This window comes from Bifidobacterium bifidum ATCC 29521 = JCM 1255 = DSM 20456 (genome assembly GCF_001025135.1).
Lineage (GTDB): Bacteria > Actinomycetota > Actinomycetes > Actinomycetales > Bifidobacteriaceae > Bifidobacterium > Bifidobacterium bifidum.
The window spans coordinates 865072-922742 of sequence record NZ_AP012323.1; the positions used below are offsets into that span (position 1 = coordinate 865072).

Here is a 57671-nt window from a genome sequence, read left to right on the forward strand (position 1 = left end):
ACGGCATGCCGTCGGTGAAGGCGTTGTCAATGAATTCGCTGGCCGGGACGGTGAAGTGCTGCTGAACGCCGATCAGATCGGTGAAACGCACGGAGACGTACTCGATGCCTTCCTTGTTGATCAGTGCTTCGACCTCTTCAGGCGTGTGGGCGAAAATCTTATTCTCTGCCACAATCGCTCCTTTGTTCTTGAGAACTTGTTTGAGAACTTACAATCGACAAGTCTAGAAATGTGAGTTTCACGCGCTCGTCAATTGGGTTACGATTATGTTTCGAGATGGGCAACAGGCGGTGTAATCCGCGTTTTTCCAATGTTTTGGGATTTATGAAATTCGTCGCGTCTCAGTGTCGCGTTTCAAGTAGTGGACGGTCTGACGGTTGTCGGTCGGGACCCGGCCGGATATGGGAAAGCCCCCGCGGCGATGTCCCGCGGGGGCTTTCCCGATGTATGAATGATGCCGGTTCGGCGTGAGGTTGCCCGCCGAAGATCAGCGGCCTCGCATCGCGCGGCGGCTGACGTGCTGCATGCGCGTGGGATCGATGCCCTTGGGGATGCCCATGCCGTTCTTGGTCTGCAATGTGCGCAGACGGGCGTTCAGTTTCTCCAGCTCGGCCTTGGTGAGGATGAAACGCTCGCGCGGGTGGATCTTCGCCAGGAGAGCGTTCTTGTGGTGCGTCGGGCGGTACGCCTTGCGGCGGATGATGTTGCTACGCAGCTTCTTCAGCGGCACCTGACCCTGGCCGTTGCCGACCATCACACGGTACACGGGGATCTGCGAGCCGGCGGTGACGCTCTTGATGGACTGCTCCTGGCGGTCCATCGCGCGCTTGACGCGATCGTAATCGCCTTCACCGAGCAGGTAGATGCCGTTGTATCCGGTGCCGCGCCAAATGGCGTCCTTGGTGCGCGGATCCACCCACACCGGCTGCTCGGGGAAGTTGAAGCCGGCCTTGTTGATGTTGCGCAGCACGCTGATGGCCGCGCCGGTCTTGCCGTCGAGCTGCTTGTATCCGACCATGTCGGCGCGGCGGGTGAGCACGATGGTCGACAGCAGCATGCCGAGCATGATGGCGATGAGCATGAGGAACACCCACGTCAGCACCGTCCAACGGAATATGATGCCGAGGATGACGAACACGATCACGGGCACGAGGAACGCGCCGGCGATCAGCGCCGGAAGCATCTTGTCTTCCTTGTGCGTGTACTTGAAGATCGTTATGATCTGTTTGATCGTGCCCTGCTTCTTGGGCTTCGTCTGCTTGGTCTTCTCGTCCTTGCCTGCCATCAACTTCCTCGCTTGGTCTAGGGTGAACACACTGAGCGACAAGTTTACCAGCAGATGTGCCCTTCTGCCGACCATGAGCCGCCGCGTCGCTCGTTTCGTGGTGTCTTTATCGGGTGTGCAGCGGCCGGTCGTCGGCTTTGAGCAGCGTCTCGCCCAGCGTCTCGCTGAAGGTGGGATGGGGATGGATGAGACGCGCGGCGTCGGAAAGCGGGGTGTGGTTGCCGACGAGCTGTTCCGCTTCCGCGATGATGTCGGATGCGACGGGCGCGACCATGTGCACGCCGAGCACGACCCTGACGCCGGGCTGTTGCGCGCGGATGCCGCTGACGAGCGACAGAGATCCGCCGGAGTCGCTCATCATCATGCGGGCGTTGGACATCATCGGGTACACGGTCTCCTTGATATCGGAGAGGTCGTCGCGCTGTTTCGCGTCGGTCGCGGTCAGTCCGACGCTGGCGGCCTCGGGGTTCGAGAACACGATCTGCGGGATGGTGTCCTCATCGAGCGGCTTTGGATCGAGTCCGGCGATGGATTCCGCGGCGATGATGCCCTGCTCGAACGCGCGGTGAGCGAGCGCGTGCCCTTCGGTGATGTCGCCGACGGCCCATATGCCTGCGACCGGCGTGCGGCCGTATCCGTCGGTCGTGATGAATCCATGGTCGTCGACGGTCACGCCGGCGTCACGTATCCAACCGTCGGAGGTCAACGGATCTCGCCCGATCGCGACGAGCACGAATTCGCCTTCGGCGATGTGCTCGGTGGAGCCGCCGTCCTTGGCGCTGGTGTAGTGCACGAGGGCTCCCATGTTGACGCCGGTGTCGATGTGGGTCACCGTCGAGCGGTCGATGACGTCGATGCCGTGTCGTTTGAGCTCACGCGTCAGGGTCACGCCGGCGCGGCGATCCCATCCAGAGAGCACACGATCCTTGCGGATAAGCATCGTGACCTTGCATCCGGCGGCGTTCCACATGGAGGCGAATTCGGCGGCGATCGCGCCCGCGCCGATGATGACCGCGTTGTGCGGCATCGCCATCGACATCGCCCGCGTCGAATCGATGATCGCGCCACGGAACGGCTCGTCGGGCAGCTGCCGCGGGGCGGATCCCATGGCGAGCACCACATCCTGAGCGGTGATGTCGTAGGACGGGCCGATGTCTTCCGGCACGTCCGAGCGCACGGACCGTTGCACGCCCTGCCCGTCAGCAGATGCGGCGATGTGCACGGTGATGGGACGTGCCGCGCCGGTGATCGAGGCGACGCCCCGGAACACGGTGACGCCCCGATGGGCGAGCAGACCTGCCAGCCCTTGCGTCATCGTGTCGACGATGCGCTTCTTGTAATCGTGCAGCGTCCCGTAGTCGATGCCGTTGATGGTGGCGGAGATGCCCAGTTCGCCGGCGTGCCGGATGGAGTCGATTGCGTGGGTGGCGCTGATCAGCGCCTTCGACGGGATGCACCCGCGGTTGAGGCAGGTTCCGCCGAGCGTTGCGTCGCGTTCGATCATGGCCACGCGTTTGCCGAGCTCGGCCGCCCGCAATGCTGTGGAATATCCGCCGGGTCCACCGCCGATTATCGCGATGTCAAAAGCTTCACTCATGTTCGACTCCTTTGTGCTCGTACCAAAACCATCCCCATCGTAATACCTTACGCCCGCCGGCGGGCTGAGCTGTGGAGCAAATAGCAGGGCTGTTCGTGGGCCAAGAGCGAGCAAGGTGGGTGCTGTCTTGCCCTCGCTGGCGGCGGGGCTGTCGGGCGCAGCGAGACTGGGGTGGTTTCACGCAGCCTAGGGCATACAAAAAACGGCGCTCCCACTATCGGGAGCGCCGTCAGGAAAGCAGCAGGGCGGCTGTCACTTCGGCCAGTTGCCGCGCTTGGGGCTGCGCGGTTTGGGCAGACGCCAGCGGCGCACCTGAATCGCGCGGCTCCAGGCATACGATGCGGAGCGCGAGCCCTTGGCAACGGATGCCTCACCATACTTCTCGATGAGCTTCTTCTTCAGCTTGCGCCACATGACAGCCACGTCGATGATCACGGCAATCAGGTACACGTACAGCAGAATCATCATCGGGACCGACAGCTGCGGCGCGATGGTGGTGACGAGAATCGAGCCGAGCAGCATGACGAACGCAACCGGGATGAAGAACTCGCCGAGGTTGCGGCGCGCGTCGACGTAGTCGCGGATGTACACGCGCCACGGCAACCGTTCGGCCTTCGGCATGCGGTTGATGTCGCCGGTGCGCATCGCCTCATACTCTTCGTCCTCGCGCTTGCGGATCCGCTCCTTCGCGGCCTTGGCGCTGGCCTTGCGGTCCGGCGGCACCAGAGGACGCAGGTTACGCGCCTGCGCCTGCTTCATCTTGGGGGTCGGACGGCCTTTCCCGACGGTCTTGGCGGGCGATTCCTCTTCGACCGGCTCCTGGGCCTTGTCCTTCTTGAAAGGGTTCCATGTCATAATCCGTCAGAATACGGCCACGCCTCGACGCTGGAAAGCCGGGCGAACCGGTTACAATGGCAGCTGATATGACCATCTGTTCCAGGCCGGCCGGTTCGTGCCGGCGGGATGGATGATGACGAACGCAACAGTAAGGAGCATCATGACCGCAGTGTTTTCCGACGAGCTGCGCGCGCGGGTCGAAGCCGATTTCGGCCGCGTCGTCGATCTGCTGGGCCGTAAGGTCGCGCTGAAGTCGATTTCCGCCGAGGGCATCACCGCCGAGCATATGAAGCGGTCCGCCGAATTCGTAGCGGACGAGCTGCGCCAGGTCGGCATCGACGCGAAGGTCGTCCAATCGCGCAACCCGGATGGCACGCCCGGTGCATGGGAGGTCATCGGCTCGAAGATCGTCGACCCGCAGGCCCCCACCGTGCTGCTGTACGCGCACCACGACGTGCAGCCTGTGCCGGATCCGTCCGCATGGGACACTGACCCGTTCGTCGCCACCGAGGTCGGCACGCGCCTGTACGGCCGCGGCTCGGCGGATGACGGCGGCGGCATAGCGATTCACTCGGGCGCGATGAAGGCGCTCGGCGACGATCTCAAGGTCAACATCAAGGTGTTCGTCGAGGGCGAGGAGGAGATGGGCTCGCCGAGCTTCATCCCGTTCATCGAGGATCATCGCGACGAGTTCGCGTCCGACGTGATCGTCGTGGCCGACTCGGGCAACTGGTCCGCCGAGATTCCGTCGCTGACCACGTCGCTGCGCGGCAACACCTGTGTGGACGTGAACGTCAAGGTGCTGCACCATCCGGTGCACTCCGGCCAGTACGGCGGCCCCATCCTCGATGCGAACACGCTCGCCGTGATGCTCATCGCCTCGATGTACGACGCCAACGGCGACCTTGCTGTGCCGGGCGTGGCCGCGCAGGAGCCGGTCGGTGGCCTGCAGCGCGACCTTGACGAGGCCACCGTGCGCGAGGACGCCGGCATCGTCGACTCCTATCGTCTCGCCGGCACCGGTTCGCTCGCTTCCAGGCTGTGGACCAAGCCGAGCGTGACCGTGATCGGCTTCGACGCGCATCCGGTCGAGGGCTCATTCAACGTGGTCAGCCCCGAGACCACGTTCCGCCTGTCCCTGCGCACCGCGCCGAGCCAGCACCCGCAGGAGGCGCAGGACGCGCTTGCCGCGTTCCTGCAGGCACACGCCCCGTTCGGCGCCGAGGTGAAGGTCACCAAGTTGGAGAACGGCATGGGCTGGGCGATGGACCCGAACGCGGTCGCCACCAAGGATGCACTCGCGGCCATGGAGGAGGCGTTCGGCGTGGCGCCGATCAACAAGGGCGAGGGTGGCTCGATCCCGTTCATCCCTGAGCTGCAGCGCATCTTCCCATCCGCGCAGGTGCTCGTCACCGGCCCGGAGGATCCGAAGGCCAACGCACACAGCCCCAACGAGTCGATCTCGCTGCCCGGCTTGAAGAACAACATCCTCGCGGAGGCCCTGCTGCTCGCCAAGCTCGGCGAGTAAGGCCGGCAACTGCCCCCGTTTCCCCGGGAACAGGTTGGGTGGCATACCCGAAACGGGTATGCCACCGGTGTGCTGCGACGATGCGGTGCCCTCCGTTCCGGTAGCCGGCGGCGTTTTTTTCGGTTGCCCGCCGTGGCTCTTTTGGTGGTGCGGTGAACAATAGAGGGAATGAACACATACTCCGAACCGGATCATTTGACCGGCTATTGCGCCGATGCCAGAGTCGCCATCGTCGACAATGACGAGCGCGCCTTGGAGTCTGTAGTCTCGCTGTTTGCTGATCGCCTAACTCAAATCGATGTTATCTGGTCGACGACTGAGGGGTTGAGAGCAATCAAATCATGCAAGGAGCATGAGCTCAAGCCGGATCTGCTGCTTCTTGATATGTCATCGGAAGGCATCCAGGGGCCTTCGGTATGTCGTGGCATCCGTAGATTCGATGGGAGGGCCTGCTATGAATGGACTTCATAGCATCATATGATGGGTGAACGGGATCATCGAACCAAAGGCGGTCGAGGATGAAAAAACGGTGTAATCGCGGCAAAAACGGCAAAACAGTCGGCAATGGCAGCATCTCCAAGACCCGCAATAGCGGACGTATATCTGTGATATGGCTGCTGCTGGCCGTGGTGGTCGCGGTGTCGCTGACGGTCGGGGCATGCGCTTTGTGGCTGCCCGACCGGGCACCCGCACTGCTCGGCTCCGCCAAGGAGATCACGAGCGCGCCGGCCGGAGTGCAGGAGTACACGGGAGCCACCCAGGTTACCATGATTCCCACGGTCTCTCAGACGCGCGAACTGGTCGGCAACGCCTCCGGCACAGTGACGGAGGACATATCATCGCAGGGATTGACCTCTGGCAAGACCGCGATGAAGGTCAACGGAGTCTCGGTGGTGGCGCTGGCGACAGCCACGCCGATGTACCGCGACCTCGCCACCGGGGACAAAGGCGACGACGTGCTCGCACTCAACAACGAACTCGCACGCCTCGGACTGCCGGCCTCGGCGAAATCCACCACATATACATGGAACACGTCTCAAGGAGTGAAGCAGCTCATGAGCGCCGCCGGCGACACGTCGGACGGTTCATTGCCGCTGACCGACGTGCTGTGGATACCTGCCGCGAGCGTGCGGGTCAACGAATGGGCCGGCACTGTCGGGGCGACCGTGGCCGGGGGAAGCGTCGTTGGGAAGGTGCCCGGCAGTGTCACGAAATTCTCCATCCAGAACGGGCAGCCGTCGGAACTCGACCGGACGGTCACCCTGATCGGGCAGACCGCCACGCTGAAAGCCGGCACCACCGAAGTGGATGACGCCGAGTTCTGCGCCAAAGTCGCCGCCACACAGGAATTCCAGTCACTCACCAGCGACATGCTCGCCACAGGTCTGGAAGCCAGCGTGCAGCTTGTGAATCCGGTGCAGGCGCTGCGCGTGCCGGCCGCGTCGGTGATCGGCGTCAACGGCAGCAAGGGGTGCATCGTCTCGGGTGGCAGGACCATCAAGGTGTCAATTGTCGGATCCGAGCTCGGGGCGAGTCTCGTCGAGCCCCAAGGCGCCGATGCCGCGGCTATCACCTCGGTTGAGATAGGCAGTGGTTTGACCGGCGAAAGCTGCCGATGATGACGGGGGAAGATGTATACGCCGGTGCCGGAGTCGGTGCCGCGCCGCAGCCGGAGCGATCGGTGAGCGTACATGATTTGGCGCATAGGTTCCCCGGAACGGACGTGTTGTTCGAACATCTGGATTTCACAGCGATACCCGGCCAGACCGTGGCGATATGCGGGCCATCCGGATGCGGCAAGTCGACGCTGCTGTCGATTCTTGCCGGATGGGAGAAGCCGTACCATGGCACGGTGGAACGCAAGAACGTGGAACGTGTAGGCTGGGTGTTTCAGAACCCGTACGGCGTGCCCGGGCGAACGGCTCTGGACCATGTCGTGTTCCCGCTGCTGGCCAAGGGGCTGCGCCGGCGCGAAGCGGAGCCGCAGGCGTTGGAGGCCATGGGGCTGTTCGACTTGGAGTATGCGGCCGACCGGCGGTTCAGCGAACTGTCGGGCGGCGAGGCGCAGCGGCTCATGCTGGCCCGTGCAGTATGCTCCAGACCTGACATGCTGCTCGTGGACGAGCCGACTGCACAATTGGATACGCGCACCGCGCACTCGGTGAGCCACGTGCTCGGGAACCTGGCCGGACAGGGCATGATCGTGCTGGTCGCCACCCATGACCCGGACACGCGCGACGCCTGCGGTCGCGTCATCGACCTGGCCGACTACGCCCCCGGCGATAACGAGGACTCCAGTTTTGCCCCCGCTGGCGGAAACGAACCCGCTGAGCCTACCGATTCCGCCCCCGCTGGCGGGGGCTCCCGCGAAGCGGGTGGGGGTGGTCCCACCGACTCAACTGACATCGCCGAAAATGGATCGGAGGTGCGCTCATGAGACTGGGATCCATCATCTCGGAGACGCTGCGCAACATCGCCTCGGGCACCGCGCATGCTCTCGCCATGTTCCTCGCCGTGCTGTTCGCCGGCACCCTGCTCGGAGGATACGAGGCGATGTCGGTCATGAGGTTGGAAACCGAAGCCGCGGTGCGCATCCGCGCATTCGCCGACGTGAAAACCGTGGTCGGCGGCAATGTCGACGGACTCGCCTGCGACCGGCTCTCCGACCATGGCGACCCGTCGTTCATTTCCGGGGCGATGCGGTCCGGCCCGCAGGTCGTGCCGCTGGCAACGAATGGCATCGAACTGTCATCATATGAGGTGACCGCGGGCATGATACGGCTCATCACCGCCGAAGACCCGCAGGAGGTTCCGGACTCGTCCGGCGTGTGGGTGTCATCCGACGTCTCCCATGATTTCGGTCTCGTCAAAGGCAGCCGCATGCAGACGAATCATGGCACGGTCACCGTGGCGGGCGTGTTCGATTGGCCGAATGACGGCAGGGACATGCGGTTCGCCTATGCGATGATCGCACCGGCGGCATCGAGCGGCGGCGTGTTCCAGGAATGCTGGGCAAAGCAGTGGCCGCAAAGCGACCAGATGGACGAGCTGCTGTTGTCCACCGCCACGAAGAACCCGAAATCGGAGATGCGTCCCGGTGTGACCGCTCTTAACAAGGGGTTCGATGCGCATTATGACGCGCAGAAGGGCTATCTGACCCGTGTGACCCGTTGGATGCCGTATCTTGGACTGGCGGTCGGCCTGCTGCTAGGCGGGATTTCGGTACGCCGCCGCCGGCTCGAATATGCAGGCGCGTTGCACTCGGGCGAATCTAAGGGCGCGCAGCTGCTCGGTATCGAACTGGAATCACTGATCTGGGCAGGAGTCGGCACGCTCGCGACATGCGCGCTGCTCTCCGCGTACGCGCTGCGCATGTCGCAGTCCGACCCTCTTGCCGTGTTGCTGGCCGCCGTTCGTACGCCGCTCGTGTTGCTGGCCGGAGTGCTCGTCTCCTCGCTGTTGACGGGATCGGTGATCCGACAGACGCAGCTGTTCCGCTACTTCAAGAACCGGTAGCGCCTAATCCCGTGTCACTTCGCCAGTCCCATCTGGTATTTCAGGGTCATCACGCGCGTCGCGGAGGCCGTCACCTTCTTCGCGAAGGCCGGGTCGGACTGCGCACGGGCGATGATACCGTCAAGAATCGGCGTCACATATGACGTATCGCCTATGCACGCCAAATCGCCGCCGGCGTCCACCAGACGCACGCCCAGGTCCTTGGTCGCTATGCCGCTGACCGCCGCGGCCGAAAGGGAGTCTGAGATCACCACGCCGTCATAGCCGACGCTGCCGCGCAGCGTGCCGTCGATGATCTTGCTGGAGAACGCGGCGGGCGCCGACGAGTCGATGCGCTGGTAGGTCGCCAGCGACATCATCACCATAGCCGGCTTCGCCTGCTTGATCGTGGTGTTGAACGCGCCTATCTCCTCGTCATCAAGCGTGGTCGTGGTGTCGAGGATGCCTTCGGTCGTGAAATCGGTATTGCCGGTCACCGCGCCCAAACCGGGGTAGTGCTTGACGGTCGCGCCGACGCCCGCGTCGCGCATGCCTTCGACGAACGCGATGCCGTGCTGCGCGTTTCCGTTGGAATCCAAACCGAAATCGCGGTTCAGCGCGCCAATCGGAGCGTTCGAGGAACGCTTGACCTGCACCGTCCCCAATACCGGGGCCAGGTCGACGTTGATGCCGGCTTGCTTGAGCTGGCCGCCCCAGGTCTTTGCGGAGGAGCGCAGCGTGTCAGCGCTCATCTGGCCCTGCGCCACCGCGGACGGCATCGTGTCGAATCCACTGCCCTTGAGATGCTGCACCTGGCCGCCTTCCTGATCGGTGGAGACGATCAGCTGGTTGCCGCTCGGAGCATAGCTTTGCAGCGCGTCAGCGGCGGTCTTGGCTGCGGCTGTGCCGTTGTTCCAGTTGCCGATGAGCACCACGGAACCGACATGGCGTGTGCTGATGAGGGCGCTGAGATCGGCCGGATTGCCGCCTGCGAACATCGGTGCCATGATGAGCTGCCCGGCCCGTTCATCGAGACTCATCGTGGCGATGGCGCGGCTCGCCTTGGCCGCGGGGGAGTCACCGGCTGCCTTCTGATGCTCCTGAGATTTCTGCGGTTTCGGTGTGGGGGCCTTGTCGCGGTTCAGCGTCGAAGAGGAGGACTGTGGCTGCGCGAGATGTTCGAGCGTGTCTTTTTGCTGGGGGCGCAGCATCCACCATGCCGTGCCTGCCGCCACAAGGGCCACCACGCAGAGCATGGCCGCGATGATGGTGGGGGCTGAACTGGGGCGCGGCCTCCTGCCGCCGTGTTTGATCTGCTGCATCCTCATATGCACTAGCGTAGGCCATCATGTGTAGTGGTTGTGAAACGGTTGTACGACGGCTGTGTTCTCAGCTCAGAGCATGACCAGCTTTCCTAGCCTTTCGATAGGCTTGTATCATGTCTTTTTTTGATATGTTGGGTATGTTCGATCCCGGCGACGGGCCACGCGGGCCACGTCGGGACTCCGGTGCGACCGATGACGATCCGGTGATCGTCGATGTGCAGGCGGATGGCGACGATCATGGCGAGACGCCATCCGCCGGCAAGGGGGAGCCGCCGAAGCGCGGCGTGCCGAGGCTCACGCCCCGACCGTTGCCGAACGGGCCCAGCAAGGGGACGAAGATTCTGATCGGCGTCGTGCTGGCGCTGGTTGTCGTCGTCGGCCTGTTCTTCGGCCTGTCGCAGTTCATCACGGACCTGATGTGGTACGGACAGCTCGGTTTTCAGAACGTGGTGTGGACCCAGCTGGGTGTCAAGTTCGGCCTGTGGGCGGCGTATGCGTTGCTGATGGCCTTGGTCAGCTATGTGTCCGCTTGGCTGGCTATCCGCGCTCGCCCCGATTCGTCCGACGGCTCGACGTTCCGCATCAAGGACGACGTCATCGAAGTGGGCAAGTCGTTCAGTTCCAAGACCGCGCGTCGCGCCGCCGTGGTCGTGTCGCTGGTCGTGGGCGTGATGTTCGGCTCGCAGTTCAACTCGAACTGGTCTGAGATCCTGCTGATGTTCAACGCGCAGAGCTTCGGCACTGCCGATCCGCAGTTCGGCATCGACAACGGGTTCTATGTGTTTGTGCTGCCCGGTTTGCGGCTGGTGATGTCGGCCGTATCGATGCTGCTGCTGATGGGCATTGTGTTCTCCGTCGTCACGCATGCGATGATGGGCGGCATCCGCTTCACCATGCCGGTGCATGGTCGCGGAGTGCTCGCTGTGACCAAGCGCGCCCGTCGCCAGATCGGCATCTGGCTGATCCTCAACATGCTGGCCTGGTCCGCGCGCCAGGTGATCGGCGTGTTCACGCATCTGACCCAGCAGGGCGACCGCATCACCGGCGCCGCATACACCACCGTGCACGCGACCATTCCGGTCACGTTCATCATGGCGGCCATCACCGCGATGCTCGGTGTGTTCCTCGGCGTGTGGCTGATGCGTTCCCATGCGTTGGAAGGCGCCGCCAAGCCGAGTGTCCGCGCCGCCGCGGCTCTCAAGGCGTGGCGTACGCCGGTGATTGCGATCGCCGCCGCGCTGGTCGTCTCGCTGGTGCTCACCGTCGCATGGCCGATGCTGCTGCAGCGGTTCAAGGTGAACCCGAACGCGCAGGAGATGGAATCCACCTATATCCAGCGCAACATCAACGCCACGCAGCAGGCGTACGGGCTCGACAAGGTGAAGGTCGAACAGTACAAGGCCACCACCAAGGGCAAGTCCGGAGCGCTGTCGTCCGAGGCCGAATCCACCGCGCAGATCCGACTGCTCGACCCACAGGTCGTCAGCCCCACGTTCAAGCAGCTGCAGCAGTCGAAGCAGTACTACACGTTCGCCGACACGCTGGCCGTCGACAAGTACGACATCGACGGCGTCAGCCAGGACACGGTGATCGCCGCCCGAGAACTGGATCTGGAAGGCAACGACAACCGCAACTGGGTCAACGACCACACCGTGTATACGCATGGGTACGGTGTCGTGGCCGCATACGGCAACAAGGTGGCGGCGGACGGGCAGCCGCAGTTCTTCGAATCCAGCATCCCCACCCAGGGCAAGCTCACCGAATCGCAGAAGTACGAGCCGCGCATCTACTTCTCCCCGAACGCCCCCGAATACTCGATTGTCGGGGCTCCGAAGGGCATGGATTCGTGGGAGTTCGACTATCCGACCGGATCGCAGGGCGCGACCAATACGTTTGACGGCGATGGCGGCCCCTCGGTGGGCAACATCTTCTCGCGGCTTTTATACGCGGTCCGGTTCGGATCCGATCAGATCCTGTTCTCCGACCGTGTCACTTCCGACTCGCAGATCCTGTACGACCGTTCCCCCAAGGAGCGCGTCGCCAAGGTCGCCCCGTACCTGACGCTGGACGGCCGCGTGTACCCGGCGGTGGTGGACGGACGGGTCAAGTGGATCGTCGACGGCTACACCACGTCGGATGCCTACCCGTATTCGCAGATGACCGATCTGGGAAGCGTCACGCAGGATTCCACCACCAAGACGTCGAACACGATCCAGGCGTTGGGTTCGCAGAAGGCCAACTACATCCGCAACTCGGTCAAGGCGACCGTCGATGCGTACGATGGCTCCGTCGAACTGTACGCCTGGGATGCCAACGATCCGGTGCTCAAGGCATGGGAGAAGATCTTCCCCGGACAGTACCACCCGATCTCCGAGATATCCGGCGACCTGATGAGCCACCTGCGTTACCCGGAGAACCTGTTCAAGGTACAGCGCGAGCTGCTCGCGAAATACCATGTGTCGTCCGCAGGCCAGTTCTTCTCCGGCGAGGATTTCTGGCAGACGCCGGTGGATCCCACCGAATCGGCCACGGCGCAGCAGCAGGGCGTTCCGCAGCCCCCGTATTACCTGTCATTGCAGACCGGCGGGTCGAAGAAGCCGGTGTTCTCGCTGACCTCCTCGTACATCCCCGCCGGCACGTCCACGCGAGAAATCCTCACCGGCTTCCTGTCGGTGGATTCCGACGCGGGCAACGAAAAGGGCGTAATCGGGCCGAACTACGGCACGATACGATTGCAGGAGCTGCCCAAGGACTCCAACGTTCCCGGACCGGGGCAGGCGCAGAACAACTTCAACGCGAACGCGGACGTGTCGAAGGAGTTGAACCTGCTCGAATCCGGTTCCACCAAGGTCAACCGAGGCAACCTGCTGACACTGCCGCTGGGTGGCGGTCTGGTGTATGTGCAGCCGGTGTACGTGCAGTCCAGCGGATCGACCAGCTTCCCGCTGCTCAAGAAGGTGCTGGTGGCGTTCGGCGACCAGGTCGGATTCGCCGATACGCTCGACGAGGCGCTCGACCAGGTGTTCGGCGGCAATTCGGGTGCGTCCGCGGGCGATGCCGAGAATTCCGGCAACACGTCTCAAAGCGGTGACGGGCAGAACAGTGGCGGGCAGAACGGCACTGAATCCGGTGATGGCAGCGAGAGCAACGGCAACGCGAATGGCAGTGGTACGAACGAGGGCAAGGACCAGAACGGTTCCTCCTCGCAGGGCGGCAGCCAAAGCCCCGAGCTTCAGCAAGCGCTGAAGGATGCGGCCCAAGCGATGAAGGACTCCCAGTCCGCCATGAAGAACGGCGACTGGACCGCCTACGGTGAAGCCCAGAAGCAACTGGAAGAAGCCCTCAACAAGGCCATCGAACTCGACGGTGGCAAGTAAGAGCCAAACCAGAAAACCCCAGTACTGTGAACGCCCCCACGCCGGGGGCGTTCACTATTTCTTGCCCCGCTGGCGGGGGCTGTCATGCACAGCATGACTGGGGTGGTTCTCGGCCCAGAACGGCCCCCAGCCATGCTCTACCCACCTGACCATCTGATTCGCTCCCAGCCCGTGTGCCACACTAGGCGAAAAACACCCCAAAATCGCATGGTGTGGTACAGCAGAAGGCCACACCATGCGATGTGAGCCTTCACATCATGTGGTGTGGCAGAATGCGAGTCGTGAAAACCGCCATTTTCCAATGATCGGTGGATGAGCCCGGAATCACCCTTGGCCACACCAGCCCCAAAACCCTCAAAAATCGCATGGTGTGGTACAGGCGAGGGCTAGATGGCAGTCGGTCGGTAACCATCCCCACACCTTCTCTCGCGGAAGTCCCATCCGGCGGTCTTCAAACGGAACTTTCGCGGGAGGGAGGGAGCTGACTAGTGGGAAAGGGGAACCTGACTAGCGGGCGGCGATGAGATCGAATACGTGCTCGACTACGCGCGCCGTGCAGGAGCCGTGCTCGGGGATGGCCACGTTGCGACGGATGAACGCCTGATAGGCGGCATGGTCGAAATCGTCGTGCTCGATGGCTCTCACGATCGCCTCGGCATCATCCGTGAACAGCGTCGGGATATCGCGCTTCGGGTCGATGTACAGGCTGCGTTTCTTCGAATAGTCCGGCCAGTCGTACGCATAGAGGAACACCGGCAGGTCAAGCAGTCCGGCCTCATAGATCACGGTCGAATAGTCGCTGATGACGTAATCGGCGACGAACAGCATGTCGTACTGGCTCGGATAGTGCTGGAATACGTGCGGATTGTTGATACGCAGGTCGTCCAACGGATGGCATTTCACGATCAGGTTGTACTTGTCGTAATCGATGGCATCGGCGAGGGCTGCTGCCGCCTGAGTCTGATTGGCGGGCGTCTTTTTGCGGAACGTGGGGCAGTAGACGATGTTGAGCTTGCGCCCGAGTTCCGGGAACTCGCGGATGATGCGTTCGCGCTGCTGCGCCCGGTACGAGCTGTTGATCAGCAGATCGCACCGGGGCAGTGGCGCCTCGTAGATGATGGACGGGTCGATGTCGAAGCCGCGAGCGTAATCGCTGATGAACGATTTGGATGAGATGAGCACGGACGTGTACCCGCGATGCATGTTCAGCAGCGAGGCGGTGGAGAACTTCCGGCCTTCCTTGGAGCTCAACGCGGTGTATCCGAACTTCTTCATGTTGCCGAGCGCATGCCACATCTGGATGACGGGCACGTCGATGTAGCCGGCGAGCAGGCTTACCACGATGGCGTAGGTGTCGAGCAGCACCGCCTGGCTGGTGGCGATGAAATACAGCTGCCGGATCATATGGAACCCGTATCGTACCGGGTTGTGCAGCTTCTTGGCGAGGATCACCACGGAATAATCCGGATGCGTCTGTCTCACATAATGGCGGATGAGCCGGAAATCGGTGGTCGGTCGGTCGCTCTCGCGACTCAGGCACACAATCCTACGCTTGCGCGGGAACGCGCGGAAGAACCTATATGTAAGAAGCATCATCATCCGAACTGCATTAATCAGATGACGTTTCATTCTTGTTCTCCCTTACCGAAGCATCAGGTTGGTGTGTTAGCCGGTCTACCGTAACTGCAACTATATATAACATGGGTTACCACAAGGGGAACCATAAGGTGTCGTAAAGGAGCCCGGGGATGTCACTGGACGTTCACCAAATCCGCTGGCGGTCAAGTTACTTGGAGATCGACTATTCCTCGCGGGATGGTGGTGTGCCGTGGCTGTATTGCGTGGGACGTCGCCAGTTCGTTCCGTTCGAGATCGTCGGGCTTGAGAGCGGTGTCCGCCGCGCCCGCCTGAACCTGGTGCTCGGGGACGGGCGCGAGGTGCTTCCCGGCGGCCAATGGATCATCTGCGAGAAAATCAAGGAGTCTGCGCTCTTCAGTCTGCAGGCGCTGTACGCCGAATACCCGCTCATGCCGCAGCGCGTCGACTACGATGTACGTCACCTGCTGCCCCCGGAGTTGCGTGACGATGATGAGGCGGTCGCACAGTACACCGACGAAGAGCGTCTGGAACTGGTGGCTCGGCACCCCTATGTCACCAGCGGAGTCACCTACGACGATGAGGTGCTGGAGCGGCTTGACAATCTCGACCGCGTGTTCCGCTACGGCAAGAACAGCTACGCCTATACTGGTGTGTTCGTGCCCAAGACGAATCGTGCCGGTCTCATCTATCTCGCGTTGCACATGCAGTTCTTCCAGCGCAACAAGACCCCGCGCCACTGTCAGCGCAGTCGTCGCCAGATGCAGAAGGACGTTTTCGCGGCGACGTACTCGGTGATGACCAAGCTGGTGCCGCGCAAGCGCAATCGAATCCTCTTCCTCAAAGAGAACGGCGAGGGCCCGACGGAGAATATGGAGGCGTTGCAGAGCCGCATGATCGAGCGCGGCATGGACAAGCGCTTCGATATTCGTGCCCGGTACCGCAACGTATTCGCGGGCAGGCAGAACATCGTCGCCTGGCTGCGCGACCTGTTCGAGATCGCCCGAAGCCGGTACGTCTTCATCGACGATTACACCCCTGTATTCAACTTCATCGACCCCGGTGAAGATGTGACGCTGACGCAGATCTGGCATGCCGGCGTCGGTTTCAAGTCGGTCGGCTATGCCCGTTTTGGTCTCAAGGGCTCGCCGGATCCGTACAATTCCGCGCACCGCCGATACACGTACGCGCTGGTCGGCAACGAGCACCTGCGTCGCATCTATTCCGAGGTGTTCGGCATCGAGGAGGAGGCGCTGCTCGCCACAGGCATGCCCAGGCTCGACCATTTCCTCGATGAGAAGGTCGAGAAGGAATACCGCGAGGAGATGGCCGACAAGTTCCCGTGGTCGGCCAAGGGACGCGTCATCGTGTTCGCTCCGACGTTCCGCGGCACCGGTCAGCGCACCGCGTATTACCCGTATGACGAGATCGACATGGATCGTCTGTACCGCATGTGTGTCGAGACGGACACGTATTTCGTGTTCGAGATGCATCATTTCATCCGCAAGCGTCCGGATATCTCTGCCGAGTACGCCGACCGCATCTTCGACCTGTCCGATGAGAGCCTGACGAAGCTGTTCTTCATCGCCGATGTGCTGGTGACCGACTATTCGTCGTGCTTCTACGACTACCTGTTGCTCAAGAAGCCGGTAGTGTTCTTCGTGCCCGACAAGACCGCGTATTCGCTGATCCGCGGTGTGCAGCGGTCCATCGACGAGATGGCGCCGGGCGTGGTGTGCGATACGTTCGACGAGTTCCTGGACGTGCTGAGGACTCGCCATTATGAGACGGTTTCCCCTCACCCCTCGTCCATCGACCGCGCCGCCGAGCGCAGCGGACTCGCCAGCGACCGTGCCATCGACACTATTATCTACGGCAAGGATGTTCCGGGTGTGCGCAAACAGGCCTCCGGTAAGGGAGGCGCGGTGCCGGTCCGGCAGTCCGACAAGTCGGCCAAGTCCGAAAGGAAGGCAAAGGAACTGCTGGATTCCAAGGTCGCCGACAAGGATACCAAGTCCGCCTCCGACGAGGAGGAGTGAGCGTGCCGGGGAGCACGAGCATGGCCGTCGCGCCCGCCGCCGGCGCCGGCGAGCCCGGCAGTGGCTCCGGCGAGACTGCCCGGCACGCGGCACCACGCGGCGCCGGGTGCCCATCATACGAGCTGCTGTCCAAATACCGCGGCGTGCTGATGGGCGTGCAGATCCTGCTGATCATGGCGTTCCACTACACCGAGGACCTGTCGAACGCGGCCGACCATTTCAACGGTCCCGCTCAGGTGTTCTACGACTATATCGGCAGTTCCGGCGTCGACATGTTCCTGATGATCTCGGGGCTGGGCCTGTACTACTCGTGGAAGCGCAACCCGGACGCGGGGGCGTTCTACCGCAAGCGGCTGACCCGCGTGCTGGTGCCGTACGTCGCCGTGGCGCTGGTCGGGTGGATCTGGTTCGACTTCGTCCATTCGGATGCCGGAGTGGTGCGTTTCCTCGCCGACATCGCATTCGTCACGTTTTTCACGGACGGTGTGAAGTGGTTCTGGTACATAGCGGTGTGCCTGATTTGCTATGTGCTGTTTCCGCTCGTGTTCGCCGTCGTGGACGGTACCCGAAACGTCGCCGCGGCATGGGTGCGAACGTTGGCATTGTGTGCGGCCGCGGTGCTGGTCGCGGTGGCGCTGTACAGATTCGCGCCGTCTTTCTACGACAACGTCGATCTGATCGTCAACCGCATACCGTGCTTCATCTTCGGCGCGCTGCTGGGAAGGCTCTCGCATGAACGTCGTCCATTGCCCATGCCCGTGGTCGCCGCATGCCTGACGGCCGTGGCCGTCATGCTCTACCCGATGCAGCTGGTTGATGTCCCTCTGGTCAAGGTGTACCTTCGCGCGGCGTTGAACCTGCTGTTGTGCATATGCGGCGTCGTCATCATGGACGTGATGGCCCGCGCGGGAAAGCCCGCGCTCGCAGGCCTTCACGACGTGGTATCAAAAGTGCTGAGCTGGTTCGGACGGTATTCGCTGGAACTGTATCTGCTTCACGTGATGATTCGCAAGATGCTGAACCTCAACGACCTGCCGACCACGCACCCGCGCTATGAGGCCGTCGTGATCATCGGCGCGATCGCGCTGTCGATACCCCTGAAACGGCTGTGCAACCTGATTCAGCACAGGCTGCTGCGTGGGAAACGTTTACTTAATGCCAAAGAGTATAGGGGCACATATGCGGCTTGATGCACCAGCAGGCGAAAAAATGGCTGTATTCGTTTCACATGCCTTTGTTCTATATTTGAACCCTCTGCCGGTACCTCACATAGATGGCCCGTTCCTGTTCGGCCCGAACCGTTTCTTCCGTGACTACCTAGAGGGACGCAATATCGCATTTGAGGATCAAGAGTTGCAGGTGGATTTCTCTTCCATGAATGAGATGGGAATAACATTCATGGAAGAATGGAACAAGATGTACACTGGGTGAGGCGCAATCAAAGCTGTCTGTCTTCAAAGAGAAAGATGTCCGCTATTACGCCGATGACTATGCCGCCTATGTGGGCCAGATGGTATTGGGTTGCGAGATCGGCGCCGAGCGTATTCTTGAACACCCTGATATCGAACGTTTGAAAACTGAGAACAAGAAACTATCCGAGAAGCGAAAGAAGCTCGAAGCGGATCTCAAGAAATCTCGCGCCGAGGTCCAGAAACTCCGTAACTCGAAGTCGTGGAAGGTCACTGCGCCACTGCGGGCGGTCATGCGCCTGTTTGGAAAGGACTGATGGTGATCCGTCTTAGTGCACTCTGCGTGCCGAATACCACAGAAAGGTGAATGCTCGGTAAATAAGTCGTGTCTGGAACATAGACTACGTATGAGTTAACGGGGCTGCAAGCCCGAAAGCGCATATACATATAACAGTGGAGAGGGCATGAACATCGCTGTCATTTTTGCGGGCGGCACCGGCCAACGCATGAATTCGCGAACCAAGCCCAAGCAGTTTCTGCTTGTGTACGGCAAACCGATCATCATCTACACGCTTGAGGCGTTCGATCAGCATCCCGACATCGACGCCATCGTCGTCGTATGCCTGAAGGAATACATCGACGTTCTCGAACAGCTCATCACCAAGTTCGGCGTCGGTAAGATCGCCGCGATCGTGCCAGGCGGCTCATCCGGGCAGGAGTCGATCCGCAACGGCGTCGACAAGGCGAACAGACTGTATCCCGCGGATTCGGTCGTCATCGTTCATGACGGCGTCAGGCCGCTGATCGACCAGCAGACCATCACCGACTGCATCGTCAGTGTGAAGAAGAACGGCAGCGCCGTCACCGTCGTACCCGCCACCGAGACCATCGTGCAAAGCGAGGACGGCGTGATCACCAACATCATCAACCGCAAACAGTGCCAGCTCGCCCGCGCCCCGCAGTGCTTCCGCCTCGGCGAGCTGCATGACGCACACCACAAGGCCGTGGAAGAAGGGCTCGGCGACTTCATCGACTCTGCGTCCCTCATGTCGTACTACGGCTACAAACTGTACGAGGTGGAAGGCGCCAGCTCGAACATCAAGATCACCACGCCATCGGACTTCTATATCATGCGCGCCATCATGGACGCGGAGGAAAGCTCCCAGATCTTCGGTCTGTGACACGAACACGGAGGACAACGACCATCATGTTTGATCTGCAAGAGGAATATGCGTCACTGGCGCAGCATCTCGATATCGACTGGGATGCGCTCGCCGGCCGGCATGTGCTCGTCACCGGTGCCACGGGCCTTATCGGCTCGCTGTGCGCCCGCACGCTGCTGGAACGCAACCGCTTGACGGGGGCGGGCATCATCGTGGACGCGCTGGTGCGAGACCCGGCCAAGGCACAGGCCATGCTGGGGCAGTACACGGCCGACGACGGGCTCGTGCTGCATCAGGGATCGCTCGAAGATGTCGACTCGCTCGACCTGCCGGCGGACTATGTCATCCACACCGCCTGTCCGACCGCATCGTCGTTCTTCATGTCCCATCCGGTCGAGACGTTCTCCGCGATCGTAGACGGCACCAGGTCGATGCTGGAACTGGCGCGACGCCGCGGCGCGGCCTCCTTCGTCTACGTCTCCAGCATGGAGATCTACGGCATGGGCAACAAGCAGCGCGGCACGGAACACCTGCTTGACGAGAGCGCCGTCGGCTACATCGACCCCTGCTCGGTGCGCAGCTGCTACTCCGAAGGCAAGCGCGCCGCCGAAAACCTGTGCGTCTCATACCATTCCGAATACCAGGTGCCGGTCAAGGCCGTCCGCCTGGCACAGACCTTCGGCCCGGGCATCCCTCGCGACGACGTCCGCCTGTTCGCGGCGCTCGCACGCAACGCCGTGGCCGGCAAGGACTTCGTCATGAAGACGACCGGCGAAAGCACACGAATGTACTCATACACCGCCGACGCGGTGTCCGCCATCCTCACCGTGCTGGTCGCGGGGGAGAACGGCGTCTCGTACAACGTGGCCAATCCCTCCACCTACTCGTCAATCCGCGAGATGGCCGATATGGTGTACCGCGAATTCGGTACGGGCGACGCGCGCGTCATCATCGACGTCGACCCGAACGCGCCCTACCCGCCGGAGCACCACCTGCCACTCGACGTGTCACGCCTTGAGGCGCTCGGCTGGAGGCCGCAGGTAGGTCTCGAAGACATGTACCGCAAGCTCATCGCATACATGGGCTGACCTCGCGGGAGACCGCACCTGACCATGAGAAGACAAGCAGATTTGGAAGAACATTGTTTGCAACACTGAAGCAAGTCGTCGGCGAGAACTGGCATTGGCGACGGCAGGTCTGGAATCTGGCGAAGATCGATCTGGTGAAGACGTACCGCGGTGCCGCGCTCGGCAAGATCTGGCTGTTCGCCAAACCGGCCGTGTACATCCTGGTTTTCTGGGTGGCACTGAAATTCGGTCTGCGCAGCTCGTCCGACGTCAACGGCAAGCCTTTCCTGCTGTGGCTCGCCGCCGGTGTGTTCCCATGGTTCTTCATGTCCGACATGATTACTACCGGCAGTGACGTATACCGTCGATACCCGTATCTGGTGAACCGCATCAAATTTCCGCTGTCGCTGATCTCCACGTTCTACACGCTGTCGCTGCTCATCATCTTCGCGTGCATGATGGCGTTCACCACTGTGGTGGCGCTGCTCACCGGCGTGCATCTTGGCCGCTACATGCTGCAATTGCCGCTGGTCATGGTGTTCATGTTCCTGTTCTGGGTGGCGTGGTCCATGGCTTTGTCGCCTTTGAGCGCGATATCGCGCGATTTCTCGAACCTGCTCAAGACGCTCGGCACCCCGTTTTTCTGGCTGTCCGGCATCCTGTTCGACATCAGCGGCTGGCCGCGTACCGCCCGTCTGGTAGCGTCCTTCAACCCGGTCACATGGGTCGTGCAGTCGGTGCGTGACTGCTTTATCTACAACAAATGGTTCTTCACGGATTGGGAGTCGTTCCTGCCGTTCCTGTTCGTGCTGATGATCTTCGTCGTGCTCGCGCTGCACAACTACCACCGTCTGTACATGGAGGTGCCGGATGTCCTCTAAGCTCCCATCGAATGTCACGCGAATGGGCGATGCCACGGTCATCCGCGACGAGGACGCGAGCAATCCCGTCGCCGTGCGCTTCGACCACGTCACCAAGCAGTACAAGCTGTTCAAGAACGACAAGCTGCGCCTGCTGTCCACCTTCTCCAAGCGCATTCCGCACGATACGGTCAACGCGAGCGACGACCTGAGTTTCACCGTGAACCGCGGCGAATCCCTGGCGCTGCTCGGCGACAACGGCGCCGGCAAGTCCACGGCGCTCAAGATGATCACCGGCGTGTGCTTCCCGACGTCCGGCACCGTCGAGGTGCACGGGCGCGTGTCCGCGCTGCTGGAGCTTTCCGCGGGCTTCGACATGAAGCTGTCGGGCATGGAGAACATCGACATGCGCTGCCAGCTGTGGGGTTTGTCGAAAGAGGAGTCCAAGGAGCTCATTCCCGAGATCGTGGAGTTCTCGGAACTCGGCAAGTACATCGACCAGCCGATGCGCACGTATTCGAGCGGTATGCGCGCCCGTCTGGGCTTCGCGTTCGTGTCGTCGATCCGCCCGGACATCCTGGTGGTGGACGAGGCGCTGTCCGTCGGCGACCGCAAGTTCGCGAAGAAGTGCCGCGAGCGGGTCAACAGCATCATCGCCAACGAGAACGTGACCGTGCTGTTCGTCACCCACTCGACCGGCACCGCGAAGGAGTTCTGCCACAGGGGCATCGTCATCCAGAAGGGCAAAGCCATGTTCAGCGGTGGCATCGAGGAGGCCGTCGACTTCTACACCGCCTCGTGACGCTTCGACCGTTCCGCTGACGGCGTTGCCGGCAAGCGGCACGGTCGACGTCCATTGACCGCGTTCGGTCGGATGGCCGGGACAACTCCCGCGTTTCGCGATTTTGCGGCCGTTGTCCTGCGAACGATAACGCGGGCATGTCCCGGATGGCCGGAATTTCGTGGTTTTGTGCTGGACAACTGCTGCAAAAGGCTGTTTTGCGGCAGTTGTATCGTGTTCGTTCTGGACAACTCCCGCGTTTCGTGATTGTGCGGCCGTTGTCCACGTTTCTGTCGGCGGATCGAGGCGAATCGCGCATCATGCACCGCTGACACCAGTCTCACCCGCCCTATCCCGCCGGCAGGGCGGTTGTTATGCTTGAAGACATGTCCTATACCATCCGCGCGGCCGTTGACGCCGACGTTCCGGCCATCGCCGACATCTACAACGAGGCGGTGATCCGTGGGGGAGCGTCCGCCGACCTTGAACCGGTGTCTCTGGAAAGCCGTCGTGCGTGGGTCGACTCCCATCGGCCACGCGCCAAGTATCCGGTCGTCGTCATCGAAGGTCCCGAAGGCGCCGTCGTGGGGTTCGGCTCGCTTTCGAAATTCCATCAGCGGGCCGGATACGACGGCATCGCCGAACTGAGCTACTACATCGCCGGCGACCACCAACGCCAGGGACTCGGCACCATGATGGTGCGATGGCTGATCGATGCCGCGGCAGAGCGCGGATTCACGCATGTCACGGCGATCATCTACGCCGACAACGCCGGTTCCGTCGCGCTCATGCGGCGGTTCGGATTCATCCGGTTCGGCCTGCTTCCCGCCGCGGTGGGCGCGCTCGACGGCAAGCTGCATGACATGAGCTATTGGGTCAAGGCGTTGGCGGGTGGGGTACAATCCTTAAGGTTGAAGACAGGAGAGTAACACATGGCATCCGATTTCTGGCTGATCGTGGGGCTGGGCAATCCCGGCAAGAAGTACGAGGGCACCCGTCACAACATGGGCTTCATGACCGCCGACATATTGGCCGAACGCTGGTCCGTCGCCTTTTCCGACCACAAGGGGCTCGCGATGCTCGGCAAGGGCGCGATGAATCTGCAGGGTCGCAACGTCAAGTTCTTCCTCGCCAAGCCGCTGACCTACATGAACGACTCGGGCAACGCGGTCGCCTCGATCAGCGCGTACTATCAGATCCAGCCGGATCACGTCGTCGTCATCCATGACGACATGGATCTCGAATTCGGCCGCATAAAGGTCAAGGCGGGCGGATCCGCCGGCGGGCACAACGGCATCAAATCAATCGACAAAGCCCTGAGCACCCCGAAGTATGCGCGCGTGCGCATGGGCGTCGGCCACGCTCAGCGCGGAGCCCACGCGCACGACAACACCGTCAACTGGGTGCTCGGCGGTTTCGGACCCGACCAGCGCAAGCAGCTGCCGGAATTCCTCGCAGACGGCGCCGACGCGGCCGAAACCATCATCTTCGACGGACTCGCCGCCACCCAGGAGAAGTTCAATGGCCGCTGAGCAGGGACGCGCGCGCGGCAAAGCATCCGCCGCCACCGCCGCTGCCACGGCCACACGCGTCCAGAACGCGCTGATCGACGGCTCCCTGTGCGGCATCCTCGAACGGCTCGATGAGGATCCGGCATTCCATCGGCTCGTCAGCGGCGGCATGAGCATCGCCGACGACAAGGACATCGCCCCGATCATCACCGTGGGCGCCCCGGACGGGTTGCGCCCGGCCATCGCCGCAGCGCAGGCGGAACACACCCCCGTCGTCCTGGTCGTGGCCTCCAGCCGCGAGGCCGAGGACACCGTGAACGCGCTGCGGTCGTGGTACGACGGCGACCCGAACGACATCGCACAACTGGAGGCCTGGGAGACGCTGCCCCACGAGCGGCTCAGTCCCCGTGCCGACACCGTGGCGAGCCGCATGGCCGTATTCCGCAGGCTCACGCACCCCAGCGACACCAATCCGATGTTCGGACCGATCCGCATACTCGTCATGCCGGTGCGTTCGCTGATCCAGCCCGTTGTCAAGGGGCTCGGCGACGTCGATCCGCTCGTCTTCACGCAAGGCGAGGAGCTGCCTCTCGACGACGTGTCGCGCCGACTGGTTGAGAACGCCTACACGCGCGTCGACCTGGTGATGGACCGTGGCGAGTTCGCGGTGCGCGGCGGCATCATCGACGTCTTTCCCCCAACCGCGCCACATCCGGTGCGCATCGAGTTCTTCGGTGACGAGATCGACTCCATCCGAGAATTCCACGCGTCCGACCAGCGCACCTACGGCGAGGGCGTCCGCACGATCTGGGCGACGCCCTGCCGTGAACTGCAGCTCACCGACGCCGTGCGGGACCGGGCGAAACGGCTCATCGGGCAGATTCCGAATGCCGACGACATGCTGGAGTCCATCGCGAACGCGATTCCCATCGAAGGCATGGAATCCCTGATGCCCGCGCTCATCGACGACATGGAACCCGTGACCGGCATGCTTGACAGGCATGCCGTCATCATGCTCGCTGGCCCGGAAAAGCTGCGCCGCGCGGCGGACGACCTCTCGAAAACCGCGAACGAGTTCCTCGCCGCCAGCTGGCATGTCGCCGCGGCCGGGCACGGTGCCGGAGCTCCCATCAGCTTCGACCAGGCCAGCTTCCTCGACTACGAGGAGACCATCAACTCGCTCGCATACTCCAGCCACGACGTGTGGAACCTCACCAGTTTCGGCGTGGACGCCAGCCGCCCGAACCACGTGCAGCTCGCCGCCGGCAACCCGGGCGAATACCGCGGTGACGAGGCGAAGGCCGCGGCCGGCATCGAGGGGCTCATCGACGCAGGGTACCAGGTCACCGTCACCGCGGCCGCGCAGGGCACGCTCGCACGATTGAAGCGAGCCGTCAACGAGACCGGCATCGCCTCGTTCGACGTCATCCGCTCCCAGGCCATCGACGGGTTCATCGACACGGCGGCGAAGACCGCGCTGCTCACTGAACGCGACCTGACCGGACGGTCCAGTGCGGCCGGTCAGGCGAAGACCCCCAAGCGCCGCCGCAAGGCAATCGACCTGATGGAGCTCAAAGCCGGAGACTACGTGGTCCATGAGCAGCACGGCATCGGCCGTTTCCTGGAGATGCGGCAGCGCACCATCGGCACCGGGGCGAACAAGACCACGCGCGAATACCTTGTCATCGAATACGCGCCCAGCAAGCGCGGCGCCCCGGCCGACAAGCTGTTCATCCCCACCGATCAGCTGGATCTGATCAGCAAATACATCGGCGCGGAGGCCCCCAAGCTCAACAAGCTCGGCGGCTCCGACTGGGCCGCAACCAAGGCGAAGGCGCGCAAGCACGTGCACGAGATCGCCGAGGACCTGGTGAAGCTGTACTCTGCCAGGCAGCGCACCAAGGGGTTCGCGTTCAGCCCCGACACGCCATGGCAGAAGGAGCTGGAGGACGCGTTCCCGTATCAGGAGACGACGGACCAGCTCACCACCATCGACGATGTCAAGTCCGACATGGAGAAACCAGTGCCGATGGATCGCCTCATCTGCGGCGACGTCGGCTTCGGCAAGACCGAGATCGCCGTGAGAGCAGCGTTCAAGGCCATACAGGACGGCAAGCAGGTGGCCGTCCTCGTGCCGACTACGCTGCTCGTGCAGCAGCATCACGAGACGTTCACCGAACGGTACGAGGGCTTCCCGGTCACCGTTGCGGCCATGAGCCGCTTCCAGACGACCAAGGAGATCAACGAGACCATCGAGGGACTGGAGACGGGTGGCGTCGACGTCGTCATCGGCACCCACAAGCTGCTCAACCCCAAGATCAAGTTCAAGGATCTCGGCCTTGTCATCATCGACGAGGAGCAGCGGTTCGGCGTCGAGCACAAGGAGACGCTCAAGGCGCTGCGCACCAATGTGGACGTGCTCTCGCTGTCCGCCACGCCTATCCCGCGCACGCTGGAGATGGCGGTGACCGGCATCCGCGAGATGTCTACGCTCGCCACCCCGCCCGAGGACCGGCTTCCCGTGCTCACCTACGTGGGCGCGTACGAGGACGCTCAGGTCACGGCCGCGGTCCGGCGCGAACTGCTGCGCGGCGGACAGGTGTTCTACGTGCACAACCGCGTGCAGGACATCGCGAAGACGGCCGCGAAGATCCACGAGCTCGTCCCCGAGGCGCGAGTCGGCATCGCTCACGGCAAGATGGGGGAGAAGCAGCTCGACGGCGTAATCCGCGACTTCTGGCATCGCGACATCGACGTGCTCGTATGCACGACGATCATCGAGACCGGACTCGACATCTCCAACGCGAACACGCTGATCGTAGACCACGCCGACCGGTTCGGCCTCTCCCAGCTGCACCAGCTGCGCGGGCGCGTCGGCCGTGGCCGCGAACGCGCGTACGCCTACTTCCTGTACGACCCGTCCAAGCCGATGACCCAGCAGTCGCACGACCGCCTCGCCACCATCGCGCAGAACACGGCGCTCGGAAGCGGCTTCGACGTCGCCATGAAGGACCTCGAACTGCGCGGCACCGGCAACCTGCTGGGCGACGAACAGTCCGGGCACATCGAGGGCGTCGGCTTCGACCTGTACGTGCGCATGGTCTCGGAAGCCGTCGAACAGTACAAGGAGCCGGAGCGGACCGAGCCGGTCGCGGTCACCATCGACCTGCCCATCGAAGCGTCCATCCCGGTGGACTACATCGATTCCGACAAGCTGCGGCTCGAAGCATACCGAAAACTGGCCGCTTCGCGCACCGATGAGGACCTCAAGGAACTCGCCGACGAACTCACGGATCGCTACGGCAAACTGCCGGAGGAGTTCGAGACGCTGTTCGGCGTGGCCCGCCTGCGCATGAAGGCGCGGGAACTCGGCATATCGGAGATCGTCGCGCAGGGCAAGAACGTGCGCGTCGGCAAGATCGACCCGCCCGAATCGATGCAGATGCGCATCAACCGCATCTACCGCGGGGCGCAATACCGGCCGGTCACGCACACATACCTGATCCCCGCGCCGTTCGCGGGCACGCTCGGCGGCAAACCGATGCCGGGCGATCAGGTCATGGACTGGGTGAGCGACCTGCTGCACGACTTCGCATGGAAGCCGCAACCGAGGAAGGCATGATGGGCTCAGGATCCCCGTTCGAAGGCATGTCCGGAGGCATCGGGGAGCAGAACGGCATGATCCGGCTGCCGTACCATCCCCTGACTTCGCTGATCCGGCATTTCGACAATGGCCAGGCCCTGGCGCTCCTGCACTCGGGGCGGGGCGGACGGTATTCGGTGCTCGGACTGCACGCCTACCATCGGCTCATGCAATACGGCGATGACGTGATGGAAGGCACCCTCGTCGTCTGCGGAGACGACGATGTCTGGCGGGACCGGCTGCTCCCCGGCCAAGACTCGCTCATGCTGCTGCACGACCGGCTGCGTGACGAGCCCGGCGTGCTCGGATTCATGTCATATGATGACGGCCGACGCCGGGAAGGCGTGCGATCCCGGTTCGACGGCGGCCCGCAGGCGGCAGAGCGAAAGACGCCGCCGGACGCCGCATGGTGGAGTTTCGACGACATCCTCATCGAAGACCGGCAGCGGCGCTCGCTGACCCTGCTCAGCCATCATCGCCACCCGAACAGCGCCCGGAACATCGCCGCCATACGATCCGTCTGCCAGTCCGTTCCCGCTGGCGGGGGCTGTCGCGAAGCGACTGAGGGTGGTTATCCAGACTCCCCGCACACCTCAGCCTCCCACCGCGGCGCATGGCGCTGCGACCACGATCGCGCCTCATACTGCGAGGCCGTGGAACGACTCAAATCGCACATGCGCGACGGCGAAGCCTACGTAGTGAACTACTCGTTGCGTCTCGACGTCACCAGTCCCGTGACGCCCCTGGACATGTTCCTGCGTCTGAACGACGACAATCCCGCGCCGTTCTCCGCGTATGTCAACGGCGGCGGATGGCAGATCGTCAGCTCGTCGCCGGAACGGTTCCTCGAATGCCGCAGCGGCCATGTCGTCACCCGCCCCATCAAAGGAACGCGGCCACGTGGTCTCACCGTGCAGGAGGACGCGGCCAACCGCGCCGCCCTTGAGCAATCCGGCAAGGACCATGATGAGCTGCTCATGGTCACCGACCTCGAACGCAATGATCTGAGCCGCGAGGCGACTCCCGGAACCGTGCAGGTCACGGGGTTCGCCGAACTGGAGACCCACCCGCACGTGTTCCATCTGGTGTCCACCGTCGAGGCCGAATTGCCCGATGCCCGCGATCTGTCCGAACTGCTTGCCGTCATGTCGCCGGGCGGATCGATCACGGGGGCTCCCAAGCGCCGCGTCATGCAACTCATCGACCGGTATGAACGGTCGCCTCGCGGCGTGTACACCGGCTCTCTCGGCTACATCACCGCCGATGGCGACTGCGATCTGAGCATTCTGATCCGCTGCGCGACGCACGTCGGGCGATGTGACAAGGCGGGTCTGTACCGGATCGGCGCGGGCGGCGGCATCACCATCGAATCCGACCCGGACGCCGAATACGACGAGGCCATGCAGAAAGCACAGGCGCTGCTCGACGCGCTGGACTGTGACGTGTCGGACAGTGACGTGCATGACGGAAGACAAGGACAATGGCATGACTAATAGCAATGGCACGCCTGGCGGCGAAGGCACGGCCGTCACATTCGCCCTGGATGAGGGATACCAGTTCGGCCTCGGCGTATTCGAGACCATCAACCTGACCGGCGGGCGACTCGTCATGCTCGACCGTCATCTCGACCGGCTTCGGCGCGGAGCGCGGGCATTGGATATCGACGCGCCGGACGATGATACGCTGCGGGCTCATATCGCCGAACATCTCGACGCGGCAGAATTGCCTGACGGTCGGTCGTTCGCGGTCAAGCTCATGGTGTCGTCCGCGAACGTCATCGTCACGCATCGGCCGAACCCGTATGCGGATTGGGCGCAGGACCGCGGTCTCAGGCTTGGCTGGTGCCGCGCCTGGCGCAACGAGTGTTCGCCGCTCACGGCGCACAAGACGCTGAATCAGGGAGACAACATACTCGAATCGCGTTCGGCTCGGCGGCTCGGCTTCGATTCCGCCGTGTACCTCAACACGCGCGGCGACATCTGCGAGACCACCAACGCGAACCTGTTCTTCGTGCGCGACGGGCGGCTGTACACGCCGGACGAGCGATGCGGGCTGCTACCCGGCACCGTGCGGGCGTGGCTGTGCGAACGATACGAGGCCGAGCAGGGGACCTTCCGACAGGATTCGCTGGACAGCTGGGATGAGGTCTTCGCCACCAACGCCCTGATGGGCGTGCGCCCGGTCGTCGAGCTGGGGGATGCGGGCTATGGAATCGGGCCGGTGACGCGGGCGATCCAGCGCGAATACCGTCGGCTTGAGCTCGGTATCCTCTGACCGCCCTCGGCCGGCTCCGCCGCCAGTCCTCGACAGTGGCGGCGGAGCCGACTGAGGGCGGTCAGATGTGCGGAATCTGTCTATATCCAGCCGAATGTTAGCGCTCATATTATTTTTCCGAGAAATTCTGGCACTCGTCCACAAAAGGCATTATTCTTAAGTCTGTCATCACAACCTAACAGTCTTAAGGAGTAGTTGTGGCAGCTATTGAAAGCGTTTACGCGCGTCAGATCCTTGATTCCCGTGGCAACCCGACCGTTGAGGTCATCCTCGACACCGAAGACGGCGCCGAAGGCCGCGGCCTGGTTCCGTCCGGCGCTTCCACCGGTGAGGCCGAGGCTTGGGAGCGCCGCGATGGCGACAAGTCCGTCTACGGCGGCAAGGGTGTGCTGAACGCGGTCAAGGCCGTGAACGAGGTCATCGCTCCGAAGGTCATCGGCATGGATGCCACCGACCAGCGCGCCCTCGACGACCTGATGATCGAGCTCGACGGCACCCCGAACAAGGGCAAGCTGGGCGCCAACGCCATCCTCGGCGTCTCCCTGGCCGCCCTGTACGCCTCCGCCGAGTCCGCCGAACTGCCGCTGTACCGCTACATCGGCGGCACCAACGGCCACATCCTGCCGGTCCCGAACATGAACATCATGAACGGCGGCGCCCACGCCGACTTCGCCACCGACATCCAGGAGTACATGATCTCCCCGTACGGCTTCGACACCTACAGCGAGGCCCTGCGCGCCGGCGTCGAGGTCTACCACACCCTCAAGAACGTCCTGAAGAAGGAAGGCCTGAACACCGGCCTCGGCGACGAAGGCGGCTTCGCCCCGAAGATGAAGTCCAACGAGGACTCCCTCAAGTACATCATGGACGCCATCTCCGCCGCCGGCTACGAGCCCGGCAAGCAGATCGGCATCTGCCTCGACGTCGCCTCCTCCGAGTTCTACAACAAGGAGACCGGCAAGTACCGCTTCGACGGCGAAGAGCGCGACTCCGCCTACATGCTCGACTACTACGAGAACCTCATCAACGAGTACCCGATCGTCTCCATCGAGGATCCGTTCAACGAGGAAGGCTGGGAAGACTGGGCCGAGATCACCCGTCGCCTCGGCGACCGCCTGCAGTTCGTCGGCGACGACCTGCTGGTCACCAACCCGGCCCGCCTGCGCAAGGCCATCGACATGGGTGCCGCGAACTCCCTGCTGGTCAAGCTGAACCAGATCGGTTCCGTCACCGAGACCCTTGACGCCATCGAGCTGGCCACCGAGAACGGCTACACCTCCATGGTCTCCCACCGCTCCGGCGAGACCCCGGACACCACCATCTCCGACCTCGCGGTTGCCAAGAACACCCGCCAGATCAAGACCGGTGCCCCGGCCCGTGGCGAGCGCGTCGCCAAGTACAACCGCCTGCTGGAGATCGAGGAGGAGCTCGGCTCCACCGCTCAGTACGCCGGCTACAGCGCCTTCAAGGCCTGCAAGAAGTACATCGCCAAGTGATTGTCGCGGCCGTAAGGCCGAGACAATGCTAGCGTCGTGACAATGCCCGGCATATTCGCCAAGTCGAATGTGCCGGGTATTTTTGTTGCCATGAACGACTCGACCCGGAACATGCGACCACGCGGCAAACGAAGCAAACGGCACGGCACCGGACCGATCGCGTTCTTCGTGTCGCTGTTCATCATCGCGCTCGGAGCCATCCAACTGGTCTCCACGTTCCACACGTACGCGCTGAACCTCGCCCAGCTCAACGACCTCAAGAATCAGGAAGCCGCGCTTGTCACCAAGAAGCAGGATCTCGAAAACGACATCGAACGCTGGAATGATGACAGCTATGTGGCGACGCAGGCGAGGGAGCGGCTCGGCTTCGTCTTCCCCGGTGAGAAGGCGGTGCGCGTGCAACACCCGGAAGCGGTGACGGGCACGAGCGAGGGGACCGCGAAGACCAAAAGCGGTACATCCGACGGGAAGGTGCTGCCCTGGTACAGCGAGCTCGAATATTCGTTCAAGAAAGCCGATGAGCGGCCATCGAAAACGGCCTCCGGCAGCCAATCGGGCGATACCGGCAAAGCCGACGGCAACTCCGGCAGCGCAACCGACACGAACTCGGGCGACAAGCAGTAGACGCGGCCGGCGGCAGCGTCATTCATCCGACTGCATAAGCCATTCGACCAGTTATTCGATAAGCCATTCGATAAGGAGCCAAGCTGGTGACCGAACCAGAATCACAAGACGAATCCACCACACGAGATGTCGCGAAACTCGCCGACCGATTCCTGCAGCAGCGTGCAGATGAGCATGACATCGCCATCGTCGAACGGCAGCTCGGACGATACCCGCGCGGCATGGTGGCGGTCGGCGCCCGCTGCGCATGCGGCCGGCCGCTCGCCGTGGTCACCCGGCCCATGCTGCCCGGCGGCATACCGTTCCCCACCACCTGCTATCTGACCAGCCCCGAGGCGGTGAAGGCGGTGTCGCACATCGAAGCGGAAGGCCGCATGCGGGCGTACAACGAGCTGCTGCACGACGATGAGACGGTGGCCGGCGAGTACCGCGGGGCGCACCGCCTGTACGTGGCGTTCCGCCATGAGCTGGCGGTGCGGCTCGGCGATGACGAAAGCCGCATCGCCAACGTCAGCGCGGGGGGCATGCCCGAACGCGTGAAATGCCTGCATGCGCTGCTGGCGCAGACCCTGGTCATGGGGGAGGGCGTCAACCCCATCGGCGATCGTGTGCTGGAGGCGGTGACGGAGGAGTTCAGTCCATCCGTCTGCCGGTGCGGTTCGCTCGACGACTGAGCGGACAGACGAAAAACCGAACGGCCAAAAGACTGGAAACGGCCGCTGAACGCAATGATTGCGCCGAGCGAGACGATCATGCCGGGCGAACGCCCCCGATGATCGCGGTCGCCCGGCCGGCGAGACAGCGGGAAATAAAGGAGATAGAGATGAAATCCGTTACCGTTGCGGGCATCGACTGCGGCACGAACTCGATCCGGCTGAAGATTGCGCGTGTGGACGATCAGGGCATGCACGAGATCGTGCCGAGGATCCTGCGCGTGATTCGCTTGGGGCAAGACGTGGACAAGACGCACCGGTTCGCTCAGGACGCGCTTGACCGGGCGTACACGGCCGCCGCGGAATTCGCCGGGGTCCTTGCCCAGCACCCGGTGGACGCGATCCGATTCGTAGCCACATCGGCGACCCGCGATGCCGTCAACCGAGACACATTCGAGGATGGCATCGAGCAGATACTCGGCGTGCGCCCCGAAGTCATCCCGGGAACGGAGGAGGCCGATCTGAGCTTCCTCGGGGCGACCAGCGTCGTGAGCCGCGGCGAGCTCGAACCCCCGTATCTGGTGGTGGACCTGGGCGGCGGCTCCACAGAACTTGTGCTGGGCGGCGACGGCATCGACGCGCCCTCCACGCAGGTACAGGCCGCATTCTCGATGGACATTGGATCCGTGCGCATGACCGAGCGCCACCTGCGCCACGATCCTCCCAGCGAAACCGAAATCGCCGAAGCGATCGCGGACATCGACGAGCACATCGACGAGGCGTTCCGCATGGTGCCGGCGGGACGCACCCGCACGATCATCGGCGTGTCCGGCACGGTACCACGATGAGCGCGCTGGCTCTGGGGCTCAAGGAATACGATCACCGACGCGTGGACGGCGTGCGCATCCCCGTGGACGACGCCTACGCCGTGGACGACAGGTTTCTGCGCATGACGCGTGAGCAGCGCCGCGCCTACAAGACCATCCATCCGGGGCGTATCGACGTGGTGGGCGGCGGTGCCGTCGTATGGAACCGTGTGCTCGCGAAGGTTGCCCAGGCGGCCGCGGCCGATCATGGCGGAGTCATCGACTCGTATGTGGCCAGCGAACACGGCCTGCTCGACGGCATCGTGCTCGACTGCGGACGGCGGTTGCTTGCAGAACGCTGAACAAGCATGACATAATGGTTCTGCCGGCATATTTGCCGGCACGGCCCCCGTGGCGGAATCGGTAGACGCAGCGGACTTAAAATCCGCCGCTTTTGGCTTGTGGGTTCGAGTCCCACCGGGGGCACCTTATCGCAACATTCTGGGATGGCTGCTTTACATACAGCTGGGTTTGCGGCCCGACACTGACGAAAGGTGCAAGATGGCGAACTGGACGAACGTGACGCGCGAGCCCGAGACCGGGTTGCCGACGATGCTGGTGCAGGCGGTCTCCATCGCCTTTGTCATGTGCGTGTGCGAGCTGGTCAGCGCGCCGGTGATGGTGAGCGCCGCGGGAGGCGCGTTCGCCCTGATGCCGTGGTTCCTCGTCGCCTGCCTGTTCGCCGTCGCATTCGTGTATACGGTCGGATTCGTGCTGCTGTGGGCGGCTGATTCGTTCGCCGCTCGGCTGAAACGCCGCGATGCGCTGATGCCGCTGATATATGCCGTGATCGGATGCGTCGGGTTCGGCATCTGGGGGTATTGCGTGTATCCGGCGACGATGAACTCGATCATCACCCGAGCCGGTCTGCCCACCCTGTCGCAGGGTGACTCGTTGATGATCGGCATCAACTGCGCCGTGGTGGGCCTCGCCGCGTTATTCCTGGGAACCGCCGCCATGCCGCGCGTCATGAAGTCCAAGGGCAGGATCGCCGTCACGGCCGCAGCCGTCATCGCGCTCGCCGTGTTCGGCGGCGTCGTCCTGGCGATGACGTGGTCGCATCTGGCGTGAGACCCGCCATTGCGGAACGCTGTCGTCGAGCTGACCTGATTCGGCGGTTCGACGGGGCAGCGGAGATGGCGACGGCCCGGCCGCGCGCATGTGCGTGGCGGAGGATATGATATCGCGATGGTATCAGCCGTGAAAGCGTGCATAACAGTGTGAAGGGATTCGTCAGTCATGTTCAGTGTTCTCGACATGTTCACCATCGGTGTGGGCCCCAGCTCGTCGCACACCGTCGGCCCGATGTGCGCGGCGCAGGCGTTCGCCTCGTCACTGGAGGAATCTGGCGCCGTGTCGCGCGTCGGCCGTATCCGCGTCGTCCTGTACGGGTCACTGTCGCTGACCGGACTCGGCCACGGCACCGACCGCGCGATTCTCGCCGGATTGGAAGGCAACGTACCCGCCACAGTTGATACGGATTACCTGCTTTCAGTCCGAGAACGCTGCGCGCATGACGGAACCATCCATGTCAACGGCACGAACGCCATCGCATACGATGACGACGGCGACATGGTCTTCGACCGGTGGAAGCGGCTCGCCCCGCATCCCAATGGCATGCGGTTCCAGGCGTTCGACGCCCAGGGCAACATCATCGACGAGCAGGTCTGGTATTCGATAGGCGGAGGGTTCATCCGCCGCGGACGGATCGACGACGCGCTGATCTCGAACCACGAGCAGACGCCGGCGTCGTCGCAGCCACCGAAGGACTCCGGGAACGACGAGACGGCCGAATACGGCGACGGCGTGCCATACCCCTTCGTATCATGCGATGGCCTGATCGACCTGTGTCGGAAGCACCATCTGAGCATCGCCGACGTCGTCTGGGCGAACGAAACGGCCCGGCGCTCGCCGCAGGAGGTGCGTGACCGGCTCACGCGAATCTGGAACGTGATGAGCCACTGTATCGACGCCGGGTGCGCCAGCGCGACGCCGACGCTGCCGGGAGGTCTGGACGTGCCCCGCCGCGCCCCGCTGATGTACCGGCGTCTCGCGGCCAACAGCGACGTGCTCAGACGCGACCGCCGCATCTCTTCGGCGCTGGAATCCTCCGATTCCGCATGGGTGGCGTTGTTCGCCATGTCGGTGAGCGAGGAGAACGCCGGCGGCGGCCGGGTCGTCACCGCGCCTACCAACGGTTCGGCCGGCATCATTCCGGCCGTGCTGGAATACTACTGGCACTTTGTCGAGTCCGCCGACGACGAGGGCGTCAGGACGTTCCTGCTGACCGCCGGCGCGGTCGGATACCTGTTCAAGCGCAACGCCTCGATCTCCGGAGCGGAAGTGGGATGCCAAGGCGAGGTCGGCGTCGCCTGCTCGATGGCGGCCGCCGGTCTGGCCGCGGTGATGGGCGGCACTCCGGAGCAGGTGGAGAACGCGGCGGAGATCGGCATCGAGCACAATCTCGGCCTCACCTGCGATCCGGTGGGCGGTCTGGTGCAGATTCCGTGCATCGAGCGTAACGCGATGGCCGCGAACACCGCGATCAACGCCGTGCGCATGGCCATGCTCGGAGACGGCTCCCACATCGTCAGCCTGGATCAGGCCATCGCCACGATGAAGCAGACCGGCGAGGACATGATGTCGAAATACAAGGAGACCTCGAAGGGCGGTCTGGCGGTCAACGTCGTCGAATGCTAGGCCGTCGCCGTGCCGAATATGGCGAATATGGCGATTTGCGTTGAAAAATACGCTGCGAGCTGTGCAACCGGGGCTTGGGGTGCTAGTGTGAGTGGCACTGTCTTTTTACGACTTGCGGCCATGCCATGAACGGCATGGCATTATTGATAGGAGGTAGGCCATGGCGAACATGCCTGAGGTCAATGCCGTGTTTGGCGCGGCGCCGGAGATCGCTTTCCCGTCGGACGAGGCGCCGAAGGGATTGAAGGCCGTGGAGATCGTCGAGGGTGACGGGCCGATGGTCCGCCGCGGCGACACGGTGACCGTGAACTATCACGGTGTGGTCTGGGGCAAGAACACGCCCTTCGATTCGAGCTTCGCCCGCCACCAGCCGGCAAGCTTCGGCATCGGCGTCGGTCAGGTGATTCGCGGCTGGGATCAGACCGTTCCCGGCCACAACGTCGGCTCCCGTCTGGTCGTGTCGATTCCGCCGGAGTATGGCTATGGCAGCCAGGGCATGCCGGCGGCCGGCATCGGCGGCGGCGACACACTCGTATTCGTCATCGACATCATCTCGACCCGCTGACCGTATGATGGCGGTCATCTGACGCATCGATTGGATATCACTGATACAGGAGGAACCCATGGGTGAGGAAAAATCCGTTCTGCTGACGCAGGAGGCTTTCGACACGCTGAAGGATGAGCTGGCGCATCGACAGGGCCAGTACCGCGAGGAAATCACCAAGCGCATCGCGGCAGCCCGCGCCGAGGGCGATTTGTCGGAGAACGGCGGTTACCAGGCCGCGCGCGAGGAGCAGGCGAAGAACGAGGGCCGCATCAACGAGCTCACCGTCAAGCTGCGCAACGCCACCATCGTCGAAGCTCCCAAGGCCGGCAAGGTCGGCAACGGGTCGCTGGTGACGCTGGAGCTCGCCGGCCGCGAGATGACGTATGCGCTGGGCTCGCGCGACATCAAGGTCGCGACGAAGTACGACGTGATCAGCCCCGAGTCTCCCATCGGCGCCGCCATTCTGGGCGCCAACGAGGGAGATACGGTGAGCTACAAGGCCCCCAACGGCCGTGAGATTTCCGTTGTCATCAAGGAAGCGAAGCCTCTGAGCTGACCATATGCGCGTCCCCGCTGACCGGGGACTGGTGATTGTTGCTGCGCCATCAGGGTCGACATGACTCACTTCGGGCTGTACGGTTCTATGCCGTGCAGCCCTTTCCAATATAAACTACGTTGTCAGAGCCGTCTCACTTGACTATCGTTGAACCATAGGTTGTTGTATTGGCCTATATATCGCAGATGCCAATTCAATGGAGAAGACATGAATGGGAAAATGCTCTCTGCCGTCGGCAACCGTTATAAGTACGTTGTCGCCGAGCTTCCTCCTATCTCAGGCAATGGCTGCCTCCTGTCTTACGCGCGGTATGGGATATGTATGCCTAGAACTCCATACAGTGCGAATTTCTGACATAGCTTATGTGAGGAGTTGTTTCTGATGAGACGTTCAACGAAGATTTCAATCGGCGTTACGACGGTGGTTATCGTAGTTGCTGCTGTCGTTTGATGATGGTACGTACACGCCCATCAATCCCGCCAGCGGCATGCTCGGAGTCGGTGGACAGCAGGTCGCTGCTCTCTCATCCGACGGACGATCCGCCACTGGCGCCACGCTTCAGGCCTATGCCGAGGCTGTGGACTAGAAAAGCGTTTCTAAGTGCGCGCCGAAACGATGAGTGCGCGCACATAGGCACGCAAATGGCCCGGTTTGCGTTCTTAAGTGCGCACGGTTGTCGTTTCGGCGCGCACTTAGGAACGCTCTAGTGCGTTGTATAGCGGTCTCGATTTTGTTTCGACCATCACGTGTTACGACGAGTGAAGGCGATGTTCGTTGTGGGCTGGTGGCCTTCTTCAGACTCGCTCCGCGAGCTGGACCGAGGACGTCCGCACCACGACCGGCAACCGCAGTTTCATGGAAGAGCTGGCCGAGTGCTCTTGGAATATGTAAGCGTCTTCGTGAAAGCGGAATGGTCTAGGGCGTCAATTCCGCCTAGAGATCTCCGCCCAATCTCGTCTCTTTATCGGAACAGCAAACACGGTCCACGATTGACATGGGCGTTGACGCTGATTCATGAGGGGAGTATTCTGGATATTACGACAGACAGTTGTCCGGTAATGTCCAAAGGGGGACTGTATGAATATCAAAAACAAAATAATGGCGGTATCGATTGCCAGTATGTTGGCGCTGTCTCCGTGGCGTCTGCACATGAGACAACCGTCAGCGTCGCAGACGATGCCGCAGCAACCACAGTAGAACCGCGGTATGGCGAGAAAACGACAATGACGTTGATATCCACCGCGAAAAAAACCGGCGTTACCGGTTATTGCCTGCAGCCGCCTAGTGCTGCTCATTACTATCAGGCACGCATCACCAAGAATTACACCATCAAACATTATCGTGTTGACTACTACGAGTACGGAGTCAAGAAGCGAACTTTTTTATCAGGACATGTATGAGCAGGTATCTGAAGATCCATATCTTGTCTGCGTCTCATAAGTTCGCATATCGAAGGGAATCATCGTGAACACGACGCGTAATAAACTGCTGAACTGGTATCCGATCATGGCGGTGCTGGTGCTGATTGTATTCGTGGGCGGAGCCTGGCTCTGGGCGTACCGCACGACTCCAAGCGCCTCCGCAATCACCGGCGAGCTCAACGCGATTCCTGTCAATGTGACCAGCGAACAGCTGATCCGTGACGGATACATTGATCTCACCAAAGTAGGAGAATCCTCCAACGTCGCGGTGAATGAGTTTCTTGCCGAAGCGAAACAGCAGGAAGCCCCCGTACTGAAATACATCAACATGGAGAGGGGGAGCCTCACGGCTCACGTCCTGTGGTATGACCCATATGATTCGACCCCTTGGGCCAAAGCCAAGGATGGTTCGGTCGTGATCTACCACAACCAGACCGGGCGAATCCGCGCATGGGCGTGGCGCAACGGTGAGATTGTCCAAAACGGTGAACGCTACAGCTCCAAAGCGGTGACGGTCACGAAGGACGGAGTCAACACCATGCTTCTGCCGTGGCGGCCGGCTGCGCCCGATGTGGTCCCGGAAGATGACGACGGGGCATCATCGTTGGCGCTGTATTCGTATCGTTCGTGATTGCATAGCAGCATTCCACCGGTTCTGCGGGGGCATGGGCGCATGTCTTTGTCGTGCATGCCCCCGCGCGGCCATTCCACGGATGGCGGCGTGATGACGTCTTATTTGGTGTCCATGGTCGGGGCATCACCTGATGTGCGGTGCGCCGTCGGTGCCGCGCTCCAGGTCTATGCTGAGGCTGTGGACTAGAAAAGCGTTTCTAAGTGCGCGCCGAAACGATGAGTGCGCGCACATAGGCACGCAAATGGCCCGGTTTGCGTTCTTAAGTGCGCAGGATTGTCGTTTCGGCGCGCACTTAGGAACGCTTTCATGTGTTACTTGGCGGTTTGCGGGGGGGGGAAGTCTGATTACTGCGGATTATAGCGGGTGATGATGGTCGCTGTAGCCTGGTAACCACCCTCAGTCTCGCTTTGCGCGCCAGCTCCCGCCAGCGGGAGCATAAAAGTTGTGTGGTGCTCGCTGGCGGGCTGACCTGAGCGGCGATGGTCACGGCCAGAGATGCACGATCACCATGTAGATCGCGACCATGTGGCAGGCGTAGCCGGCGACGGTGCCGCAGTGGAAGATCTCATGGAATCCGAAGACGCGTGGCCACGGGTCAGGCTTGCGTAGCGCGTAGACGATGGCGCCGAGGATGTAGCAGGCGCCTCCCGAGGCCAGCAGCACCACGACGGCAGGGCCGGCGGCGGGGGAGACCCAGAAGAAGTACATGAACGCCACGCCGGAGACTCCGAACACGATGTAGACGACGGTATACAGCCAGCGCGGGGCGCTGATCCAGATCACATGGATGATGAGCGCCACCAGCGTGCAGCTCCATATGCCGGCGATGATGGCGTTGCGCATATGCGGGGCGAGCGCGAACGACACCGGCGTATATGTGCCCGCGATGAGCAGGAAGATGTTCACGTGGTCGATGCGCCGCAGCACGTCGGTCACGCGGGGCGACCAGTCGCCGAGGTGGTAGGCGGCTGAGTTGCCAAACAGGATCAGCGAGCAGGTCATGAACACCACGCAAGCCCATTTCAGGGGCGCGCCGTGGGCCAGGCATATCAGGACGATGCCGGCGGCGAGCGACAGTGGCGTGGCGATTGCGTGAATCCACCCTCTCATCAATGGCTTGGGCCGTCCGTGCACGTCGAGACGGATCTTGCGCTCCACTTCCGCCGGGGCGATTCCCTCGATGCGCGCGGCGTGGGCCTCGCCCTTGGCGAGGGTCCTGGTGGCTTTTTCCTCGGCCTTATGTCGGATCGCCTCGGCCTTCGCGCGGGATTTCGCCCTCATCGCGTCGGCCTTCGCCTGCAATGCGACTTCCCGCGCCTTGATGACAGCGGCTCGCTTCGCTGCCACCGTCGCGTCGTCCTGTACTGCCATATGACCTCCCCGATTGGTTACGGAAACGTAACTTACGTTAGCGTAGGTTATAGACTTGTCCGCTCACGGATGTGCTCATGAAGTACGGATGACGATTGCGTCATACATCGGCATGGTATTGCGTATCATGGTACTCATGGCTGATTTCACACACATTCTGGCTACTCGACCTGACTTCACCGAAAGCGATCGCGAATGGCTGCACCATCTGGTCGCCGACTGGCAGGTGATCGCCGATCTGAGCTTCGCCGACCTGCTGCTGATCGTGCAGGACGGCGACGGCAACTACCGCATCGTCGAGCAGTGCAGGCCCTCCACCGTGATGACCCTGAGAATCGATGACGCCGTCGGCGCGCTGGTCGCCCCGGAAATGGTGGGGGAGCTGGATGCCGCCATGCAGTCGAAGACCGTGTTCAGGTCCACTGTGCTCAGGGCGGTCGGCAAATCCACGGTCTGCAACGTGTACGCCCCCGTCCGTCATGACGGCAAGACGCTGGGGCTCGTCGTGCGTGAGACCAACATGGCCACGCGCGAGTCGAACGGCCGGTACGAGTCCGAAAGCATCAACGCGGGCAAGCAGTTGTACGAGATGATTCCCCGTGGCCAGTTCCCCTACGTCAACGCGATCATGAGCCAGCGCCATGTTGCGCGTGTCTCGGACGGCTTCATCATGCTCACGCAGGAGGGCATCGTACGCTACGCCTCGCCCAACGCCATCAGCTGCTTCAGAAGGCTGGGATGCCTGATGACGATGCAGGGGCATTTCCTCAGCGAAATCGGCACCGACTTGCTGCGTCGCAACGATCCAGTCCCCGAAGCGCTGCCGATGGTGCTGATGGGCAAGGATGCAGTGGATTCCGAAATCAACGCCAACCGATCCGCGGTATCCGTCCGGTCGCTGCCCCTGTACGACAACAACGGGCGCACCGGGGCGATCATCCTGTGCCGTGACGTCACCGAGCTGCGCAGGCGTGAGGTCGAACTGCAGACCAAGAACGCCACGATCTCGGAGATCCACCATCGTGTCAAGAACAACCTGCAGGCGGTCTCTGCGCTGCTCAGGCTCCAGGCGCGCAAGACGAAGTCCAGTGAGGTCAAAAAAGAGCTTGAAGAGGCACAGCGCCGCGTGCAGACCATCGCCATGGTGCACGAGGGACTGAGCCAGACCGCCGATGAGATCGTCGATTTCGACAAGGTCATCTCCAACCAGCTGAAGATGAGCGTCGACTTGGCCACGATGTGCGACCAGCACATCCACATCGATTACGTCGGCAAATTCGGCATGATGCCCGCACAGGATGCGACCCCACTGTCACTGGTGCTCACCGAGCTCATCACCAACTGTGTGGAGCATGGTTTCGAGGGACGCAAGGAGGGGCATATCACCATCTCCGCCGGGCGCAGCGGCAACAGCCTCAATGTCGTGGTGGAGGATGACGGGTCGGGGCTCGCCAACGAGGAACACGACGGTCTGGCACGCTCCTCGGGCTCCGGATTGGGCACGCAGATCATCAACACGTTCGTCACCAACGATTTCGGCGGCAGCGTGCGCTGGGAGCCGCGTCACGAAGGCGGCACCCGGGTCATCCTCGACATGACGCTGCGTGCGGCGCAGAACGAGTGACGGCCGCTTGACGGCCCGAAAACCTGCCGAAACATGATTGAAGGGTGGCCTCCCTGTGGGGGAGACCACCCTTTTCGTAGCATATGGAGCTATGAATCGGCTGCGGCGAGGAGTCGGTTGTGACGAGGAGCGACTCAGACCTGCAGCTGCATGGCCTGGGAGCGACGCGCGCGCATCGCTCGACGCTTCAGGGCGCGGCGTTCGTCTTCGCTCAGACCGCCCCAGACACCATAATCCTGATTGGTGTCCAACGCGCACTTCAGACAGGCGTCAATCACCTTGCAGGTGCGGCAGACCGCCTTAGCTTCCTCGATCTGCTGGTATGCGGCTCCCGTGTTTCCCACCGGGAAAAACAGTTCCGGGTCCTTGTCTCGACATGCTGCCTTGGCACGCCAATCAAAAGCGCTGCTCATGTGTATCACCCTCCTCCCATCGCCTATTGCCGACGACGAGCTTTCAAATCATACATTAGGTAACCACGAAACGAATGTTTTTTCAAGAGGTTTTCGCTCTCAAGTGTGAAGAACTTCAGATTTTGGCCATGGCGCACTGTATCCACAGGGCGTTCCCCTCGCGCAGCAGCACGGCGCGGCCCGCCGTCATGATGTCATCCGGCCCGCATTGCGACAGCAGGCCGGCGGGTATGCCATCCATCAGGTCCACGGTACGTTCCCCCGTGGGGAAGACTATTCTCGTGCCGCAATGCTCGGGGATTCGGATGTGCTTGGAGGTCTCCACGGCGAACACGACGGTGACGTCGTGGTCGCCCAGCGCGTCCTTGAGCCGTGCGCATAGCGGGTCCGTGCCGAACGGATCGAACAGTGTGTCGGCATCGTCCACCAGCCACAGCAGATGCGGGGATACGGGAGGTGGCGATTCGGAGGAGAACCGCACCCGTCTGTGATGGCGTACCGTCGACGTGACGAACGCCCGTCCCTCGCGGCGTGTCCAGCGCACGCACAGGCCGAGAATGTCGCGTGAACGGTGCGCTAGCAAGGCGAGAATCGTGGACTTGCCGCGTCCTGCGCTTCCGATGATTCCGACATTGCCGGCGTTCACGGCGAGTTCCGCCACATCGATGCCGATGCCGTCATCGGCAAGGGCGAAGGGCACTGAGGGAACGTCCGATGACCGTGCGGGCAGCATGTCGGCCTCCACGATGCGGGGTAGCGGGGCCGTGAACAGCGCCGAGGCATGGACCAGACCATGAAATGCCGCAGCTGTGCGCGCGGCCTCGACCATAGCGCCGATGTCCGATACAAAGGCGCATCGGAACGGCTCCACGGATTCACCGTCGTTGCGCCATGCGCACCCGGGAGCGGACGGGCTGATGGATGCCGCCCGCCCGTCTCCCAGCAATTCGATGGATTGCAGGCCGTCCCGGACACGCAGGCATATGTTCAGCGCCATGTTCGCTTTCATGTCGGCGCTGACCTGTCCCAGCGGGTTCTGTGTACAGGCGATGACATGCATGCCCAGGGAGCGCCCCAGCGAGGCGATGCGCACCAGCCGGTCCACATAGTCGGGCAGCTGGTTGTTCAGCGCATGGAACTCGTCGATGACGACGATCAGCGAGGGCGGCGGGGATTGCAACTGCCCGATCGAGCCGACACGCTCCGCGGCGACCAGATGCTCCCTGCGTCGCAGCTCCAGCTCCAGCGCCCTCAACGCGCGAACGGCGTGATTCAGATCGAGGTCGCACACGCTGCCCACGGTATGCGGCAGCCGCTCGATGACGCTGAACGCCGAACCTCCCTTGAAATCCAGGAACACGAAATGCAGCCGGTCGGGCGGATTGCGCACCGCCATGGCCAGGCACCAGCTTTGCAACAGCACGGATTTGCCGGAGCCCGTGGTGCCGGCGACCAAGGCGTGCGGCCCTTGGCGGGGCAGATCGATCGTGAACGGCCGCTGCCCCGACCCCATGCCCACGGTGACGCACAGCGACGGGGAGGCGAGCCATGTTCTCGCGATGATGCGCCATGGCAGCGGCTCGGCCTGAAGCCCCGTCAGCTCCTCCAGTGAGGGCGAGTGAATCCGTGACGGATCCTCCGACTCGCCTTCATCCTTGTCCCGATCGGCTCCGTCCGCCGATCCATGATGGCGGCCCCGGGCTCCTGCCATATCGGTGGGCCGACTTGGGCGGCCGCCCGCAGCGTCGTGGCTCGTCGTCCCGGATTCGTCGCGGCGTGACGATCCACGACGGTCAGCAAGGGATGACGCCGCCGAAGCCATGCATCCCACCATGCCCGGCGCGACCATGGCGGCGAACAGCCAACGTCGCTCCAGCAGAAGCATGATGACCATCAACGCCTGTGCGGCGATGGGCGCGACCAGCGTGATCATCGGCAGAGCGGACGATCCGCGCGCGCGTCGCTCGCGCCTGGGACGCCGCCTGCCTCGCCCGCGCCGCCCGCGCCTCGAATCCGGGTTCCTGCCTTCGTCCATGCCCTCAGTGTGGAACGGCGTCGCCGGCATGCGCAAGCTTGGGGGAACAATGTGGTCGAAGGCTACCGAGTTATCCACATTTCGGCGTGTCGTGGCCGGCGGGTGGAACACGCCAACCGGCCACGACGAGGCATGCGGCCTGCCGCATCATTCTGCGATCACTGGTTGGCCAGCGTGCCCACGGCGCCCGGCTTGTGGCTGCCCGAAGCGAGCTCTCTGAACAGTTCGAGGTTCTTCGCGTCATCCAGCAGCACCGACGAGCCGACCCCGGACACGTTGTAGCCGGGATTCGTCCAATAGACACTGCCGCTGATGCCGTTGTCGGAGGTGGCGTCGCGGAACGCGAACACCATCTGTGCGAGCGTGTACGGGTTCGTCTTGGAATCGACGGTGATGGACGCCAAAGCGGCTTTCAGCGTCTTGTTGAGTTTCGGGATGTTGGTCAGCGTCTTGCCGGACATGGCCTTCTTCGCGATGGCTCCGATGACCTGTCGCTGGCGTTCGGCGCGGCCGAAATCGCCCTTCGGGTCGGAGTAGCGCATGCGCGAGAACGCCAGGGCGGTCGCCCCATCGGCCGTGTGGCATCCCGCGGTCCAGTTGAGATTGGACAGGGCGTCGTTCACGGTCTGGTCATAGCACAGGTCGACCCCGCCCAACGCGTCGACCACATCCTTCAAACCGTTGAACTTGATCTGCGCGACGTGGTCGATCTTCTGGCCGGTGATGGTCTCGACCTGCTGGACGAGCGCCTTCTCGCCGGACAGCTGGGCGACGGCGTTGATCTTCATATAGGTGCCGTTCACCTGCACCAGCGAATCGCGCGGGATGGAGATGAGCGAGCGGGTGCCGGAATTGGGCTTGGTCAGCACGAGGATCGTGTCGGTGCGGAACCCGGTGATCGTCTTCGCCTCTTCGCCGGTGCGCTGGTCGGATCCGAGGATGAGCCAGCTGGTGCCTGACGTGTTGGCCTTGTCGGACAGCCAGGGCTGCTTGTCGAGATGACCGTCGACCCAGTTCCACAGTCCGAACGTCACCAGCATGATGACGACCAGCAGCGCCGCCAAAACACTTGCGACGATACGTCCCACGGGGCGCTTTCTGCGCATGGCGGTGGCTGCCGGCCTCCCGGACATGCCACGGCCGCCTCCCTGTGCGGCCGGCATGCCGTAACCGTAAGGGCTCTGCGGGCCCTGACGTTGTGCGGAGGCGAACATCGACTGCGCACCCGCGCCCTCGCCCGGACGAGGCTGGTTCGAAATAGTATGCGTGGAGCCCGCTGCACGGCGGGGCTGGCGTCGGGCCGCAGAAGCGGCGTCCTGCATGGGAGAGACCGGTTGCAGGCGGGCGTCCTGCTCGGATGCGGACCGCCTGGTCGACCCGGATACGCGACGCGATGAATTCGGCGTGAAACTGGGAATCACGTCCTGTGCGGCCGGCATGCTTTGCGCTCCCTGAGCGCCTGCCGAGGTCTGCCGACGCGACGGCACGCCTGCCTGCGGACCGGCTCCGGGCACGGCCTCGCCGGCGGCCGACGGACGCGGCACCTGCCCGCTGGGGCGACGCTTGCGCGTGCCGGAGGGAATGAAGCTGGGAGGATTGTCCTGTGGGCTGACTCCACTGTTTCCTTCGCTCATGGTTCCTCCAGTGCCTCGTGTTCTCAATCCCTTTTACACGTTGTCATGAGTCATTGTCGTGTCCGTTGCCCATTCCTCTGCAGTAACGGCACATACGTGAAGGGCTGGTGGTCGGATATGACAGGGAATGAAGAAGGCATGGGGGTGAAGGCTGATGTCGCTTACCACACTTTCGCCCTTCTGCGCTGCATTGACACGGGGTAGACTTGACAAAGGTAAGTCGCATGTGTGTAATTACCCTGATGGACGTCCATAGCAGCATCGGCAAGGAGGAGCGACACATGTGGGGAGTGGTCGACGATTCCGCCGAGGATCCGATGAGTGAGCTGTGGGGCCTGTTCAAGTCGGACGACGATGTTTCCTGGCAGCATAAGGCCCTGTGCTCCCAGACCGATCCGGAAGCTTTTTTCCCCGAAAAAGGCGGGTCGACGCGTGATGCGAAACAGGTGTGCGCCCGCTGCGAGGTGCGCGAGCAATGCCTGCAATGGGCCATCGAACACGATGAGCGTTTCGGTATCTGGGGCGGCCTGAGCGAACGCGAACGCCGCCGCTATAAGAAGGAACACAAGGAACGTGCGTGACGCGGCGGCCGTGCGTCGCATAGACTGGAGATTATGAGTTCCACAGGCAATAGCGATATTCAGCGGATTCTGGCCGATGTCATGGCGAACAGGCCATATTCGCATCGGCAGAATGTCGATCCGACCGTCGTGGCGGTGGTGACCGTTGAAGAGGACATGCGGTTTCTCCCCGACACCATGGGGGCGCTGCTCAGACAGACGGTGCTGCCGGGCGTGATCGTCATCGCCGATTGCGCCGGCGGCGACAATCCTCCGGTGCAATCGCAGTTCCAGGTCATTCCTGCGCCGTCGGGACTGGTCAGCTCCGTTCCGCAGCCCAAGACCGTCACGGTCGAGCTGGTCGGCGTCAAGGGCGCCCGTTCGTTCTATCACGGCGTTGCCAAGGCGCTGCATGACGCGCAACTCGACTCGTCCACCCGCGCGGTCTGGCTGTTGCATGACGATTCACGGCCCGCGGACGACACATGCCTCGAATCATTGCTGGAGACGTGGCGTAACGATCCGACCGCATCGGTGCTGGGAGCCAAGCAGCTGGACTGGCAGGCCGAACACCTGCATGACGTCGGCGCGTATGCGTACCGGCATCGCGTGGAGTCGCTGGTGGTCGACGGCGAACCGGATCAGGAGCAGTATGACGGCCGTCGTGACGTGTTCTCGGTGAGCCTCGCGGGCGCGCTCGTCTCGATCGAGACCATGCACGAGCTTGGCGGTGCCGACGACTGGTTCACCACATTCGCCGAATCGGAGGATTTCTGCCGGCGCGTATGCCTGAGCGGCCGGCGCGTCGTGGTGGTGCCCCAGGCGCGTATCGCTCATCGGCGGGCGCGATTCGAAGGGGTGCGTACCAAGGGCGGCGAGCCCGTGGACGAGGATCGTCCCATTGACAGTTCGATGGCTCGCATCAGGGGGAGGATGCGCTACTCCTATACGGACACGCGCCTGATGATGGGGCCGTTCGTCTGGGTGTTCGGCGTGTTCGCCGCGATTGGCAAGGCGATCGCGAAACTGTTCGCCAAGCGTCCGTACGAGGCGCTGTGCGAACTGGTCGCCCCCTGGACGCTGTGGGGTGGCCTGCCTCGCGCCATCGCGGCCCGTCGCCGCGTCAGCCGCCAGGAGTCGGTGCCGATCGGGCGTCTCGGCGTCCTCGTCGCCAACCGGCAGCAGGTGGCGCAATGGCATGACCGCGTACAGGCGCTGTCGGACCAGCGCCATGTCGTCCTGCTGTCGCCGCTGGCCAAGGCCCACTTGCGCCGGCGTGCGATTCAGCGCTGGCTGCTCGCGGTGGCGATGGCCTTGGTATGCTTCGGCGTCGTGGCGGTGATGCACGGCACCACATTGCGTGCCGTTCTGTCGGGAGCGTCCCTGTACTCCGATTCGCTGCTGCCGACCGGCGGGGACTTCGGTCAGCTGTGGCGAGCCGCCACCACGTCGTGGGTGTTCGGTGACGGCATCGCCGCCCCGCCCGCACCGTGGCTGCTGGTATGGGGACTGGCCTCGGTGATAACGGCCGGCAATGTGTCTGCCGCGATCGCGTTGGTGACGTTTGCCGCGGCACCCCTCATGGCGTTGTCCTTCTGGGCGTTCGCCGGCGTGTTCACCCGTTCCGACGCGGTCCGTGTCGCATGTGGACTGCTGTGGGCGTCGTTCGCGCTCGGCCTGGGGCTGTTCTCCGCAGGCGATGTGCCGATGCTCACCGTGATGGTGTTCCTGCCGGCCGCGTTCGCCTTCGTGTTCCGCGCGGTGGGTCTGTATCGCACCGAGGACCAGGTGACGGCCCATCCTTCCGTTCAGGCTGCGGCTCTTGCGGCGTTGTGCTTCGTACCCCCGGTCGCCGCCGAGCCCCAGCTGATGCTGTCCCTGATCGTGGTGTTCGTCGTGTTCCTCGCCGTGGTGCCGCGGCATCGCGCGATGCTGCTGCTGATTCCGCTGCCGTCAGGGTTCGTGATCGCGCCGACCATCATCAGCGCGGTGCACCATGCTTCGGAAGGGTCGTGGCGTCAGCTGTTCGGTGATGTGATGGTGCCGTTATCCGCCAGGAACGGCGCTCCGGATGCTTCCGGGTTCGCCATGCTGACCATGCGTGCGTTCGGTGTCGATGATACGGCCGGCAACGGTCTGGCAGGCCTGTCGGCGGCCGGCGTTTTCGGTATCGGCGTCCTGGTGCTGCTGGCCGTGGTGACGGTGCTTGCGGTGGCGTCGCTGTTCCTGCCCTTCGCATTGCGCGCCTCGCGCATGATGTGGGTCGTCACGCTCAGTGGTGGGGCGCTTGCCGTCGCATCGTCGAGGATCGTCGTGGCCGTCGATGATGACGGTCCTGTCGCGGGTTCCGTGCTGCCCGGCGTGGTGTTCGCGCTGCTTGGTCTGCTCGCCTGCGTCGGATTGGTCTCCGGAATGGCGGTCCACCGGTTCTCCCTGTTGCGGCAGGGGAATGGCTCGCAACCCGTGCTGACACGTCTTGAAGGCCGCAAGGCCAAAAACGCCAAGGTGCATGCGGTGTTCGCCCGTATCGGGCGCGGCGCGCTGGTGGCCATGCTGGTGGCCGGTGCCGTGTCATGCACTGCGGCGTCAGCCATGGAACCGGGGTCGAACGGTCTGCACGCGTCCCGTTCCGATGACGGGCTGCCCATGGTCGCCACCGATTATCTCGGCAAGGACGACGCGCACCGCGTGCTCGCCATCACCGCCGAATCATCCACCGGCGTACGGTATACGACGATGCGCACGTCACGCGGCGATCTGATGGACAGCTCTCCGGCATTGCGTGCCCGAGTCGCGGATGGCGGTCATGACTCCCGCGACGCCGTACTGTCGTCCGCGAGCGCCCGGCTGCTGGTCAGCGCCGATGCCGACGCGATCGCCGATATCAGCGCGTTGGGTTACGGCGGCCTGTATGTGGTCCGTCCATCGGCTGGCGATGGCGGCTCCCAGGCCACGGAACAGTTGATTTCGAACATCACGGCGAGTGAGGGTATCCAATCCGTGGTGAGTAACACGTCGGGTGTCTATTACCGGCTCACGCTCGTCGACAGCGCGACGCAGCGCGTGCCGCAGGACGGTATGCTGAAACAGCGGCATCTTGCCTACCGGTATGCATGGCTCGTGTGCATGGGCGTGGTGATGGGGCTGTATTGTGTCGTCGCGTTCCCGCGCAGCCACCGTCGTTTCATCGAGGAGGACCAATGAGCAGCCAAGTCAAACGTGGAGGCAAGGTCTGGAAGGCTGTGGTCGGCGTCATTTCCACGGTGATCATCGTCGGCCTGTTCGTCGCCCTGCTGGTACTGACGGCATCGGGCCGTTGGGTCGACTCCGTCTCGTCGGATTCGGCGTCCGTCTCGCACGCGGTGAGCCAGAGGCGGATCACCGCATACTGTCCGTCCCGCATGACATTGCCGGATGCGTCGGCGTACGGTGACAGCGAATATCAGCCGAGTGAAGGCGACATCTCGTCTTCGGCCGGATTCGCCGCGTTCGGAGCGGTGTACCGGTCTCAGTTCGGCGCGTTTGGCGGCTCCGGCGATACCACGCAGCTCAAGGACCTCGACCCTACGGATACCGCGAAAGTCATCGCAGCCTCGGCCGACGTCGACCGTACGTCGCTGCTGTTCGACACGCAGCTGTTGGAATCGGCCGCGGGCGTCGGCGCTTCCGCGTCCGTGGCGTCCTGGGCGACGAAGGGCGACCTGCGCGGCCTGTCCGCGACATTCTGCGATGTCGGTGCGCTGGAGCAGTCGTTCGTGCTGCCTGACACGCAGACCGGCACCACCCAGCAGCTGGTCGTGGCCAATTCGTCTTCGAAGGCCACTGTGGTGGATGTTCGGGTGTGGGGTACGGAACAGTCCGGTGCGCTGGCGTTGTCCACGGGAAGCACGCTGACCGTCGCGGCGAACGCCGAATCCGTGCTGAGTCTTTCCGCGGCCGCAAGCGGGCAGAAGGGGCTGTATGTCACGGTTTCGAGCCGGCAGACGCCGGTATCGGCATCGGTGCGCGTGATCAGGACCGAAGGGCTGAACCCGAAGGGATCGGATTACGCCGCCGCGGCCGGGGAGGCGTCCAAGGAGCTCGTCTTCCCGGCCGTCGCGGAGGGAGACAAGGCGACACTCACCGTATACGCGGCCGGTTCGGGGTCGCTCACCGCCGCATGGGTCGGCGCGGCCGGGCAGTCCGTCCATCAGTATTCGGGCGACCGCGTCACCACCATCGATCTGGGCGATGTTCCCAAAGACGCGTCGGCGCTGAAGATCACGGCGGATACGAAGGTGACGGCAGGTGTGACCGTCAGCCGTGACGGGAACGGGAACCAGTCCGATTTCGCGCTGATCGGCGCCGCGCAGACAGACGACCGGTCGGCCGCCGTCATTCCCTCCGGTCTTGACGGCCGTGTGAGCGTGGTGAACGCGTCTTTATCCAGCAAACAGATGCACATGACCGGTTACGACGACAAGGGTGCCGCGGTGGGGGAGAAGACCATCACGGTGGACGCCGGTGCCGCGGCGAGCTTCGACGCGTCGGATTTGGGAAAGAACGTCTTCGCGGTGGCCGCCGACGGCAAGGGACTGTCATGGGGTGTCCGGTTGTCCAGCTCCGCGGTAAGTGACGCCAAGCTCGCCGGCATCGCCTACATCGGCGCCACGCCGTTGATGCCGCTGCAGGAGAGGATCTGGGCGCGGTCGGATATGACCATCGTTCACTGACGGTCGGTCGGCGGAACGTTCCGTGGTGCTCCCTATGAGGGGTGCTCTATGAGGTTTCGCCCCGACAGAGCCTTACAGGCTCCAATCCGGGTCGATCTCATCCGGCCGGCGGCCATAGAGCTCGGCGAGCCGAAGCACCACCTCATCGCGGATGGCCAGTTCCAGATCCATGCGGCTGCGTGATTTGCTCTGTATCGGCATGCGGTACAGCACGATGCGGGCGGGGATGCCGTGGCTCGCAGGGAAACACTGGGACGCGAACGACGGCTCCGGCTCCCAAGGAGCCGGCTGCGAGGGCGGCACATCCTCCACGGCGAACTGCACCGGCTTGACCAGTTGCGGCCAGGCGCCGTTCAGACGCCGGATCTGGGCCGCGACCATGTCGTCGAACGCGCCGCTGCGGGTACGGTAGCGCGGGAGCCGCGTGCCGAACATCGGCGTGCGCATGCCCCGCCCGTGACGATTGCGATACGTTGGTCGTTCCCATGGTGCCTGTTGCATGGACTCCACTGTAGGACAAGCCGGCGGCAATGCGTTAGGATACTTATCATCGACAAGGTTTCCTGGGGAGGTGTACAGATGCCAACAGCGACCGTGCACGCTTGGAATGATACCGGTTGGCGACACGACGGCGCACATGCGCGTCTGATCGCCTTCGACCTGGACAACACGCTGGCCGTCTCCAAACAACCGATGAAACCGGATATGACCGTTCGCATCGAGGCGCTGACCGAACTGATGCCGGTGGCGATTGTGACCGGCGGCGGGCGTGAACTGGTCATCAGTCAGGTGCTCGACGTGCTGGGTCCCCGAGCTGACCTTTCCAACCTGCATGTGATGCCGGCGGGGGGATCGAGCTATTACCGCTGGCGCGAGGGCGCATGGCGTCTGGAATACGAGAGGACGCTGTCGGCCCGGGACAGGGACGCGGCCATATTGTCGCTGACTCGACGCGCCCGAGAGCTGGGCATGTGGCCGGAGCACCCGTGGGGGGAGCCCATCGAGGATCGTGGCAGCCAGATCACGTTCTCGGCTCTGGGGCAGCTCGCGCCGATCGAGGAGAAGCGCCGCTGGGATCCCGACGACACCAAAAAGCGGCGGCTCGTCGCCGCGGTGGCGGGCGACCTTGGTCATCTGCGCGTACGCGCGGGTGGCTACACGAGTGTCGATGTGAGCGCCGGAAACACCGACAAGGCGTTCGCCCTGCGCGAATTGGCGGGACGGCTCGGCATCGGCACCGGTGACATCATCTTCGTGGGCGACCGGATGACGCCCGGCGGCAACGACTATCCTGCCGCGCAGGCGGGGGCTATCGCGCTTCAGGTCACCGGACCGCAGGATACCGTGCGTCTGTGCGACATCCTGCTGCCTTTGCTGGGTGGCGAGCCGGTTCGGCAGGACGGATGAACCACATGGGATGGCACGGTTTCGCGCGAATGCTCACAGAAGTGGCCGGATCGCTGCGGGACGTGCTGCTGCCGCGTGGCTGTGCGGGATGCGACATGCCGGACGCTGTGCTGTGCGATGACTGTCGCGCTTCGGGTGGCGGCTTCACGTCGTTCGCTATGCCTGGCACGGTTTCGGGCCGGGCGATTGCCTGCGGCGCATATCGCGGGCCGCTGCGCCGTGCGATACTGCGATGGAAGGATCATGGCGACGAGGAATGCGATGGCCCGTTCGCCGATATGATGGCCGACGCGCTGCTTTCGTCGGGCCTGCTGGCTTCGGATCCGATGCCGGTGACGACATTGGTGCCGGCCCCATCCTCCCCGCGCTCGATGAGGGAGCGCGGACGGTGGCATATGCGTAACGTGACGAACTCATTGGCACGGTCGCTGCGGCGGCGCGGCATGGACGTCGATACGGCCGCGCTGCTGCGGACGACGAAGACGAGCGGCAAATCCGTGCAGATGCACGGCGCCGCCCAGCGTTCGCGGCGTCTGCAGGGGCATATCGTCATCGCTGCGCGCCCACCCTACCCACGCAACGTGATCCTGGTGGACGACATCGTCACCACGGGCACCACGGCCCGGCAATGCGCGCAGGCGCTCAACGCCGCGGGAATACATGTGACAACGGTCATCTGCCTGGCGCGCACCCTGCGCACCGGCGAAAACATAGACGACTAGCCAAGTCCCCTCCCGCTGGCGAGAGGGGACGCGCAGCGCCGGCGGAGGGTGGCCACCACCCGGTCGAGCCGCACACCCGCCATCCGCGCAGATCACCAGCGCAATCCAGTTATTTCCGTCGCAGCCGACGCTGTGGATGAAAACTGCCCGTGACCACGCCCCATATCACGACATCCCCATGTTCGGAGGGGACGAAATCGGGGTAGCGTGGATTCTCCGCGTGCAGCATGGGGCGGCCGTCGCGCGACAGCAGTCGCTTGACCGTCAGCTCCCCATCGAGCACGGCCACCACCACATCGCCGTCCTCGGGCGTCAGCGAACGATCCACGACCAGCCAATCGCCGTGGAAAATGCCGGCCCCCTCCATGGAGTCGCCGGCGACGGTGGCGATGAATGTGTATTCCGGGTGCTTGATCACATGAGCGTCAAGGCTGAAGCCCTCCTCCCGCCCGTCCAAGGCGGGGGAGGGGAAGCCGGCCGCTACCATCTCGGTGACGATCGGCACGGGACGGGGATCCGGTCGCGCATGAACCACCGAACGTGCCGTGCAGGCTTCGGGAGCGCAATTCCGGCTCACAACAGGGCCCGCGCCGAACCGTCGGTCGCCGGCTCGTCATCGGCGATATGGTATTTCGGCAACACGATCTCGAAATCCGCGCCGCGCGGGTCGTCGACCACCCGGACCGTGCCGCCGTGCAGCTGTGCGGCCCAACGCGCGATCGACAATCCGATGCCGGTGCCGCCCGATTCGGTGCCGGGGCCGCTGCGCCCCTTGACGAACCGGCGGAAGATGTCGGAACGTTCCTCGACGGGAATCTGAGACCCGAAATTCACCACATTCGTGACGATTGTGCCGGTGTCGGCATTCTCCCGAGCCTCGATCAGCACGCTGGTGCCGTCCGCGGAATGCTTGAGCGCGTTCGCGATGATATTGGTGAACAGCTGGCGCAGCCGATCCTGATCGCCCTCCATCCAGATATCGGAATCCACGTGCAGCATGATGTCGTGCGCGTGCCCGGCGTCCGCGATCTCCAGCGGCTCGATCGTCTCGTCGAGGAAATCATGCAGGCAGAAACGTTCGATGTTCAGGCTCGCCGCGCCCGCCTCCATGCGAGACAGATCGAGCAGGAACGCTATCAGGTCGGATAGCCGGTGCGTCTGGCCCAGAATGCCCTCAAGATTGGCCGGCGTGGGCTCGACCACCCCGTCCGCCATGTTCTCCACCATCGCCTGCAGCGCGGAGACGGGGGTGCGCAGCTCGTGGCTCACGTTCGCCACCACATCGCGCCTCATCTGATCGGCGTGCTGCAGTTCCTCGGCCATTTCGTTGAACGTGCGGGCCAACTGGCCGATCTCGTCGTTGCTGTTGGTCGCCACGTGGACACGGACGCTGTAATCGCCCTCCGACATCGCCTCGGCCGCGTCACGCAGCTGCCTCAGCGGCGCGATCAGACCCCGTGAGAAGAAATAGGTGATGCCCAGTGCGACGATCATGGTCAGCGGCATGGCGATCCAGCCGCTCCACCCGTACTTGAGCAGGAACCAGACCAGCACGAACGCGATGGACGTGGCGATGACGATCAGGACGCTCAATTCCATTTTCAGGGACGAAAACAGCCCGATCGGACGATCGAAATCCAATCGGGCCTGTTTCCTGTCCCGCTTCTGACGCGGCTTCATCACTGTTCCGGCGGCTCGAAAGCGTAGCCGACGCCGTGCACGGTTCGGATGGTCTCGGAACCGAGCTTATGACGCAGCGCCTTGACATGGGAGTCGACGGTGCGGGTGCCGGATGCATCCACCCAGTCCCAGACCTCTTCGAGCAGCTTCTCGCGGGTGAGCACCGACTTGGGTTTGCGCGCGAGCGTGACCAGCAGGTCGAACTCGGTCGGCGTCAGGTGCACCTGCTCGCCGTTGACCGTGACCAGACGCTGTGCCGGGTCGATGACCAGCGAGCCGAAGTTGAGGATCTTCTCGTTCTCAGAGTTCTTCGCGATGACCTTCGCGCGTTCCACGCGGCGCAGCAGCGCCTTGCAGCGGGCGATCAGCTCGCGCATGGAGAACGGCTTGGTCATGTAATCGTCGGCGCCCGCGCCGAGGCCGATGACCTTGTCCGCCTCGGCGTCGCGGGCGGTCAGGATGAGCACCGGCACCGGGCGGTCGGCCACGATGCGCTTGGTTGCTTCAAGACCATCCATGACCGGCAGCATGATGTCCATGATTACCAGGTCCGGGCGCAGCTGCTTGGCGGCCTGAACCGCGCTGGCGCCGTCGGACGCCACGCGGGCGGACCATCCCTCCGCGGTGATGCGCTGAGCGATGGCGGTGGCGAGGGTCGGCTCATCCTCGACCACCAGAATGGTCCGCGGCGTCGTTTGACGTGTTGGAGAATTAATCATGACGATTCACCTTTCAGTTTTCCGGTTTCAAGAATACCGCCCCCAATGCCGGAATGGTGAGTTTTGCCGACCAATCACGCGAATGGTACTCGCCCTTCACCGCGGCGAACGTGCCGTTGTGGATGTCGGAGCCGCCGTACTTCTTGTCGTCCGTGGTCAGCACCTCGGTCCAGTTGCCGCCCTGCGGCAGCGGAACCTGATAGTCCTGCCACGCCTCGCCGGAGAAGTTGACCACGACGACGAGCTGTTCGCCCTTGCTGCCGATGCGCAGGAAGCTGAGCGTATTGTGATCGGCGTCATCGCTGGTCAGCCACTGGAATCCCGCCGGGTCGAAGTCCTGGCTCCAGATGGCCGGCGTGTCCTTGTAGAACTCGTTCAGGTCGGCGACGAGCTTCTGCACGCCGCGGTGGTCAGGCCAGTTGAGGGCGTCCCAGTCGACCGAACCGTCATGATTCCACTCGCCGTACTGCGCGATCTCGTTGCCCATGAAGGTGAGGTTCTTGCCCGGGTGCGCCCACTGGTAGGCGAACAGGGCGCGCACGCCGGCGTAGCGCTGCCAGTCGTCGCCCGGCATCTTGCCGAACAGCGAGCCCTTGCCGTACACGACCTCGTCGTGGCTGATCGGCAGCACGTAATGCTCCGAATAGGCGTACACCATCGAGAAGGTGATCTCGTTGTGGTGCCATTTGCGGTTGATGGGGGTCTCGTGCAGGTACTGCAGCGTGTCGTGCATCCAGCCCATGTTCCACTTGAGGCCGAATCCCAGTCCGCCGGCGTCGGTCGGTGCGGTGATGCCGGGGTAGGCGGTGGATTCCTCGGCGATCATCATGACGCCGGGGTTGTTCTTGTACGCGGTGGCGTTGGCTTCCTTGAGGAAGTCGATGGCTTCGAGGTTTTCGCGACCTCCGTAGATGTTCGGGCGCCACTGGCCGGGCTTGCGGCTGTAGTCCAGGTACAGCATCGAGGACACCGCGTCCACGCGCAGCGCGTCGATGTGGTATTCGTCGAGCCAGAAGCAGGCGTTGGCGACCAGGAAGTTGCGCACCTCGCGCCTGCCGAAGTTGAACACGTACGTGCCCCAGTCGGGGTGCTCGCCGCGCAGCGGGTCGGGATCCTCGTACAGCGGGGTGCCGTCGAAGCGTCCGAGCGCGAAATCGTCCTTCGGGAAGTGAGCGGGCACCCAGTCCATGATGACGCCGATGCCGGCACGGTGGAACTTGTCCACCAGGTACTTGAAGTCGTCCGGATTGCCGAGTCGGGAGTCCACGGCGTAGTAGCCGGTCACCTGATATCCCCACGAGCCCGAGAACGGGTGCTCGGTCAGCGGCATGAACTCGACATGCGTGAAGCCTTCCTTGGCCACGTAGTCCACGAGCTCGTCCGCCAGCTCGCGGTAGTTGCCGATGCCCTTCTTCCAGCTGCCGGCATGGACCTCGTAGATGCTGACCGGGCCGGCGTGCGGGTCGGTGTGCCTGCGGTGGTCCATCCATGCCTCGTCATTCCATTCGTG

The 57671-nt window shown here is 63.1% G+C and carries 48 protein-coding genes, 1 tRNA gene and 1 pseudogene (2 of these 50 only partly in view); 35 read left to right on the forward strand and 15 right to left on the reverse strand.

The genetic code is table 11. The features are described 5' to 3' along the window. The 4 genes from glnA to BBBF_RS03435 form a co-directional block, all read right to left on the reverse strand. A protein-coding gene (gene glnA / locus BBBF_RS03420; RefSeq protein WP_003812616.1) for a type I glutamate--ammonia ligase crosses the window boundary here: on the reverse strand, positions 1–172 show its beginning. It extends 1277 nt beyond the left edge of the window; the window shows 172 of its 1449 coding nt (coding positions 1–172); its start codon is at positions 170–172; its stop codon lies beyond the left edge, outside the window. A 315-nt stretch (positions 173–487) separates the two neighbouring features. Next, positions 488–1285, reverse strand: coding sequence for a DUF4191 domain-containing protein (locus BBBF_RS03425; protein ID WP_003819509.1), 798 nt, complete (start codon positions 1283–1285; stop codon positions 488–490). 106 nt (positions 1286–1391) lie between these two features. After that, positions 1392–2882, reverse strand: a complete 1491-nt coding sequence (locus tag BBBF_RS03430) for an FAD-dependent oxidoreductase (RefSeq protein ID WP_021647990.1) — start codon at positions 2880–2882, stop codon at positions 1392–1394. A gap of 252 nt (positions 2883–3134) precedes the next feature. Continuing rightward, positions 3135–3737 (reverse strand): DUF3043 domain-containing protein, encoded by a 603-nt coding sequence (locus tag BBBF_RS03435; protein ID WP_003812622.1) that lies wholly within the window; start codon positions 3735–3737, stop codon positions 3135–3137. Between the two features lie 142 nt (positions 3738–3879). On the opposite strand from BBBF_RS03435, the gene BBBF_RS03440 reads away from it, so the two are divergent. The 4 genes from BBBF_RS03440 (at position 3880) to BBBF_RS03460 (ending at position 8763) form a co-directional block, all read left to right on the forward strand. Beyond that, entirely contained in the window at positions 3880–5247 is a 1368-nt protein-coding gene (locus BBBF_RS03440; RefSeq protein ID WP_033509441.1) for a dipeptidase, read from the forward strand. 518 nt (positions 5248–5765) lie between these two features. Then, a complete protein-coding gene (locus BBBF_RS03450; protein WP_033509439.1) occupies positions 5766–6866 on the forward strand; it encodes a hypothetical protein in 1101 nt (366 codons plus the stop codon). Next, complete coding sequence (locus BBBF_RS03455; RefSeq protein ID WP_033509502.1) at positions 6866–7684, forward strand: ABC transporter ATP-binding protein; 819 nt, start codon at positions 6866–6868, stop codon at positions 7682–7684. The genes BBBF_RS03450 and BBBF_RS03455 overlap by 1 nt, the downstream gene beginning before the upstream one ends. Further along, positions 7681–8763 (forward strand): hypothetical protein, encoded by a 1083-nt coding sequence (locus tag BBBF_RS03460; protein ID WP_014760094.1) that lies wholly within the window; start codon positions 7681–7683, stop codon positions 8761–8763. The genes BBBF_RS03455 and BBBF_RS03460 overlap by 4 nt, the downstream gene beginning before the upstream one ends. A gap of 14 nt (positions 8764–8777) precedes the next feature. Here BBBF_RS03460 and BBBF_RS03465 read toward each other — a convergent pair whose 3' ends face one another. After that, positions 8778–10064: a glycoside hydrolase family 3 N-terminal domain-containing protein gene (locus tag BBBF_RS03465; RefSeq protein ID WP_014760095.1), complete on the reverse strand. Its 1287-nt coding sequence runs from the start codon at positions 10062–10064 to the stop codon at positions 8778–8780. 116 nt (positions 10065–10180) lie between these two features. On the opposite strand from BBBF_RS03465, the gene BBBF_RS03470 reads away from it, so the two are divergent. Then, positions 10181–13444, forward strand: a complete 3264-nt coding sequence (locus BBBF_RS03470; RefSeq protein ID WP_014760096.1) for a UPF0182 family membrane protein — start codon at positions 10181–10183, stop codon at positions 13442–13444. A gap of 507 nt (positions 13445–13951) precedes the next feature. On the opposite strand, the gene BBBF_RS03475 is transcribed toward BBBF_RS03470, so the two are convergent. Next, complete coding sequence (locus tag BBBF_RS03475) at positions 13952–15043, reverse strand: CDP-glycerol glycerophosphotransferase family protein (protein WP_021647995.1); 1092 nt, start codon at positions 15041–15043, stop codon at positions 13952–13954. Between the two features lie 149 nt (positions 15044–15192). Between BBBF_RS03475 and BBBF_RS03480 the strand changes: the two genes are divergently transcribed. The 24 genes and pseudogenes from BBBF_RS03480 (at position 15193) to BBBF_RS03590 (ending at position 39281) form a co-directional block, all read left to right on the forward strand. Next, positions 15193–17079, forward strand: coding sequence for a CDP-glycerol--poly(glycerophosphate) glycerophosphotransferase (locus BBBF_RS03480; RefSeq protein WP_021647996.1), 1887 nt, complete (start codon positions 15193–15195; stop codon positions 17077–17079). A 2-nt stretch (positions 17080–17081) separates the two neighbouring features. Continuing rightward, a complete protein-coding gene (locus BBBF_RS03485) occupies positions 17082–18269 on the forward strand; it encodes an acyltransferase family protein (protein WP_080665063.1) in 1188 nt (395 codons plus the stop codon). Then, on the forward strand, positions 18259–18510 hold the full coding sequence (locus BBBF_RS03490; RefSeq protein WP_231855240.1) for a hypothetical protein: 252 nt from the start codon (positions 18259–18261) through the stop codon (positions 18508–18510). Before BBBF_RS03485 ends, BBBF_RS03490 begins: the two co-directional genes overlap by 11 nt. Before the next feature lie 79 nt (positions 18511–18589). Further along, a complete protein-coding gene (locus BBBF_RS03495; protein WP_014760101.1) occupies positions 18590–18805 on the forward strand; it encodes a hypothetical protein in 216 nt (71 codons plus the stop codon). A 147-nt stretch (positions 18806–18952) separates the two neighbouring features. Then, positions 18953–19669, forward strand: a complete 717-nt coding sequence (gene ispD, locus BBBF_RS03500) for a 2-C-methyl-D-erythritol 4-phosphate cytidylyltransferase (RefSeq protein WP_021647999.1) — start codon at positions 18953–18955, stop codon at positions 19667–19669. 26 nt (positions 19670–19695) lie between these two features. Next, on the forward strand, positions 19696–20739 hold the full coding sequence (locus BBBF_RS03505) for an NAD-dependent epimerase/dehydratase family protein (protein ID WP_003819097.1): 1044 nt from the start codon (positions 19696–19698) through the stop codon (positions 20737–20739). A gap of 53 nt (positions 20740–20792) precedes the next feature. After that, positions 20793–21599: an ABC transporter permease gene (locus BBBF_RS03510; RefSeq protein ID WP_021648000.1), complete on the forward strand. Its 807-nt coding sequence runs from the start codon at positions 20793–20795 to the stop codon at positions 21597–21599. Then, the gene (locus tag BBBF_RS03515) at positions 21589–22380 is read left to right on the forward strand and encodes an ABC transporter ATP-binding protein (RefSeq protein WP_003812647.1); all 792 of its coding nucleotides are present in this window, start codon (positions 21589–21591) and stop codon (positions 22378–22380) included. Before BBBF_RS03510 ends, BBBF_RS03515 begins: the two co-directional genes overlap by 11 nt. A 353-nt stretch (positions 22381–22733) precedes the next feature. Then, positions 22734–23288, forward strand: coding sequence for a GNAT family N-acetyltransferase (locus BBBF_RS03520; protein WP_021648002.1), 555 nt, complete (start codon positions 22734–22736; stop codon positions 23286–23288). A gap of 3 nt (positions 23289–23291) precedes the next feature. Further along, the gene (gene pth / locus BBBF_RS03525) at positions 23292–23891 is read left to right on the forward strand and encodes an aminoacyl-tRNA hydrolase (protein WP_003812652.1); all 600 of its coding nucleotides are present in this window, start codon (positions 23292–23294) and stop codon (positions 23889–23891) included. Beyond that, positions 23881–27492: a transcription-repair coupling factor gene (mfd, locus tag BBBF_RS03530; protein WP_021648003.1), complete on the forward strand. Its 3612-nt coding sequence runs from the start codon at positions 23881–23883 to the stop codon at positions 27490–27492. Before pth ends, mfd begins: the two co-directional genes overlap by 11 nt. Continuing rightward, positions 27489–29006 (forward strand): anthranilate synthase component I family protein, encoded by a 1518-nt coding sequence (locus BBBF_RS03535; protein WP_033509498.1) that lies wholly within the window; start codon positions 27489–27491, stop codon positions 29004–29006. Before mfd ends, BBBF_RS03535 begins: the two co-directional genes overlap by 4 nt. Further along, positions 28999–29787: an aminotransferase class IV gene (locus BBBF_RS03540; RefSeq protein ID WP_003817853.1), complete on the forward strand. Its 789-nt coding sequence runs from the start codon at positions 28999–29001 to the stop codon at positions 29785–29787. The genes BBBF_RS03535 and BBBF_RS03540 overlap by 8 nt, the downstream gene beginning before the upstream one ends. Before the next feature lie 197 nt (positions 29788–29984). Next, positions 29985–31283: a phosphopyruvate hydratase gene (gene eno / locus BBBF_RS03545; protein ID WP_003812660.1), complete on the forward strand. Its 1299-nt coding sequence runs from the start codon at positions 29985–29987 to the stop codon at positions 31281–31283. A 90-nt stretch (positions 31284–31373) separates the two neighbouring features. Continuing rightward, positions 31374–31907 carry an FtsB family cell division protein gene (locus tag BBBF_RS03550; RefSeq protein ID WP_029414620.1) on the forward strand — a complete coding sequence of 178 codons (534 nt, stop codon included), beginning with the start codon at positions 31374–31376 and terminating at the stop codon, positions 31905–31907. 86 nt (positions 31908–31993) lie between these two features. Then, complete coding sequence (locus tag BBBF_RS03555; RefSeq protein WP_021648006.1) at positions 31994–32581, forward strand: DUF501 domain-containing protein; 588 nt, start codon at positions 31994–31996, stop codon at positions 32579–32581. A gap of 149 nt (positions 32582–32730) precedes the next feature. Next, positions 32731–33728, forward strand: a pseudogene (locus tag BBBF_RS03560) (Ppx/GppA phosphatase family protein). Between the two features lie 43 nt (positions 33729–33771). Continuing rightward, positions 33772–33852, forward strand: a tRNA-Leu gene (locus BBBF_RS03565). A 75-nt stretch (positions 33853–33927) separates the two neighbouring features. Beyond that, complete coding sequence (locus BBBF_RS03570; RefSeq protein ID WP_021648009.1) at positions 33928–34497, forward strand: hypothetical protein; 570 nt, start codon at positions 33928–33930, stop codon at positions 34495–34497. Between the two features lie 168 nt (positions 34498–34665). Next, positions 34666–36126, forward strand: a complete 1461-nt coding sequence (locus BBBF_RS03575) for an L-serine ammonia-lyase (RefSeq protein ID WP_021648010.1) — start codon at positions 34666–34668, stop codon at positions 36124–36126. Between the two features lie 160 nt (positions 36127–36286). Beyond that, positions 36287–36691, forward strand: a complete 405-nt coding sequence (locus BBBF_RS03580) for an FKBP-type peptidyl-prolyl cis-trans isomerase (RefSeq protein WP_013363353.1) — start codon at positions 36287–36289, stop codon at positions 36689–36691. Positions 36692–36749: 58 nt separating this feature from the next. Then, positions 36750–37229, forward strand: coding sequence for a GreA/GreB family elongation factor (locus tag BBBF_RS03585; RefSeq protein ID WP_003812673.1), 480 nt, complete (start codon positions 36750–36752; stop codon positions 37227–37229). A gap of 1001 nt (positions 37230–38230) precedes the next feature. Continuing rightward, positions 38231–38629 carry a hypothetical protein gene (locus BBBF_RS09805; protein ID WP_126436135.1) on the forward strand — a complete coding sequence of 133 codons (399 nt, stop codon included), beginning with the start codon at positions 38231–38233 and terminating at the stop codon, positions 38627–38629. Positions 38630–38693: 64 nt separating this feature from the next. After that, positions 38694–39281, forward strand: a complete 588-nt coding sequence (locus BBBF_RS03590) for a hypothetical protein (RefSeq protein ID WP_033509427.1) — start codon at positions 38694–38696, stop codon at positions 39279–39281. 486 nt (positions 39282–39767) lie between these two features. On the opposite strand, the gene trhA is transcribed toward BBBF_RS03590, so the two are convergent. Further along, entirely contained in the window at positions 39768–40655 is an 888-nt protein-coding gene (gene trhA, locus BBBF_RS03595; protein ID WP_013363356.1) for a PAQR family membrane homeostasis protein TrhA, read from the reverse strand. A 136-nt stretch (positions 40656–40791) separates the two neighbouring features. Here trhA and BBBF_RS03600 point away from each other — a divergent pair, with 136 nt between their 5' ends. Further along, a complete protein-coding gene (locus BBBF_RS03600; protein ID WP_033509496.1) occupies positions 40792–42279 on the forward strand; it encodes a sensor histidine kinase in 1488 nt (495 codons plus the stop codon). A gap of 134 nt (positions 42280–42413) precedes the next feature. Here the strand turns inward: BBBF_RS03600 and BBBF_RS03605 are convergent, their stop codons facing one another. The 3 genes from BBBF_RS03605 to BBBF_RS03615 form a co-directional block, all read right to left on the reverse strand. Beyond that, positions 42414–42692: a WhiB family transcriptional regulator gene (locus BBBF_RS03605; protein WP_003812680.1), complete on the reverse strand. Its 279-nt coding sequence runs from the start codon at positions 42690–42692 to the stop codon at positions 42414–42416. A gap of 115 nt (positions 42693–42807) precedes the next feature. Then, positions 42808–44403: an FtsK/SpoIIIE domain-containing protein gene (locus BBBF_RS03610; RefSeq protein WP_003818218.1), complete on the reverse strand. Its 1596-nt coding sequence runs from the start codon at positions 44401–44403 to the stop codon at positions 42808–42810. 482 nt (positions 44404–44885) lie between these two features. After that, a complete protein-coding gene (locus BBBF_RS03615) occupies positions 44886–46361 on the reverse strand; it encodes an LCP family protein (protein ID WP_013363359.1) in 1476 nt (491 codons plus the stop codon). Between the two features lie 281 nt (positions 46362–46642). Here BBBF_RS03615 and BBBF_RS03620 point away from each other — a divergent pair, with 281 nt between their 5' ends. From BBBF_RS03620 to BBBF_RS03630, 3 genes are read left to right on the forward strand one after another with little or no spacing between them, the layout of a single operon-like run. Beyond that, the gene (locus BBBF_RS03620; RefSeq protein ID WP_003812689.1) at positions 46643–46942 is read left to right on the forward strand and encodes a WhiB family transcriptional regulator; all 300 of its coding nucleotides are present in this window, start codon (positions 46643–46645) and stop codon (positions 46940–46942) included. A gap of 33 nt (positions 46943–46975) precedes the next feature. Next, positions 46976–50125: a glycosyltransferase family 2 protein gene (locus BBBF_RS03625; RefSeq protein WP_021647445.1), complete on the forward strand. Its 3150-nt coding sequence runs from the start codon at positions 46976–46978 to the stop codon at positions 50123–50125. Further along, positions 50122–51633 carry a DUF5719 family protein gene (locus tag BBBF_RS03630; RefSeq protein WP_003820600.1) on the forward strand — a complete coding sequence of 504 codons (1512 nt, stop codon included), beginning with the start codon at positions 50122–50124 and terminating at the stop codon, positions 51631–51633. Before BBBF_RS03625 ends, BBBF_RS03630 begins: the two co-directional genes overlap by 4 nt. Positions 51634–51705: 72 nt before the next feature. Here BBBF_RS03630 and BBBF_RS03635 read toward each other — a convergent pair whose 3' ends face one another. Continuing rightward, entirely contained in the window at positions 51706–52134 is a 429-nt protein-coding gene (locus BBBF_RS03635) for a metallopeptidase family protein (protein ID WP_074741471.1), read from the reverse strand. A 78-nt stretch (positions 52135–52212) separates the two neighbouring features. On the opposite strand from BBBF_RS03635, the gene BBBF_RS03640 reads away from it, so the two are divergent. Continuing rightward, positions 52213–53040, forward strand: a complete 828-nt coding sequence (locus BBBF_RS03640; RefSeq protein WP_003820601.1) for an HAD-IIB family hydrolase — start codon at positions 52213–52215, stop codon at positions 53038–53040. A 5-nt stretch (positions 53041–53045) separates the two neighbouring features. After that, positions 53046–53762 carry a ComF family protein gene (locus BBBF_RS03645; RefSeq protein WP_003820603.1) on the forward strand — a complete coding sequence of 239 codons (717 nt, stop codon included), beginning with the start codon at positions 53046–53048 and terminating at the stop codon, positions 53760–53762. A gap of 109 nt (positions 53763–53871) precedes the next feature. On the opposite strand, the gene BBBF_RS03650 is transcribed toward BBBF_RS03645, so the two are convergent. The 4 genes in view from BBBF_RS03650 to glgB are tightly spaced (at most 38 nt apart) and all read right to left on the reverse strand, a layout consistent with a single transcriptional unit that may run on beyond the window. Then, positions 53872–54297 (reverse strand): LexA family protein, encoded by a 426-nt coding sequence (locus tag BBBF_RS03650; protein WP_051265157.1) that lies wholly within the window; start codon positions 54295–54297, stop codon positions 53872–53874. A 38-nt stretch (positions 54298–54335) separates the two neighbouring features. After that, a complete protein-coding gene (locus BBBF_RS03655; protein ID WP_021647442.1) occupies positions 54336–55442 on the reverse strand; it encodes a sensor histidine kinase in 1107 nt (368 codons plus the stop codon). After that, a complete protein-coding gene (locus tag BBBF_RS03660; RefSeq protein WP_003812704.1) occupies positions 55442–56161 on the reverse strand; it encodes a response regulator transcription factor in 720 nt (239 codons plus the stop codon). The genes BBBF_RS03655 and BBBF_RS03660 overlap by 1 nt, the downstream gene beginning before the upstream one ends. 13 nt (positions 56162–56174) lie before the next feature. Continuing rightward, positions 56175–57671, reverse strand: partial view of a 1,4-alpha-glucan branching protein GlgB gene (gene glgB, locus BBBF_RS03665; RefSeq protein ID WP_003812706.1) — the 3' portion only. The gene runs 759 nt beyond the window's last position; 1497 of the gene's 2256 nt are visible here — the last part of the coding sequence; the start codon falls outside the window, past its right edge; the stop codon is at positions 56175–56177.

What these genes read in the sequence shown, in the direction of transcription:
- BBBF_RS03425 (WP_003819509.1), bottom strand. Translation starts at nt 1,285, where the DNA reads ATGGCAGGCAAGGACGAGAAGACCAAGCAGACGAAGCCCAAGAAGCAG.
- BBBF_RS03495 (WP_014760101.1), top strand. Translation starts at nt 18,590, where the DNA reads ATGGTATTGGGTTGCGAGATCGGCGCCGAGCGTATTCTTGAACACCCT.
- BBBF_RS03625 (WP_021647445.1), top strand. Translation starts at nt 46,976, where the DNA reads ATGAGTTCCACAGGCAATAGCGATATTCAGCGGATTCTGGCCGATGTC.
- BBBF_RS03570 (WP_021648009.1), top strand. Translation starts at nt 33,928, where the DNA reads ATGGCGAACTGGACGAACGTGACGCGCGAGCCCGAGACCGGGTTGCCG.
- BBBF_RS03575 (WP_021648010.1), top strand. Translation starts at nt 34,666, where the DNA reads ATGTTCAGTGTTCTCGACATGTTCACCATCGGTGTGGGCCCCAGCTCG.
- pth (WP_003812652.1), top strand. Translation starts at nt 23,292, where the DNA reads ATGGCATCCGATTTCTGGCTGATCGTGGGGCTGGGCAATCCCGGCAAG.
- BBBF_RS03430 (WP_021647990.1), bottom strand. Translation starts at nt 2,882, where the DNA reads ATGAGTGAAGCTTTTGACATCGCGATAATCGGCGGTGGACCCGGCGGA.
- ispD (WP_021647999.1), top strand. Translation starts at nt 18,953, where the DNA reads ATGAACATCGCTGTCATTTTTGCGGGCGGCACCGGCCAACGCATGAAT.
- BBBF_RS03600 (WP_033509496.1), top strand. Translation starts at nt 40,792, where the DNA reads ATGGCTGATTTCACACACATTCTGGCTACTCGACCTGACTTCACCGAA.
- BBBF_RS03470 (WP_014760096.1), top strand. Translation starts at nt 10,181, where the DNA reads ATGTCTTTTTTTGATATGTTGGGTATGTTCGATCCCGGCGACGGGCCA.
- BBBF_RS03640 (WP_003820601.1), top strand. Translation starts at nt 52,213, where the DNA reads ATGCCAACAGCGACCGTGCACGCTTGGAATGATACCGGTTGGCGACAC.
- BBBF_RS03630 (WP_003820600.1), top strand. Translation starts at nt 50,122, where the DNA reads ATGAGCAGCCAAGTCAAACGTGGAGGCAAGGTCTGGAAGGCTGTGGTC.
- BBBF_RS03515 (WP_003812647.1), top strand. Translation starts at nt 21,589, where the DNA reads ATGTCCTCTAAGCTCCCATCGAATGTCACGCGAATGGGCGATGCCACG.
- BBBF_RS03475 (WP_021647995.1), bottom strand. Translation starts at nt 15,043, where the DNA reads ATGATGATGCTTCTTACATATAGGTTCTTCCGCGCGTTCCCGCGCAAG.
- BBBF_RS03635 (WP_074741471.1), bottom strand. Translation starts at nt 52,134, where the DNA reads ATGCAACAGGCACCATGGGAACGACCAACGTATCGCAATCGTCACGGG.
- BBBF_RS03450 (WP_033509439.1), top strand. Translation starts at nt 5,766, where the DNA reads ATGAAAAAACGGTGTAATCGCGGCAAAAACGGCAAAACAGTCGGCAAT.
- BBBF_RS03645 (WP_003820603.1), top strand. Translation starts at nt 53,046, where the DNA reads ATGGGATGGCACGGTTTCGCGCGAATGCTCACAGAAGTGGCCGGATCG.
- BBBF_RS03520 (WP_021648002.1), top strand. Translation starts at nt 22,734, where the DNA reads ATGCTTGAAGACATGTCCTATACCATCCGCGCGGCCGTTGACGCCGAC.
- BBBF_RS03655 (WP_021647442.1), bottom strand. Translation starts at nt 55,442, where the DNA reads ATGAAGCCGCGTCAGAAGCGGGACAGGAAACAGGCCCGATTGGATTTC.
- BBBF_RS03460 (WP_014760094.1), top strand. Translation starts at nt 7,681, where the DNA reads ATGAGACTGGGATCCATCATCTCGGAGACGCTGCGCAACATCGCCTCG.
- BBBF_RS03550 (WP_029414620.1), top strand. Translation starts at nt 31,374, where the DNA reads ATGAACGACTCGACCCGGAACATGCGACCACGCGGCAAACGAAGCAAA.
- BBBF_RS03490 (WP_231855240.1), top strand. Translation starts at nt 18,259, where the DNA reads ATGCGGCTTGATGCACCAGCAGGCGAAAAAATGGCTGTATTCGTTTCA.
- BBBF_RS03505 (WP_003819097.1), top strand. Translation starts at nt 19,696, where the DNA reads ATGTTTGATCTGCAAGAGGAATATGCGTCACTGGCGCAGCATCTCGAT.
- BBBF_RS03440 (WP_033509441.1), top strand. Translation starts at nt 3,880, where the DNA reads ATGACCGCAGTGTTTTCCGACGAGCTGCGCGCGCGGGTCGAAGCCGAT.
- BBBF_RS03660 (WP_003812704.1), bottom strand. Translation starts at nt 56,161, where the DNA reads ATGATTAATTCTCCAACACGTCAAACGACGCCGCGGACCATTCTGGTG.
- BBBF_RS03480 (WP_021647996.1), top strand. Translation starts at nt 15,193, where the DNA reads ATGTCACTGGACGTTCACCAAATCCGCTGGCGGTCAAGTTACTTGGAG.
- BBBF_RS03620 (WP_003812689.1), top strand. Translation starts at nt 46,643, where the DNA reads ATGTGGGGAGTGGTCGACGATTCCGCCGAGGATCCGATGAGTGAGCTG.
- BBBF_RS03580 (WP_013363353.1), top strand. Translation starts at nt 36,287, where the DNA reads ATGGCGAACATGCCTGAGGTCAATGCCGTGTTTGGCGCGGCGCCGGAG.
- mfd (WP_021648003.1), top strand. Translation starts at nt 23,881, where the DNA reads ATGGCCGCTGAGCAGGGACGCGCGCGCGGCAAAGCATCCGCCGCCACC.
- BBBF_RS03605 (WP_003812680.1), bottom strand. Translation starts at nt 42,692, where the DNA reads ATGAGCAGCGCTTTTGATTGGCGTGCCAAGGCAGCATGTCGAGACAAG.
- BBBF_RS03615 (WP_013363359.1), bottom strand. Translation starts at nt 46,361, where the DNA reads ATGAGCGAAGGAAACAGTGGAGTCAGCCCACAGGACAATCCTCCCAGC.
- BBBF_RS03465 (WP_014760095.1), bottom strand. Translation starts at nt 10,064, where the DNA reads ATGCAGCAGATCAAACACGGCGGCAGGAGGCCGCGCCCCAGTTCAGCC.
- BBBF_RS03455 (WP_033509502.1), top strand. Translation starts at nt 6,866, where the DNA reads ATGACGGGGGAAGATGTATACGCCGGTGCCGGAGTCGGTGCCGCGCCG.
- BBBF_RS03535 (WP_033509498.1), top strand. Translation starts at nt 27,489, where the DNA reads ATGATGGGCTCAGGATCCCCGTTCGAAGGCATGTCCGGAGGCATCGGG.
- BBBF_RS03540 (WP_003817853.1), top strand. Translation starts at nt 28,999, where the DNA reads ATGACTAATAGCAATGGCACGCCTGGCGGCGAAGGCACGGCCGTCACA.
- trhA (WP_013363356.1), bottom strand. Translation starts at nt 40,655, where the DNA reads ATGGCAGTACAGGACGACGCGACGGTGGCAGCGAAGCGAGCCGCTGTC.
- BBBF_RS03610 (WP_003818218.1), bottom strand. Translation starts at nt 44,403, where the DNA reads ATGGCAGGAGCCCGGGGCCGCCATCATGGATCGGCGGACGGAGCCGAT.
- BBBF_RS03585 (WP_003812673.1), top strand. Translation starts at nt 36,750, where the DNA reads ATGGGTGAGGAAAAATCCGTTCTGCTGACGCAGGAGGCTTTCGACACG.
- BBBF_RS03435 (WP_003812622.1), bottom strand. Translation starts at nt 3,737, where the DNA reads ATGACATGGAACCCTTTCAAGAAGGACAAGGCCCAGGAGCCGGTCGAA.